The 57671-nt window shown below is 61.4% G+C and carries 49 protein-coding genes, 2 tRNA genes and 3 pseudogenes (2 of these 54 cut by a window edge); 32 read left to right on the top strand and 22 right to left on the bottom strand.

From position 1 onward, the window contains the following. Positions 1 to 366, bottom strand: partial view of a tol-pal system YbgF family protein gene (locus M2400_RS12785; protein ID WP_177045979.1) — the 5' portion only. The gene continues 9 nt to the left of window position 1, outside the view; the window shows 366 of its 375 coding nt (coding positions 1–366); its start codon is at positions 364 to 366; its stop codon lies beyond the left edge, outside the window. Positions 367 to 541: 175 nt separating this feature from the next. On the opposite strand from M2400_RS12785, the gene pyk reads away from it, so the two are divergent. Beyond that, complete coding sequence (gene pyk / locus M2400_RS12790) at positions 542 to 1993, top strand: pyruvate kinase (protein ID WP_259196868.1); 1452 nt, start codon at positions 542 to 544, stop codon at positions 1991 to 1993. Positions 1994 to 2186: 193 nt separating this feature from the next. On the opposite strand, the gene M2400_RS12795 is transcribed toward pyk, so the two are convergent. Continuing rightward, on the bottom strand, positions 2187 to 2936 hold the full coding sequence (locus tag M2400_RS12795) for an enoyl-CoA hydratase-related protein (protein WP_177045975.1): 750 nt from the start codon (positions 2934 to 2936) through the stop codon (positions 2187 to 2189). A gap of 30 nt (positions 2937 to 2966) precedes the next feature. Continuing rightward, a complete protein-coding gene (locus M2400_RS12800) occupies positions 2967 to 3899 on the bottom strand; it encodes an iron-sulfur-binding ferredoxin reductase (protein WP_259196871.1) in 933 nt (310 codons plus the stop codon). Between the two features lie 299 nt (positions 3900 to 4198). Here M2400_RS12800 and M2400_RS12810 point away from each other — a divergent pair, with 299 nt between their 5' ends. From M2400_RS12810 to M2400_RS33405, 6 genes and pseudogenes are all read left to right on the top strand, one after another. Continuing rightward, positions 4199 to 5722: a fumarate hydratase gene (locus M2400_RS12810; protein WP_003214142.1), complete on the top strand. Its 1524-nt coding sequence runs from the start codon at positions 4199 to 4201 to the stop codon at positions 5720 to 5722. A gap of 231 nt (positions 5723 to 5953) precedes the next feature. Beyond that, positions 5954 to 7720 (top strand): ATP-binding protein, encoded by a 1767-nt coding sequence (locus M2400_RS12815; RefSeq protein WP_177045971.1) that lies wholly within the window; start codon positions 5954 to 5956, stop codon positions 7718 to 7720. Continuing rightward, positions 7714 to 9039 (top strand): sigma-54 dependent transcriptional regulator, encoded by a 1326-nt coding sequence (locus tag M2400_RS12820; RefSeq protein WP_259196874.1) that lies wholly within the window; start codon positions 7714 to 7716, stop codon positions 9037 to 9039. The genes M2400_RS12815 and M2400_RS12820 overlap by 7 nt, the downstream gene beginning before the upstream one ends. A 286-nt stretch (positions 9040 to 9325) precedes the next feature. Continuing rightward, positions 9326 to 10645 carry an MFS transporter gene (locus tag M2400_RS12825; RefSeq protein WP_259196876.1) on the top strand — a complete coding sequence of 440 codons (1320 nt, stop codon included), beginning with the start codon at positions 9326 to 9328 and terminating at the stop codon, positions 10643 to 10645. A gap of 123 nt (positions 10646 to 10768) precedes the next feature. Beyond that, entirely contained in the window at positions 10769 to 11386 is a 618-nt protein-coding gene (locus tag M2400_RS12830) for a flavin reductase family protein (RefSeq protein WP_177045965.1), read from the top strand. Between the two features lie 17 nt (positions 11387 to 11403). Continuing rightward, positions 11404 to 11481: pseudogene (locus tag M2400_RS33405) on the top strand (outer membrane lipoprotein carrier protein LolA); the annotation flags it as partial. On the opposite strand, the gene M2400_RS12835 reads toward M2400_RS33405, so the two are convergent. After that, positions 11477 to 11722, bottom strand: coding sequence for a hypothetical protein (locus M2400_RS12835; protein WP_177045963.1), 246 nt, complete (start codon positions 11720 to 11722; stop codon positions 11477 to 11479). The pseudogene M2400_RS33405 and the gene M2400_RS12835 sit on opposite strands and share 5 nt — an antisense overlap. A 43-nt stretch (positions 11723 to 11765) precedes the next feature. Continuing rightward, a complete protein-coding gene (locus M2400_RS12840; RefSeq protein ID WP_177045961.1) occupies positions 11766 to 12107 on the bottom strand; it encodes an antibiotic biosynthesis monooxygenase family protein in 342 nt (113 codons plus the stop codon). Positions 12108 to 12434: 327 nt separating this feature from the next. Here M2400_RS12840 and M2400_RS12845 point away from each other — a divergent pair, with 327 nt between their 5' ends. Next, a complete protein-coding gene (locus tag M2400_RS12845; RefSeq protein ID WP_259196881.1) occupies positions 12435 to 13364 on the top strand; it encodes an AraC family transcriptional regulator in 930 nt (309 codons plus the stop codon). Positions 13365 to 13381: 17 nt separating this feature from the next. Here the strand turns inward: M2400_RS12845 and M2400_RS33560 are convergent. From M2400_RS33560 to edd, 5 genes and pseudogenes are all read right to left on the bottom strand, one after another. Continuing rightward, a pseudogene (locus tag M2400_RS33560) lies at positions 13382 to 13480 on the bottom strand (N-acetyltransferase); the annotation flags it as partial. A gap of 24 nt (positions 13481 to 13504) precedes the next feature. Next, positions 13505 to 14974: an ATP-binding protein gene (locus M2400_RS12850; RefSeq protein WP_177045957.1), complete on the bottom strand. Its 1470-nt coding sequence runs from the start codon at positions 14972 to 14974 to the stop codon at positions 13505 to 13507. Next, positions 14964 to 15695, bottom strand: a complete 732-nt coding sequence (locus tag M2400_RS12855; protein ID WP_010169994.1) for a response regulator — start codon at positions 15693 to 15695, stop codon at positions 14964 to 14966. The genes M2400_RS12850 and M2400_RS12855 overlap by 11 nt, the downstream gene beginning before the upstream one ends. A gap of 141 nt (positions 15696 to 15836) precedes the next feature. Continuing rightward, a complete protein-coding gene (locus M2400_RS12860) occupies positions 15837 to 16793 on the bottom strand; it encodes a glucokinase (protein WP_177045955.1) in 957 nt (318 codons plus the stop codon). Then, the gene (gene edd / locus M2400_RS12865; protein ID WP_177045954.1) at positions 16790 to 18616 is read right to left on the bottom strand and encodes a phosphogluconate dehydratase; all 1827 of its coding nucleotides are present in this window, start codon (positions 18614 to 18616) and stop codon (positions 16790 to 16792) included. Before edd ends, M2400_RS12860 begins: the two co-directional genes overlap by 4 nt. A 221-nt stretch (positions 18617 to 18837) precedes the next feature. Here edd and gap point away from each other — a divergent pair, with 221 nt between their 5' ends. From gap to M2400_RS33570, 8 genes and pseudogenes are all read left to right on the top strand, one after another. Continuing rightward, positions 18838 to 19839 (top strand): type I glyceraldehyde-3-phosphate dehydrogenase, encoded by a 1002-nt coding sequence (gene gap, locus M2400_RS12870; protein ID WP_003214117.1) that lies wholly within the window; start codon positions 18838 to 18840, stop codon positions 19837 to 19839. Positions 19840 to 20032: 193 nt separating this feature from the next. Further along, positions 20033 to 20551 (top strand): RNA polymerase sigma factor, encoded by a 519-nt coding sequence (locus M2400_RS12875; protein ID WP_177045946.1) that lies wholly within the window; start codon positions 20033 to 20035, stop codon positions 20549 to 20551. Between the two features lie 61 nt (positions 20552 to 20612). After that, positions 20613 to 21581: a FecR domain-containing protein gene (locus tag M2400_RS12880; RefSeq protein ID WP_177045944.1), complete on the top strand. Its 969-nt coding sequence runs from the start codon at positions 20613 to 20615 to the stop codon at positions 21579 to 21581. Between the two features lie 118 nt (positions 21582 to 21699). Beyond that, on the top strand, positions 21700 to 24279 hold the full coding sequence (locus tag M2400_RS12885; protein ID WP_259196886.1) for a TonB-dependent receptor: 2580 nt from the start codon (positions 21700 to 21702) through the stop codon (positions 24277 to 24279). 131 nt (positions 24280 to 24410) lie between these two features. Continuing rightward, the gene (locus tag M2400_RS12890) at positions 24411 to 25019 is read left to right on the top strand and encodes a biliverdin-producing heme oxygenase (protein WP_177115604.1); all 609 of its coding nucleotides are present in this window, start codon (positions 24411 to 24413) and stop codon (positions 25017 to 25019) included. Between the two features lie 170 nt (positions 25020 to 25189). Further along, positions 25190 to 25591 (top strand): YbaN family protein, encoded by a 402-nt coding sequence (locus M2400_RS12895; protein WP_177046072.1) that lies wholly within the window; start codon positions 25190 to 25192, stop codon positions 25589 to 25591. 263 nt (positions 25592 to 25854) lie between these two features. Beyond that, positions 25855 to 26994, top strand: a pseudogene (locus M2400_RS33565) (HAMP domain-containing protein); the annotation flags it as partial. Between the two features lie 102 nt (positions 26995 to 27096). Beyond that, entirely contained in the window at positions 27097 to 27852 is a 756-nt protein-coding gene (locus M2400_RS33570; protein WP_371132077.1) for a methyl-accepting chemotaxis protein, read from the top strand. A 122-nt stretch (positions 27853 to 27974) separates the two neighbouring features. Here M2400_RS33570 and M2400_RS12905 read toward each other — a convergent pair whose 3' ends face one another. Further along, positions 27975 to 28538: an NAD(P)H nitroreductase gene (locus M2400_RS12905; RefSeq protein ID WP_177078797.1), complete on the bottom strand. Its 564-nt coding sequence runs from the start codon at positions 28536 to 28538 to the stop codon at positions 27975 to 27977. Between the two features lie 139 nt (positions 28539 to 28677). Between M2400_RS12905 and M2400_RS12910 the strand changes: the two genes are divergently transcribed. The 3 genes from M2400_RS12910 to M2400_RS12920 are packed head-to-tail and all read left to right on the top strand — an operon-like array spanning position 28678 to position 32301. Beyond that, the gene (locus M2400_RS12910) at positions 28678 to 30105 is read left to right on the top strand and encodes a di-heme oxidoredictase family protein (RefSeq protein ID WP_259196898.1); all 1428 of its coding nucleotides are present in this window, start codon (positions 28678 to 28680) and stop codon (positions 30103 to 30105) included. Positions 30106 to 30136: 31 nt separating this feature from the next. Further along, complete coding sequence (locus tag M2400_RS12915; RefSeq protein ID WP_177045932.1) at positions 30137 to 31201, top strand: imelysin family protein; 1065 nt, start codon at positions 30137 to 30139, stop codon at positions 31199 to 31201. A 2-nt stretch (positions 31202 to 31203) separates the two neighbouring features. Continuing rightward, a complete protein-coding gene (locus M2400_RS12920; RefSeq protein WP_259197026.1) occupies positions 31204 to 32301 on the top strand; it encodes a DUF1513 domain-containing protein in 1098 nt (365 codons plus the stop codon). Positions 32302 to 32919: 618 nt separating this feature from the next. On the opposite strand, the gene M2400_RS12925 is transcribed toward M2400_RS12920, so the two are convergent. From M2400_RS12925 to colR, 5 genes are all read right to left on the bottom strand, one after another. Beyond that, a complete protein-coding gene (locus tag M2400_RS12925; protein WP_177046750.1) occupies positions 32920 to 33150 on the bottom strand; it encodes a hypothetical protein in 231 nt (76 codons plus the stop codon). Beyond that, positions 33150 to 33866 (bottom strand): lipopolysaccharide kinase InaA family protein, encoded by a 717-nt coding sequence (locus M2400_RS12930; protein WP_177046752.1) that lies wholly within the window; start codon positions 33864 to 33866, stop codon positions 33150 to 33152. Before M2400_RS12930 ends, M2400_RS12925 begins: the two co-directional genes overlap by 1 nt. A 4-nt stretch (positions 33867 to 33870) precedes the next feature. Next, positions 33871 to 34551 carry a class I SAM-dependent methyltransferase gene (locus M2400_RS12935; RefSeq protein ID WP_177115600.1) on the bottom strand — a complete coding sequence of 227 codons (681 nt, stop codon included), beginning with the start codon at positions 34549 to 34551 and terminating at the stop codon, positions 33871 to 33873. Between the two features lie 188 nt (positions 34552 to 34739). After that, positions 34740 to 36020, bottom strand: coding sequence for a HAMP domain-containing sensor histidine kinase (locus M2400_RS12940; RefSeq protein WP_177046756.1), 1281 nt, complete (start codon positions 36018 to 36020; stop codon positions 34740 to 34742). Next, the gene (gene colR, locus M2400_RS12945; RefSeq protein ID WP_003208587.1) at positions 36010 to 36693 is read right to left on the bottom strand and encodes a two-component system response regulator ColR; all 684 of its coding nucleotides are present in this window, start codon (positions 36691 to 36693) and stop codon (positions 36010 to 36012) included. Before colR ends, M2400_RS12940 begins: the two co-directional genes overlap by 11 nt. A gap of 201 nt (positions 36694 to 36894) precedes the next feature. Between colR and M2400_RS12950 the strand changes: the two genes are divergently transcribed. From M2400_RS12950 to M2400_RS12970, 5 genes are all read left to right on the top strand, one after another. Further along, entirely contained in the window at positions 36895 to 38844 is a 1950-nt protein-coding gene (locus tag M2400_RS12950; RefSeq protein WP_259196901.1) for an LTA synthase family protein, read from the top strand. 54 nt (positions 38845 to 38898) lie between these two features. Further along, positions 38899 to 39630, top strand: coding sequence for a phosphatase PAP2 family protein (locus M2400_RS12955; protein WP_259196903.1), 732 nt, complete (start codon positions 38899 to 38901; stop codon positions 39628 to 39630). 74 nt (positions 39631 to 39704) lie between these two features. Further along, positions 39705 to 40403 carry a response regulator transcription factor gene (locus M2400_RS12960; protein WP_177046762.1) on the top strand — a complete coding sequence of 233 codons (699 nt, stop codon included), beginning with the start codon at positions 39705 to 39707 and terminating at the stop codon, positions 40401 to 40403. Beyond that, positions 40393 to 41688, top strand: a complete 1296-nt coding sequence (locus tag M2400_RS12965) for a HAMP domain-containing sensor histidine kinase (RefSeq protein ID WP_259196905.1) — start codon at positions 40393 to 40395, stop codon at positions 41686 to 41688. Before M2400_RS12960 ends, M2400_RS12965 begins: the two co-directional genes overlap by 11 nt. Positions 41689 to 41805: 117 nt before the next feature. Continuing rightward, positions 41806 to 43233, top strand: a complete 1428-nt coding sequence (locus tag M2400_RS12970) for a glycosyl hydrolase family 8 (RefSeq protein WP_177121901.1) — start codon at positions 41806 to 41808, stop codon at positions 43231 to 43233. Positions 43234 to 43303: 70 nt separating this feature from the next. On the opposite strand, the gene groL is transcribed toward M2400_RS12970, so the two are convergent. From groL to M2400_RS12990, 4 genes are all read right to left on the bottom strand, one after another. After that, positions 43304 to 44950: a chaperonin GroEL gene (gene groL / locus M2400_RS12975; protein WP_177115596.1), complete on the bottom strand. Its 1647-nt coding sequence runs from the start codon at positions 44948 to 44950 to the stop codon at positions 43304 to 43306. A gap of 50 nt (positions 44951 to 45000) precedes the next feature. Then, positions 45001 to 45297 (bottom strand): co-chaperone GroES, encoded by a 297-nt coding sequence (groES, locus tag M2400_RS12980; RefSeq protein WP_003208599.1) that lies wholly within the window; start codon positions 45295 to 45297, stop codon positions 45001 to 45003. Positions 45298 to 45545: 248 nt separating this feature from the next. After that, entirely contained in the window at positions 45546 to 46022 is a 477-nt protein-coding gene (locus tag M2400_RS12985) for an FxsA family protein (RefSeq protein WP_177046770.1), read from the bottom strand. Positions 46023 to 46088: 66 nt separating this feature from the next. Continuing rightward, positions 46089 to 46820 carry a HugZ family protein gene (locus M2400_RS12990; protein WP_177079740.1) on the bottom strand — a complete coding sequence of 244 codons (732 nt, stop codon included), beginning with the start codon at positions 46818 to 46820 and terminating at the stop codon, positions 46089 to 46091. Positions 46821 to 46895: 75 nt separating this feature from the next. On the opposite strand from M2400_RS12990, the gene M2400_RS12995 reads away from it, so the two are divergent. Next, positions 46896 to 47654 carry an SDR family oxidoreductase gene (locus M2400_RS12995; protein WP_177046774.1) on the top strand — a complete coding sequence of 253 codons (759 nt, stop codon included), beginning with the start codon at positions 46896 to 46898 and terminating at the stop codon, positions 47652 to 47654. A 15-nt stretch (positions 47655 to 47669) separates the two neighbouring features. Here the strand turns inward: M2400_RS12995 and M2400_RS13000 are convergent, their stop codons facing one another. Further along, positions 47670 to 48677 (bottom strand): DUF481 domain-containing protein, encoded by a 1008-nt coding sequence (locus M2400_RS13000; protein WP_177046776.1) that lies wholly within the window; start codon positions 48675 to 48677, stop codon positions 47670 to 47672. A gap of 154 nt (positions 48678 to 48831) precedes the next feature. On the opposite strand from M2400_RS13000, the gene M2400_RS13005 reads away from it, so the two are divergent. The 4 genes from M2400_RS13005 to M2400_RS13020 all read left to right on the top strand — a co-directional run bounded on the left by M2400_RS13005 (position 48832) and on the right by M2400_RS13020 (position 53648). After that, positions 48832 to 49194 carry an MGMT family protein gene (locus M2400_RS13005; RefSeq protein ID WP_177046778.1) on the top strand — a complete coding sequence of 121 codons (363 nt, stop codon included), beginning with the start codon at positions 48832 to 48834 and terminating at the stop codon, positions 49192 to 49194. A 43-nt stretch (positions 49195 to 49237) separates the two neighbouring features. Continuing rightward, positions 49238 to 50779 carry an AmpG family muropeptide MFS transporter gene (locus M2400_RS13010; protein ID WP_177046780.1) on the top strand — a complete coding sequence of 514 codons (1542 nt, stop codon included), beginning with the start codon at positions 49238 to 49240 and terminating at the stop codon, positions 50777 to 50779. A 179-nt stretch (positions 50780 to 50958) separates the two neighbouring features. After that, a complete protein-coding gene (locus M2400_RS13015) occupies positions 50959 to 52674 on the top strand; it encodes a proline--tRNA ligase (RefSeq protein WP_003208614.1) in 1716 nt (571 codons plus the stop codon). Between the two features lie 20 nt (positions 52675 to 52694). Further along, complete coding sequence (locus M2400_RS13020; RefSeq protein ID WP_259196914.1) at positions 52695 to 53648, top strand: hypothetical protein; 954 nt, start codon at positions 52695 to 52697, stop codon at positions 53646 to 53648. A 104-nt stretch (positions 53649 to 53752) separates the two neighbouring features. Here M2400_RS13020 and dinB read toward each other — a convergent pair whose 3' ends face one another. Continuing rightward, on the bottom strand, positions 53753 to 54811 hold the full coding sequence (gene dinB / locus M2400_RS13025; protein WP_177121902.1) for a DNA polymerase IV: 1059 nt from the start codon (positions 54809 to 54811) through the stop codon (positions 53753 to 53755). Between the two features lie 291 nt (positions 54812 to 55102). Here dinB and M2400_RS13030 point away from each other — a divergent pair. From M2400_RS13030 to mprF, 3 genes are all read left to right on the top strand, one after another. Beyond that, positions 55103 to 55179, top strand: a tRNA-Met gene (locus M2400_RS13030). Positions 55180 to 55385: 206 nt separating this feature from the next. Then, a tRNA-Met gene (locus tag M2400_RS13035) sits at positions 55386 to 55462 on the top strand. A gap of 280 nt (positions 55463 to 55742) precedes the next feature. Further along, positions 55743 to 57671, top strand: partial view of a bifunctional lysylphosphatidylglycerol flippase/synthetase MprF gene (gene mprF / locus M2400_RS13040; protein WP_177046793.1) — the 5' portion only. 714 nt of this gene lie beyond the right edge of the window; 1929 of the gene's 2643 nt are visible here — the first part of the coding sequence; the start codon lies at positions 55743 to 55745; its stop codon lies beyond the right edge, outside the window.

A 57671-nucleotide genomic window follows, 5' to 3' on the forward strand; every position in this document is an offset into this window, starting at 1 on the left:
CGCCGGACGCGGCTGGGCGGTACTGGCGCCGGGGTAATGCCCCAGCTGTTGCAGGGTATCCAGGCGTGCACGAGCACGGAACGCGTACTCGCTCGCCGGGTACTGGCTGATGATGAACTGATAGGTTTGCGCCGCATCGACGAACAGTTTCTCGCGCTCCAGGCACTGCCCGCGCAACATCGAGACCTCCGGTTGCACGTAGCGCCGGGAACGGCTTTCACGGTCGACCTGGGATAACTCAAGGGTGACCCGCTGGCAATCGCCTACACCGTAGGCGCGGTACGCATTGTTCAAATGATGGTCCATCGACCAACGGGTGCAGCCGACAACACTGACGGCCAGGGCAGCAATGATCACGATTCGCATGGGGGTTCTCCTGTCTTGTGCAGTGTATCGACCCTTCATCGAAAATCTTCAAGGTTGTTCATCTGTTCATGCAGAGTGAAAACAAGCGAATCATCGATAAGTAGTGCAAACGAACAATGACTACAACCAAAGAGCATAGTAGCCTTCCTCAGCGCTTGAACTCAGGAGTCCGTGCATGTCCGTCCGTCGTACCAAAATCGTCGCCACCCTTGGCCCGGCCAGTAACTCGCCGGAAGTCCTCGAACAGCTGATTCTGGCTGGCCTGGACGTTGCCCGTTTGAACTTCTCCCACGGCACCCCGGACGAGCACAAGGCTCGCGCCAAGCTGGTGCGTGACCTGGCCGCCAAACACGGCCGCTTCGTTGCACTGCTGGGTGACCTGCAAGGCCCGAAAATCCGTATCGCCAAATTCACCAACAAGCGGATCGAGCTGAAGATCGGTGACAAGTTCACCTTCTCCACAAGCCACCCGCTGACCGAAGGCACCCAGGACGTAGTGGGTATCGACTACCCCGACCTGGTGAAAGACTGCGGCGTCGGCGACGAACTGCTGCTGGACGACGGTCGCGTGGTCATGCGCGTCGACACCGCCACCCCAACCGAATTGAACTGCACCGTGATCATCGGCGGCCCGCTGTCGGATCACAAAGGCATCAACCGCCGCGGCGGTGGCCTGACCGCTCCAGCCCTGACTGAAAAAGACAAGGCCGACATCAAGCTCGCCGCCGAAATGGAAGTGGACTACCTCGCGGTATCCTTCCCGCGCGACGCTGCCGACATGGAATACGCCCGTAAACTGCGCGACGAAGCCGGCGGTACTGCCTGGCTGGTGGCGAAGATCGAACGCGCCGAAGCCGTGGCCGATGACGAAACCCTCGACGGCCTGATCAAGGCTTCCGACGCCGTGATGGTTGCCCGTGGCGACCTCGGTGTGGAAATCGGCGACGCCGAGCTGATCGGTATCCAGAAGAAAATCATCCTGCACGCACGTCGCCACAACAAAGCGGTGATCGTTGCGACCCAGATGATGGAGTCGATGATCCAGAACCCGATGCCAACCCGTGCCGAAGTGTCCGACGTGGCCAACGCCGTGCTCGACTACACCGACGCCGTGATGCTCTCGGCTGAAAGTGCTGCAGGCCCGTACCCGCTGGAAGCTGTGCAGGCCATGGCGCGCATCTGCGTCGGCGCTGAAAAGCACCCGACCAGCAAGACCTCCAGCCACCGCATCGGCAAAGTGTTCGAAAGCTGCGACCAGAGCATCGCCCTGGCCGCCATGTACACCGCCAACCACTTCCCGGGCGTGAAAGCGATCATCGCCTTGACCGAAAGTGGCTACACGCCGTTGATCATGTCGCGCATTCGTTCCTCGATCCCGATCTACGCATTCTCCCCGCACCGCGAAACCCAGGCCCGCGCGGCCATGTTCCGTGGTGTCTACACCGTACCGTTCGACCCGGCATCGCTGCCGCCTGAGCAAGTCAGCCAGGCCGCGATCGACGAGTTGCTCAAGCGCGGCGTAGTAGAGAAAGGCGACTGGGTCATCCTGACCAAGGGCGACAGCTACCACACCATCGGCGGCACCAACGGCATGAAGATCCTGCACGTTGGCGACCCAATGGTCTGAGTGACACGCTGAAAAACAAAAGCCCCGCCATGTGAATGGCGGGGCTTTTTGCATTGCAGATCGGGATGTTCCATTGGCTGGCAGGGCCTCATCGCAGGCAAGCCAGCTCCCACAGTTAATCGCGCTTCTTCAAGTCAACTCGGTCAACTGTGGGAGCTGGCTTGCCTGCGATGAGGCCCGTTCCCACAACACTTCATCGCCTGGCGATAAACCCCGACAACGCCGCAATCGCCTCCGGCGACTTCAACCGCTGGGTAAACAACGCCCCCTCCTCCTCGATCACCCTGCGCAACTGCTCACGATCAACGCTTTTCATCAGATGCTTGCTGACCTGCACCGCGCCCGGCGCCAGGGTTTCGAACCGTCCGGCGACTTCCCGCGCCTTGGCCAAGGCAGATTCACCGCTGCCCAGTGCTTCGGTTGCGATGCCCCAGATAGCCGCCTGCTCACCGCTGAACCCTTCACCCAGCAGTAACAATTCCGCCGCCTTGGCATGCCCCAACAAGCGCGGCAGGATCAAGCTGGAGCCAAACTCCGGGCACAGCCCCAGGTTGACGAACGGCATGCGCAACCGCGCATCCCGGCTCACATACACCAGGTCACAATGCAGCAGCAGCGTGGTACCAATCCCCACCGCCACGCCTGCCACCGCTGCGATCACCGGCTTGCGGCAATTGAGCAAACTGCGCATGAAGTGAAACACCGGGCTGTCGAGATCCGCCGGTGGTTGTTCAAGGAAGTCGCCGATGTCATTACCGGCGGTGAAGCATTCGCTGCTGCCCTGGATCAACACGGCATTGACGCCGTTATCGGCATCGGCCTGTTCCAGCGCCTCGGCCAGCTGGCTGTACATGGCGCGGGTCAGGGCGTTTTTCTTGTCCGGGCGGTTGAGCTGCAGGATCAGCAACCCGCGTTCGCGTTGCTGCAGGATGGCATCGGTCATGGCAAATCTCGCGGCTGGAAAGTTCAGCGCTCAACCACGGGGCAGGAACACATCGGCCAGCAGTTGATTGCGCGGCAGTCCGGCCAGGAACAGGCGCTTGGAGAAGGCCTCGACGCTGGCAGGGTGCCCGCAGAGTAAGGCCAGAGTTTGCCGGGAAACAAGCCGCAGTTGCGCCAAAGCCTCGGTTGCCTCAGCCGCTGTCCACAGCTCAACCGTCACGTTCGGATGCGCCGCAGCCAGCTGCGCCAAAGGCCCGGCCAGATAATGACCGTTTGCGTCATGAGCCAGGTGAATGACCCGGATGGCGCCCTGGTGATCCTGGCGCAGGGCCTCGCGCAACACGCCCCACAGCGGGCCAAGTCCGGTGCCCGAGGCCAGCAGCCACAGCGGCCGGGATTGCCAGTCGGGATCGTATTGCAACGCGCCGCCCCGCAGTTCACCCAGGCGCAGGCTGTCGCCAACCTTTAACCGGCGGGCAGCATCGCTGAATTCACCGGGCAGGCGGCAATCGATGTGAAATTCGAGAAACGGGTCTTCCTGGGGCAGGCTGGCCAATGAGTAAGGTCGCGCAACGCTGCCCGCCCACAGCACCAGATGCTGCCCCGCCCGGTAGCGCAGGCCGCGTTCGGGTTGCAGCCGCAGGCGCAGTACGCTCGGGTTCAACCAGTCGACGCCCAGCACCGTCGCCGGCAGCCCGTCACGCAGCGGGTCAAACGCCGCGACCTGCACGTCCCCCGTGAGCTGGCACTGGCAGGCCAGGCGCCAGCCGTCCTGGCGTTGCGCCGGGCTCAGGGCATCCGGTTGATTGTCCTGGATATCGCCCTGGCAACGCACCAGGCAGGCATGGCAACTGCCGGCGCGGCAGCTATAGGGCACGGCCACACCCGCCTGGTTCAGGGCATCCAGCAGGTTGCTGCCGGTGGCTACCGACCAGTGGCGTTCGCCGACGTGAAGTTCAGGCATAAAACTCTTCAACTGTAGGAGCGAGCTTGCTCGCGAAGGTCGCTAACGATAACGCGGGGCGCCTGACGAAACCCATCAGATTCACGTTTTTCGCGAGCAAGCTCGCTCCTACGGTGAATCGGGCCTGGCATTCATGACCATAGTCGGGTGTATCGGCCACCGCGGCGGGTTATACTGCCGCGCCTTTTTAGCGTCGCGCCTGCACCATACGGCGTGCCTTGGAAAGGTGCCTTCAGCCGACCGATTCACCTTACTGAAGACACCTTTATTGAATGTTCCCTTATAGAGGAGCGCGACTCATGACCGTGATCAAGCAAGACGACCTGATTCAGAGCGTTGCCGACGCCCTGCAATTCATTTCCTATTACCATCCCGTTGACTTCATCCAGGCGATGCACGAAGCCTACCTGCGCGAAGAATCGCCAGCGGCCCGTGACTCCATGGCACAGATCCTGATCAACTCGCGCATGTGTGCCACCGGCCACCGCCCGATCTGCCAGGACACCGGGATTGTCACCGTATTCGTACGTGTAGGCATGGACGTGCGCTGGGATGGCGCCACCATGAGCCTGGACGACATGATCAACCAAGGCGTGCGCCAGGCCTACAACCTGCCGGAAAACGTCCTGCGGGCTTCGATCCTCGCCGACCCGGCCGGTGCGCGTAAAAACACCAAGGACAACACCCCTGCGGTGATCCACTACTCCATCGTCCCGGGTAACACCGTGGAAGTGGACGTGGCCGCCAAGGGCGGTGGTTCCGAGAACAAGTCGAAAATGGCCATGCTCAACCCGTCCGACTCGATCGTCGACTGGGTACTCAAGACCGTTCCGACCATGGGCGCCGGCTGGTGCCCACCGGGCATGCTCGGAATCGGCATCGGCGGCACCGCCGAGAAGGCAGCCGTGATGGCCAAGGAAGTGTTGATGGAATCCATCGACATCCACGAGCTGAAAAAGCGCGGCCCGTCCAACCGTATCGAAGAGATGCGCCTGGAGCTGTTCGAGAAGGTCAACCAACTGGGCATCGGCGCCCAGGGCCTGGGTGGCCTGACCACCGTGCTCGACGTGAAAATCATGGACTACCCGACCCACGCGGCCTCGCTGCCGGTGTGCATGATCCCCAACTGCGCCGCCACCCGTCACGCGCACTTCGTGCTCGACGGTTCGGGCCCTGCGTCGCTGGAAGCGCCACCGCTGGACGCCTACCCGGAAATCGTCTGGGAAGCCGGCCCGTCGGCCCGTCGCGTCAACCTCGACACCCTGACCCCGGAAGACGTGCAGAGCTGGAAGCCGGGCGAAACCGTGTTGCTCAACGGCAAGATGCTCACCGGTCGCGACGCGGCGCACAAGCGCATGGTCGAGATGCTGAACAAGGGCGAAACCCTGCCGGTGGACCTCAAGGGTCGCTTCATCTACTACGTCGGCCCGGTTGATCCGGTGCGCGAAGAAGTGGTTGGGCCTGCCGGTCCGACCACCGCCACGCGGATGGACAAGTTCACCCGCCAGATCCTCGAGCAAACCGGCCTGCTGGGCATGATCGGCAAATCCGAGCGCGGCCCGACCGCTATCGAAGCGATCAAGGACCACAAGGCGGTTTACCTGATGGCAGTGGGCGGCGCGGCTTACCTGGTGGCCCAGGCCATCAAGAAATCCCGCGTGGTGGCATTCGCCGAACTGGGCATGGAAGCGATCTACGAGTTCGACGTGAAAGACATGCCGGTCACCGTTGCCGTTGATAGCAAGGGCGAGTCGGTACACATCACAGGTCCTGCCATCTGGCAGAAAAAGATCAGTGAAAGCCTGGCGGTAGAAGTGCAGTAAGCATTTCCCCTGTGGGATAAAAGGCGACCAATGCGGTCGCCTTTTTTATGCCATACACCTCTTACTGTGGCGAGGGAGCTTGCTCGCGCTGGACCGGGCTGGCGCTCCAGTGCGCAGCGCTCCCATTTTTTTGGGGCCGCTACGCGCCCCAGCGGGAGCAAGCTCCCTCGCCACAACAGCCATGCGCCTCATGCTATGGTGCTCGCCCCCAATTGCACTGTTCATCTTCGTATGATCGCGATTCCCCGCCCGTTGCGTTTGACCTTCTACTCCCTGCTGATCATTGCCGGTGCGATGCTGGCTGCCGCCTTGGCCACCCGCCACGCCGAACGCCTGGCCCTGGTGGACGACGCCGCCCGCGCCAATCAGCAGCTCATGCTCTATGGCAACTCGCTGCACACCCTGATCGAACGCTACCGCGCCCTGCCCGCCGTGCTGGCCCTCGACTCGGAAATGATCAGCGCCTTGAAAGGCCCGCTGGACACCGCCACCCAGGATTTGCTCAACCGCAAACTGGAACGCATCAACGGTGCTGCCCAGTCTTCCACCCTGGAACTGATGGACCGCAACGGCCTGGCCGTGGCCGCCAGTAACTGGAACCTGCCCAGCAGTTATGTGGGACACAACTACGCGTTTCGCCCCTACTTCAGCCAGACGCTGAGCCAGGGCACCGGGCGTTTTTATGCGGTGGGCGTGACCACCGGGATTCCCGGGTATTTTCTCTCCAGCGCGGTGGTGGGCGAGAACGAACAGTTCCTCGGCGCCATGGTGGTCAAGCTGGAATTCCCCGAACTGGAGCGCGAATGGGCCCAGGGCAATGACCTGCTGCTGGTCAGCGATGCCCGGGGCATTGTGTTTATCGCCAACCAGCCGGGCTGGCGCTACCGCGCGCTGCGCCCGTTGTCGGACAGCGACCACGCCGAACTCAAGGCCACGCGCCAATACGACAAGAAACAACTGCTGCCGCTGGACGCCGAAGCCTTGCAGCGCTTTGACGAAAACAGCCACCTGATGCGCGTCGACGGCCCCGACGGCAAGGCCAACTACATTTGGGAATCCCTGCCGCTGAAGGCCGAAGGCTGGACCTTGCACCTGCTGCGCAAGCCACAGGTTGCCTTTGAAGACCAACGCAACGCCGGCCTCGCTGCCGCCGGTTCGTGGCTGGCGCTGGTGTTCCTGGTGCTGTTCCTGACCCAACGCTGGCGCCTGGCCCGCTTGCGCCAGCGCAGCCGTGAAGAACTTGAACAACTGGTGGAAGAACGCACCCGCGCACTGCGCACCGCCCAGGATGGCCTGGTGCAGTCCGCCAAGCTCGCGGCGCTGGGGCAGATGTCCGCAGCCCTGGCCCACGAGATCAACCAGCCGCTGACCGCCCAGCGCATGCAGTTGGCAACCCTGCGGCTGCTGCTGGACCACGGCCGGGTGGACGACGCCTACCAGGCCCTGACCCCGCTGGACGACATGCTCACGCGCATGGCCGCCCTCACCGGCCACCTCAAGACCTTCGCCCGCAAGAGCCCCAGCGGCCTGCGCGAACGCCTCGACCTGGCCACGGTGGTGGACCAGTCCCTGCACTTGCTCGACGCCCGCCTGCGGGACGAAGCCATCGGCACAGTCCTCGACCTGACCCGCCCGGCCTGGGTCCGCGGCGACGCGATTCGCCTGGAACAGGTAATGATCAACCTGCTGCGCAACGCCCTCGACGCCATGGCCGACAAGCCGCGCAAGCGCCTGGAGATCCGTCTGCACGCCGACCAGCAACTGTGGCGCCTGACCGTCAGCGACAGCGGCGGCGGGATTGCCGAAGAACACCTCAACAGCGTGTTCGACCCGTTCTTCACCACCAAACCGGTGGGCGACGGGCTCGGCCTGGGCCTTGCAGTGTCGTACGCTATCGTCCACGAACTCGGCGGCCGCCTGAGCGCCGGCAATCAAGGTGACGGGGCGATCTTTACCCTGACCTTGCCCATCGCCCTGGAGACGCCAGAACTATGTTGAATGCGGTGATTGTGGTCGATGACGAAGCCAGCATTCGCACGGCCGTCGAGCAATGGCTGAGCCTGTCGGGCTTTGAGGTGCAGCTGTTCAGCCGCGCCGAGGAATGCCTGGCGCAGTTGCCCAGGGATTTTCCCGGGGTGATCCTGAGCGATGTGCGCATGCCCGGCCTCAGCGGGCTGGAGTTGCTGGCCGAAGTGCAGCGGCGCGACGCCGACCTGCCGGTGATTCTGCTCACCGGCCACGGCGATGTGCCGATGGCCGTCGAAGCCATGCGCGATGGCGCCTACGACTTCCTCGAAAAACCCTTCAGCCCCGAAGCCCTGCTCAGCAGCCTGCGCCGGGCGCTGGACAAGCGCGGCCTGGTGCTGGAAAACCGCCGCCTGCATCAACAGGCCGATCACCGCGCCCAGCTGGAATCCAGCTTGCTGGGAGTGTCCCGGGGCTTGCAGAACCTGCGCCGCCAAGTGCTGGACCTGGCCGGCCTGCCGGTCAACGTGCTGATTCGCGGCGAAACCGGCAGCGGCAAGGAACTGGTCGCCCGCTGCCTGCATGATTTCGGCCCTCGTGCCAAGAAGCCATTTGTGGCGCTGAACTGCGCGGCAATTCCCGAGCAGCTGTTTGAAGCCGAGCTGTTCGGCCATGAAAGTGGCGCGTTTACCGGCGCCCAGGGCAAGCGCATTGGCAAGCTGGAATACGCCGACGGCGGCACGCTGTTTCTTGATGAAATCGAAAGCATGCCCCTGGCCCAGCAGGTGAAATTGCTGCGGGTGTTGCAGGAGCAGAAGCTGGAACGGCTCGGCTCCAATCAAAGCATCAAGGTGGACTTGCGGATCATCGCCGCCACCAAGCCGGACCTGCTGGATGAAGCCCGTGCCGGACGCTTTCGCGAGGATTTGGCCTACCGCCTGACCGTCGCGCAACTGCGCCTGCCACCGCTGCGCGAGCGCCGGGAAGACATTCCGTTGCTGTTCGAGCACTTCGCACACAGCGCCGCCGAACGCCTGGGCCGCAACTTTGCACCGTTGAGCGGGTCGGCGCTGGGCCGCCTGCTCAGCCATGACTGGCCGGGCAATGTGCGGGAACTGGCCAACGTCGCCGAGCGCCAGGTACTGGGGCTGGGTGAACCGGAGCCGGAAGGCATCGAAGCCGGGCAATCCCTGGCGGCCCAGCAGGAAGCATTTGAAGCCCACTGCCTGAAAGCCGCGCTGACCCGGCACAAAGGCGATATCAAGGCGGTGCTGGCCGAACTGCAACTGCCCCGGCGCACCTTCAATGAAAAGATGCAGCGCCATGGCTTGGCGCGGGACTCGTTCCTCTAAACCGGTTCTTGTATCGCCGGGTAGGGCGCCATCGCAGGCAAGCCAGCTCCCACCTTTGAATGTATTCACAAGTCAAAGGGTGGGAGCTGGCTTGCCTGCGATGAGGCCCGCAACCATAAGCGGATTTCCGCTCACGCCCCTTGATTCATCAGCAACTTTCCGCTCAAAAATTTCCGCAAACCCTTCTAGACCGGGCCTTCACCTGTTTGGCACAGCTCCTGCTATAGCCCCGACCAGGCTGCGCTAGCGCGCGCTCCACAAAAACAATTAGATGAAGGATCCTTAAATGGATAACTCCAACTCCCTGCCTCTGGGGTCGGCGGCTGCGCCGGCAAAAACACGCACCACCTCCAGCCGGATCAAGTCGATCTTCAGCGGATCGGTCGGCAACATGGTCGAGTGGTACGACTGGTACGTCTACGCCGCATTCTCGCTGTACTTCGCCAAGACCTTTTTCCCGAAAGGCGACACCACCGCCCAACTCCTGAACACCGCCGCGATCTTCGCCGTGGGCTTCCTGATGCGCCCGATCGGTGGCTGGCTGATGGGCCTGTACGCCGACAAGGTTGGCCGCAAAAAAGCCTTGATGGCCTCGGTGTACCTGATGTGCTTCGGCTCGCTGCTGATTGCCCTGAGCCCGGGCTATGAAGCCATCGGCATCGGCGCACCGATCCTGCTGGTGTTTGCCCGCTTGCTGCAGGGCCTGTCGGTCGGGGGCGAATACGGCACCTCCGCCACTTACCTCAGCGAAATGGCGACCAAGGAACGTCGGGGCTTCTACTCCAGCTTCCAGTACGTAACCCTGATCTCTGGCCAGCTCATCGCCCTTGGCGTGCTAATCGTGCTGCAACAGACCCTCACCACCGAGCAGCTGTACGACTGGGGCTGGCGTATCCCGTTTGCCATCGGCGCGCTGTGCGCGGTAGTGGCGCTGTACCTGCGTCGCGGCATGGAAGAAACCGAGTCGTTCACCAAGAAAGAAAAGGCCAAGGAAAGCGCCATGCGCACCTTGATGCGCCACCCCAAGGAACTGATGACCGTGGTCGGCCTGACCATGGGCGGCACCCTGGCGTTCTACACCTACACCACCTACATGCAGAAATACCTGGTGAACACGGTCGGCATGAGCATCTCCGACTCCACCACCATTTCGGCGGCGACGCTGTTTCTGTTCATGTGCCTGCAACCCATCATCGGCGGGCTGTCGGACAAGGTTGGCCGTCGGCCGATCCTGATTGCCTTCGGCGTCCTCGGCACCCTGTTCACCGTGCCGATCCTCACCACCCTGCACACCATCCAGACCTGGTGGGGCGCGTTCTTCCTGATCATGGCGGCGCTGATCATCGTCAGTGGCTACACCTCGATCAACGCGGTGGTGAAGGCTGAGCTGTTCCCTACCGAAATCCGCGCCCTGGGCGTTGGCCTGCCGTATGCACTGACCGTGTCGATCTTCGGCGGCACCGCTGAATACATCGCGCTGTGGTTCAAGAGCATTGGCATGGAAACCGGCTACTACTGGTACGTCACCGCGTGTATTGCAGTGTCGCTGTTGGTGTATGTGACCATGAAGGACACCCGCAAGCATTCGCGGATTACCACGGACTAAGGGTTCTGCAGGTGTAAAAAAGGGGCCGTGTCAGTAGATGACACGGCCCCTTTTCATTGGCTAAGACTTCGCCTCAGTGCACTATGATGCCCTCCCCCGAACCGCGCAGCAGGAACCCCGGCCATGTCCGACGATATCCATTTCTACGAACCCGCCAACGGCCACGGCCTGCCCCATGACCCGTTCAATGCGATTGTCGGCCCGCGCCCGATTGGCTGGATTTCGTCCCACGACAGTCAGGGCCGCCTGAACCTCGCGCCCTACAGTTTCTTCAACGCCTTCAACTACATTCCGCCGATCATTGGGTTTTCCAGTGTCGGGCGCAAAGACAGCCTGAACAATATCGAACAGACCGGCGAATTCGTGTGGAACCTGGCCACCCGCCCGCTGGCCGAGCAGATGAACCAGAGTTGCGCGCCGGTATCGCCCGAGGTCAACGAGTTTGAATTGGCCGGCTTGACGCCGGTGGCGTCGAAGGTGATCGCCGTGCCTCGCGTGGGTGAGAGCCCGGTGTCGTTCGAGTGCAAGGTGACGCAGATCATTCAGCTGCAGCGCGCCGACAAGGAGCTGGTGCCAAGCTGGCTGGTGCTTGGCGAGGTGGTTGCGGTGCATATCGCCAAATGGCTGCTGAAAGACGGGGTGTACGACACCGCTGCCGCCGAGCCGATCCTGCGTGGAGGCGGCCCGGCGGATTATTTTCAGTTGGGGCCAGAGGCCTTGTTCAAGATGTACCGACCGTAGGAGCAAGCTTGCTCGCGATGGTCGTTAACGATAACGCGGGGAGCCTGACACCCAACGGCGCTCTCCGGTTTTTCGCGAGCAAGCTCGCTCCTACACGACCGCCGCCCAGGTCAACTGGCCTTCTTCGTCAACATCGACCAGGCGCTCCAGTTGCCGGGCAGCCGCATCATCAGCGTCATCGGCAGTCTTGAAGGTTTGTCCATCGAGGATCTTGTGAAAGCGCGGTGCACCCATGCCATCCAGCGCCTTGACGGCGATGGCGGCGCTATAGCCACCCTCATCTTCACGCACCAAGGCGGAAACGGCTTCGTGGTGGGCAAACTCTTTACGTGCCATGTTGCAGGTCCTGGCCAATGGGAAAGGCGGCCATTCTAAAGCACTAGCCCGCCAGTTGCAGGTACTCACCATAGGCGTTGACGGCCGAAGCGTCGGTGAAGGTCTGGAAGTCCATGCTGCGCACTACCATGTCATTCAACAACTCGGTGAAGACCATCAGCGCCGGCGAGCTGAAGTAGGCGCTCATCGCCTGCTGGCTGCTCCAGAAGCCCGACACCAACCACACATCCGGGTCGGCCAGGGAGTGCTGCAACGAGAATTGCAGGCAGCCCGGAGCCTGACGGCCCGGTTCGATCAAACTGCTCAAGCGTGCACCCAGTTCGGTGCTGTACCCGGTACGGGCACGGATAAAGGCCATATGGCTCGCGGGAATGGGGGTGGACATGTTCGACTCTCCCGTTGAGAAGTGATGCTCGGCAAGCACTGTGAGGGCGTGTTGCCACAGGATCAAAGATACGGGCGCAGGTGCGTATACGGTTAGTCGATTCCTGCCGGCTTATTGCACAATCCTGCGAGATGCGTAGATATAGCAATCGGCCTGCGGATTTTATTCCCGGCATGACTGCCGTATTTCAGGGGCATGACAGCCTCCGGCTTGCCTGATTCACGAATTTTCGCAGGATCAGGCAAGGATTGTGCAGAATCGAAGTACCGCTTTTTGCAAAGCCGCCTTTAAGCTGTGCCCATCGTCAAAAGCACCCGAGGATGTCCCATGTCGTCGCCAGAACTTCGCTCCACACCCCTCGACGCCGATATGGAAAAGCAGCGCGCAGAACTCGCCGGCATCGTGCGCCGGCATACCTGGGAGGATGGTTCCTACGGCACGGCGATCACTTCGCTGTACCTCAACCGCCACAACACCCCACGGGATTTCATGCCGGTCCTGGTGGAGCCTGCACTGTGCATTCTCGCCCAGGGCAGCAAGGAAGTGCGCCTGGCGGATGAGGTCTTCGCCTACGACCCGCTCAATTACCTGGTGTTCTCGGTGTCGATGCCGGTGGCCGGGCGTATCCTCGATGCCACGCCGGAAGACCCCAACCTGTCGATTCGGGTCAACATCGACCCGGCGCAAATCACCGCGCTGATTGCCGAGGCCGGCCCCATGGGTGTGCCTACTCGCCCGACGTCCCGGGGGATGTATGTCGACCGCCTGGACAACCAGTTGCTCGACGCCGTGTTGCGCCTGACGCGCTTGCTGGACACACCGAAAGACATCGCGATGCTGGCGCCGTTGATCAATCGCGAAATTCTCTATCGCTTGTTGCGTGGCCCACAGGGTTATCGGCTGTATGAAATCGCCGTCGCCAACAGTCAGAGCCATCGGGTCAGCCAGGCGATCACCTGGTTGAACGGCAACTACGAACAGCCCTTGCGCATTGATGACCTGGCCAAGGAAGTGAACCTCAGCGTCTCGACCTTGCACCACCGCTTCAAGGCGATGACCGCCATGAGCCCGTTGCAGTATCAGAAGCAGTTGCGCTTGCAGGAGGCTCGGCGGCTGATGATCGCCGAAGGCCTGGAAGCCTCGGCGGCGGGCTATCGGGTGGGCTATGAAAGCGCCTCGCAGTTCAGCCGCGAATACAGCCGGCTGTTTGGGGCGCCGCCGTTGCGCGATCTGGCCCGGCTGCGCCAGAGCCTTTAACCGCAGTTATAACTAATGTGGCGAGGGAGCTTGCTCCCGCTGGACTGCGCAGCAGTCCCATCTTTTGGGGCCGCTTCGCGCCCCAGCGGGAGCAAGCTCCCTCGCCACAAGTGTTCAATCAGTTCCGGTATTAGTGGCGTCTAATCGAGGCTGCGGGGCAGTTGCAAGGTCACCCGCAACCCACCCTCGCGCAAATTCTGCAAACTCACTTCTCCCCCGTGGCTGTGGGCAATGTTGCGGGCAATGCCCAGCCCCAGCCCATACCCCTGCTGCTGCCCGGCCAAACGGAAGTGCGGTTCAAAGACTTGCTCCAGGCGCTGCTCCGGCACACCCGGGCCTTCGTCATCGACGTGAAGGATGAATTCCGCACCATCGTCTTCGATATGCAAATGGGCGTTCTGCCCGTACTTCAAGGCGTTGTCGATCAGGTTGCCGATGCAGCGCTTGAGCGCCAGCGGCTTGCCCGGATAGGTGGTGAGCGCACGGCCATGCTGGGTCACGCGGCCGTTGCCATTGGGCGCCAGGTACGGCTCCACCAGGCAGTCGAGCACGTGGTTGAGGTCCACCGGTTCGATGTTCTCGTGGATGTCCGTGTCTTTCACACACTGCAACGCGCCCTTGACCAGCAACTCCAGCTCATCCAGGTCGCGACCGAATTTGGTTTGCAGGTTCTCGTCTTCCAGCAACTCCACCCGCAACCGCAAGCGCGTGATGGGTGTGCGCAAGTCGTGGGAAATCGCGCTGAACAGCTGGCTGCGTTCGGTCAGGTAACGACTGATGCGTTCGCGCATCGCATTGAACGCACGACCCACTTCCACCACTTCGCTGCCGCCGCCTTCGGCCACCGGCTCCACGTCGGCGCCCAGGGACATGTCACGCGCGGCCCGTGCCAGGCGCTTGAGCGGCCGGCTCTGCCAGTGCACCAGCAGGCCGATAAACAGCAGCAGGAAGCCGCTGGTGAGCACGATGAACCACACCTGCTGGGACGGCAGGCCTTGTTCTTCAAGGCTGGTGTAGGGTTCGGGCAACAAGGACGCGATGTACAGCCATTCGCCCTGGGCCAGCTGGATCTGAGTCACCAGGACCGGCGGATTGACCGGCTCCAGGGTCAGCGCGTAATGCGCCCAGGAACGCGGCAGTTCATCGAGTTTCAAGCCGGCGTTGAAGATGCGCAGGTCTTCGGCGCTGACGAACTCCACCGAGACATGCACGTCGCTGCCCAGGGTCTGGCGCAACACTTCTTCGACCGCACCGAGCACCGCCTGCTTGCGCGGGGTTTGCGGCAACACGGCCATGTCCAGGGGTTTGTCATTGAGGGTCACGACAAACCGCGTACCGCCCATGCTGCGCAACTGGTCCAGCACCAAGGGCCGAAACGCCACCGGCAAGGACCGGAAATAACTGACGCTGGCGGTCATCGAATGCGCCAGGCTGCGGGCAGCCGTCACCAGGCCTTCGAGCTGGGTGGCGCGCAGTTGCGATACCCAGATCACGCTGGACAACGTCTGGGCAAACAGCACCGCCAACAGGGTCAGCAGTAACATCCGCCCCAGCAGCGAGCGCGGTACCGGGATCCGCCGGCGCAGTTCACGCAGGCGCTCAGTGGGCATTGCCGGCAACCACGCTGGCTGCCAATTGATAGCCACTGCCGCGCACGGTGCGGATCAGCCGGGGTGGTTTTTCAGTGTCGCGCAGGCGCTGGCGCAAGCGGCTGACGGCCATGTCGACAATCCGGTCCAGGGGCATCAGGTCACGGCCACGGGTGGCGTTGCCGATGGTGTCGCGGTCGAGGATTTGCTGGGGATGGTCGAGAAACAGTTTGAGCAGGGCAAAGTCGGCACCGGAGAGGATCACTTCCTCGCCGTCGACGTGGAACAGCCGGTGGCTGACCATGTCCAGGCGCCACTCGCCAAACACCAGCACCTCGCCACCACTGCGCTCCTGGCCAAACTGGGCGCGACGCAACAAGGCCTTTACCCGCGCCTGCAACTCGCGGGGGCTGAAAGGTTTGCCGATGTAATCGTCGGCGCCCAGCTCCAGGCCGATCACGCGGTCGGCCTCGTCGGAACTGGCGGTGAGCATGATGATCGGCACCTGGGCCTGGCGCGGGTGCTGGCGGATCCAGCGGCAAAGGCTGAAACCGTCTTCGTCCGGCAGCATCACATCAAGGATCACCAGGTCGCAGGGCGCTTCGTTCATCGCCTGGCGGAACCCCGCACCATCCGGCACGCCACGCACCTGGAAACCGGCGCGGCTGAGGTAGGTTTGCAGCAACTCGCGGATTTCCTGGTCGTCGTCGACCAGGAGAATGGATTTACTGATAACGCTCACGGGGGTCGTCCTTGTTGTTAGGGATGGGACGGGCTTAATAATTCGTTGTTATGGAGGGCCTCATCGCAGGCAAGCCAGCTCCCACATTTGGAATGCATTCCCCTGTGGGAGCTGGCTTGCCTGCGATGGCGCCATCACTGCCTACGCAAATGCCTGCTCCAGCGCTACACCTGCCCCGGTCAAACCGGAATACGGTGCCGTCACCAGCCACACCGGAATGCCTTTGAAGTAGTCGCTCATGCAGCCTTTGTCGCAAAAACTCTTGGCAAAACCACTCTTGATAAAGAAATCGGCAAAACGCGGGATCACGCCGCCCACGATGTACACCCCGCCACGACCGCCGGTGGTCAGCACGTTGTTACCGGCCACGCGGCCCAGCCAGATGCTGAACTGGTCCAGTACTTCCAGGGCAATCGGGTCGCCCGCCAGGCCAGCGGCAGTGATGGCCTCGGGGGTTTCCAGTACCGCCTCATGGCCGTCCACCGCGCAGATCGCCCGGTACAACCTGGGCAAACCGCCACCGCTCAAGGCGGTTTCCGCGCTGACATGGCCGATCTCAGTGTAGATGTGCTGCCACAGCTGGGCTTCGCGCGGGCTGCTCACCGGCAGGTCGACATGGCCGCCCTCCCCCGGCAATGCGGCCCAACGGCCATGGCCGAGGTCGAGCAAGGTGCCGACACCCAGGCCGGTGCCAGGGCCGATCACCACGGCCGGGCGCAAGGGCTCCGGCGTACCTTCGCACACCACACGGAATTCGTCGGGTTTGAGGCGGGTCATGCCCAGGGCCATGGCCGAGAAATCATTCACCAGCAACAGCTCGTCCACCTGCAAGGTCTTGCAGAAAGCAGTCTTGCTCAGGCGCCAGTGATTGTTGGTGAATTTAAATTCATCTCCACTCACTGGCCCTGCGACCGACAGGCACACCGCGCCAATCGAGCCGATGGCCAGGCCTTCTTCCTTGAGATAGACCTGGATCGCCTCTTCCGGGCTGGCATGATCCGCCGTCGCGTGGACGCGGATCGAATGCAGCTCCTGATCCCGCCACAACGCAAAACGGGCGTTGGTACCACCGATGTCACCGACCAGCGCAAGCTTCACTTAAGTGTCTCCAAGGCAGAGGTAAAGGCGCTGGCGCCCTGCTCTGCGGAGCTCGCGGCCAAACGCATAAACGCAAACAGCTCGCGACCGGCCCCCACGTTATTGCCCAGGAGGCCCGTGGCAGGCGCGCGCGCTGCAAATTCTTCAGCGTCCACCTTAAGCTCCAAGGTGCCTTTGACGCCATCCACGCGAATGATATCGCCATCGCGCACGCGTGCCAGTGGCCCGCCGCTCTGGGCTTCAGGGTTGACATGAATCGCGGCAGGGATCTTACCCGAGGCGCCGGACATACGCCCGTCTGTTACCAGGGCAACCTTGAAGCCACGGTCCTGCAGCACGCCGAGGAACGGGGTCATCTTGTGCAATTCCGGCATGCCGTTGGAGCGCGGGCCCTGGAAGCGCATCACGGCGACGAAGTCTTTTTCCAACTGGCCGGCCTTGAATGCATCGGCCAGGTCTTGCTGGTCCTGGAACACCACGGCCGGCGCTTCGACGATCTGATGCTCAAGGGCCACGGCGGAGACTTTCATCACACCACGGCCAAGGTTGCCTTCCATCACGCGAAGACCGCCTTCCGGGGAAAACGCACGGGCCACGGGGCGCAGGATGGTTTCGTCGAGGCTTTCGATCGGGCCTTCACGCCATACCAGCTCGCCGTCCACCAGGAACGGTTCCTGGGTGTAGCGGCTCAGGCCATGACCCGCCACGGTGTTGACGTCATTGTGCAGCAGGCCGGCTTCCAGCAGCTCGCGGATCAGGAACGACATGCCGCCCGCCGCCTGGAAGTGGTTGATGTCGGCCTTGCCGTTTGGATACACGTGGGACAGGGTCGGCACCACCTCGGAGAGGTCAGCCATGTCATCCCAGGTCAGGATGATGCCCGCCGACATGGCGATGGCCGGCATGTGCAGGGTGTGGTTGGTGGAGCCGCCGGTGGCATTGAGGGCGATGATGGAGTTGACGATGGATTTTTCGTCGACGATCTCGCCGATCGGCGTGAAGTTGCCGTTGGCCTTGGTCAGGCGCGTGACCTGGTGCGCGGCTTCGCGGGTCAGGGCGTCACGCAGCGGCGTGTACGGGTTGACGAACGAAGCGCCCGGCAAGTGCAGGCCCATCACTTCCATCAACAACTGGTTGGTGTTGGCGGTGCCGTAGAAGGTGCAGGTGCCCGGGCTGTGGTAGGACTTCATCTCCGATTCCAGCAGCTCTTCGCGGGTGGCCTTGCCTTCGGCATAGCGCTGGCGTACGTCGGCTTTCTGTTTGTTGGAGATCCCCGACGGCATCGGGCCGCCCGGGACGAAGATCATCGGCAGGTGGCCGTAGCGCAGGGCGCCCATCATCAGGCCGGGGACGATCTTGTCGCAGATGCCCAGCATCAGCGCGGCGTCGAACATGTTGTGGGACAGCGCTACCGCCGTCGACATCGCAATCACTTCGCGGCTCAGCAGGCTGAGCTCCATGCCCGGCTCGCCCTGGGTCACGCCATCGCACATGGCGGGGGTACCGCCGGCGAACTGGCCAACAGAGCCGACTTCACGCAGGGCTTTTTTGATTTGCTCGGGGAAATGTTCGTACGGCTGGTGGGCCGAGAGCATGTCGTTATATGACGAAACAATTGCCACGTTGGCGGCGTTCATCATGCGCAGGCTGTTTTTGTCTTCGGTGCCGCAACCGGCCACGCCGTGGGCAAAGTTGGCGCATTGCAGCTTGCCGCGCATCGGGCCGTCGCTGGCAGCGCCGCGAATGAGCGCAAGGTAGGCCTCACGGGTTGCACGGCTACGGGCGATAAGCCGTTCGGTGACCTCAAGAACGCGGGGATGCATGTATAGAACTCCAGGCTAACGGATGTGGCGACCCTCGTTCCTATGCTGGTCAAACGCCCGCCGCGAAGAGGTTGGCAGGGTGTTGCTTGACCAATCGGACCAGTTGATTCAGGTCACTCGTTGTTGATTGAACAAAATATTGCCACTAAAAAGGCTTGTTTTCTATTTTTATGCGAATAATCTTGTAATTCTTACAACAAATCGACGACAGGCACCTTCCAATGACTCTACGTATCGCTATCAATGGTTTTGGCCGTATTGGCCGTAATGTCCTGCGCGCACTTTATACCCAAGGCTACCGTCAGGATTTGCAGATCGTCGCCATCAACGATCTTGGCGACAGCTCGATCAATGCCCACCTGCTTAAATACGACACCGTCCACGGTACTTTCGATGCAGAGGTCGCCCACGATCAGGAAAGCCTGACCGTCAATGGTGACCGGATTGCCGTGAGTGCCATTCGCAACCCGGCCGACCTGCCGTGGGCTGCACACAAGGTGGACGTGGTCTTTGAATGCACCGGTCTGTTCACCGACCGTGACAAGGCCGCCGCCCATATTACCGCCGGCGCGCGCAAGGTGATCATCTCGGCCCCGGCCAAGGGCGCCGATGCCACCGTGGTGTACGGGGTAAACCATGACATTTTGCGTCAATCCCACCAGATCATCTCCAACGCTTCCTGCACCACCAACTGCCTGGCGCCAGTGGCCCAGGTGCTGCACCGCGAGCTGGGCATCGAAAGCGGCTTGATGACCACCATCCACGCCTACACCAACGACCAGAACCTGACCGACGTCTACCACACCGACCCGTACCGCGCGCGCTCGGCCACCCAGAACATGATCCCGAGCAAGACCGGCGCCGCCGAAGCCGTGGGCCTGGTGCTGCCGGAACTGGCAGGCAAACTGACCGGCATGGCCGTGCGTGTGCCGGTGATCAACGTGTCGCTGGTGGACCTCACCGTGCAACTGAAAAAAGAAGCCAGCGCCGAGCAAGTCAACGCGCTGCTGAAAGAAGCCAGCCAGCACTCGAAAATCCTCGGCTACAACACCCTGCCGCTGGTTTCCAGTGACTTCAACCATAACCCGCTTTCGTCGATCTTCGACGCCAATCACACCAAGGTCAGCGGCAAACTGCTGAAAGTGCTGGCCTGGTACGACAACGAGTGGGGCTTCTCGAACCGTATGCTGGATAACTGCCTGGCGCTCTGCAACGCCGAATAACTTGGCATTGATATCCCCTGTGGGAGCTGGCTTGCCTGCGATTGCATCACCTCGGCCTGACTGAAAGACCGAGTTGCCTGCATCGCGGGCAAGCCCGGCTCCCACAGGGATCTTCATCGCATCTCAATGTGCCACTTGCCATTTCAGTTGATGATAAGCATTATCATTTGCTGCAAATCGGTCTGGTATCACTGTGAGCCAATCTCGCTTCAACCAAGTCTTCCTCACTCAGCGTGTGATTCTGCTGCGCACCTTGCAGCGGATGGTGAATAACCACAGCACCGCCGAGGACCTGCTGCAGGAAACCTACCTGCGCGTCACCCGGGCCTTGAGCGAACGGCCGATCGACCACCTCGAACCCTTCGTGTACCAGACGGCGCGCAACCTCGCGCTGGACCACCTGCGTGCCCGCAGGATCCAGGCCCGCACCCTGCAGGAAGACGTCCCGATGGACATCCTGCAAAGCGTCGCCTCCCCCGTCAGCACCCCCGAAGACACGATCCAGGCCGAGCAGTTGCTGGAACAACTCAGTGTCAGCCTCGGCCAGTTGAGCGCCCGCCAGCAGCAGATCTTTATCCTCAGCCGCCTGCACGGTTGCAGCTATCAGGAAATCGCCGACAAGCTCGATGTGTCCCTGAGCACCGTACAAAAGGAACTGAAATTGATCATGGCCATCTGCATAGGTGTGGCCGAAAGACTGGATCGCCCTTAAGCTTTGTCGGCACAGTCTGTAGGACTATTGATTAAAACGTGGCGAAGACCCGAGGAACACCGTGACGGATCCGAATAAACTGCACCCCCATGAGCTGGCTCATGAGGTGTTGCAAGACACGGCTATGGACCAAGCCCTCGACTGGCTGATCGCCTTGCAGTGCCCGCAACCCGGGCAGCAGGCCGAGTTTGAAGCCTGGCTCGCCAGCGACCCGCTGCACGCCGAAGCCTTCATCAAGGCCCAGACCGCCTGGGGCGGCGCGCCCGTGCACAGCGCGGCCGTCGCCCTGAATGCGCCACGCAAACCCGGCGCCTGGCGCCGCATCAAACCCCATTGGAAGCCCCTGGCCACCGCCGCCGTGTTGCTGCTGGGCCTGTTCAGCTTCAGTAACCTGCCAATGCGCCTGCAGGCCGACCACCTGACCGTGGTGGGCGAGCGCCAGCGCCTGCAACTGGACGACGGCTCCAAAGTCCTGCTTAACACCAATTCCGCGTTCTCCAGCAGCATCAAGGACCACCAGCGCATCGCCCGCCTGTATCAGGGTGAAGCGTTTTTCGAGGTGCTGCCCAGCCGTGGCCTGCCCCTGGAAATCGACGCCGGCCCGGTGCGCGCCAGTGTGCGCGACACCGCCTTTGCCGTGCGCTACCTGAACGGTGAAGCCCAGGTTCAGGTGCAACGCGGCGATGTGGACCTGAGCAACACCTTTGACGACGCGCGGGTGCGCCTGAGCGCCGGTGAAAGTATCCGCATCGGGCCCAAGGGCTTCGGCCAACCCGCCAAACTCGATGCCACCAAGGACCTGGCCTGGATCGACGGCCGGCTGATTTTCGAAAACTGCCCGATGAGCGAAGTGCTGGCCGAGTTGCGCCGCTACTACCCCGGCTGGATCGTCAACAACAACGACAAGCTCGCCAGCGTCGCCGTCACCGGCAATTACCGCCTCGACCAGCCGCTGGACGTGGTGCGCTCCCTGGCCCACATCACCTCGGCCAAGCTCTCGGAATACCCGGCGCTGGTGATCCTGAACTAAATGAGAATTATTTTTACTCGATAGCCCAAGGCGGTACGTCTCGTTATAGCCAATGCAACTGATTCCTATTTGATTCAGTGTCGCAACTATAAGATTCGTACCTTCCGGAGCGCTCTCGATGTCCTCTCGTTTCAACCGCCGGTCCTCTTCGCCCGTTCGCCGCCACGGCTTGTCGCTGCTGACCGCCGCCATCCTGATGGCCGGTGCGCCCGTCATGGTCGCCAGTGCCGCAGAGCCTGCCACCCGCAGCCAGGGCAATTACAGCTTCAGCATCGAGCAACAATCCCTGGTCTCGGCGCTGAACGCCTTCACCGCCGTGACTGGCTGGCAAATCGGCCTGCCCGCCGAGTTGGGCCAGGGTGTGTCATCCCCTGGCGTACGTGGCTCGTTGCCGGCAGATAAAGCCCTGGACCGGCTGTTGGTGGGGACCAACCTGGGCTATCGCAAACTGAGCAACAACAATATCGTGCTGGAAAAACGCGCCGCCGCCGGCGCCATCACCCTGCAACAAATGACCATCAGCGCCACCCGCCAGGAACAGGCCGTGGACAGCGTGCCCAGCACCGTGAGCGTGCATGACCGCGAGGAGCTGGACCGCCAGAACGTCAACACCATCCGCGAACTGGTGCGCTATGAGCCGGGCGTGTCGGTGGGCGGTGCCGGTACCCGCTCCGGCAATGCCGGCTACAACATTCGCGGCATCGACGGCGACCGCATCCTCACCCAGGTGGACGGCGTCGAAGTTCCGGACAACTTCTTCAACGGTCCGTACGCCAAGACCCGCCGCAACTACGTCGACCCGGAAATCGTCAAGCGCGTGGAGATCCTGCGCGGCCCGGCCTCGGCCTTGTACGGCAGCAGCGCCATCGGTGGTGCGGTGAGCTACTTCACCCTCGACCCGGACGACATCATCAAGCCCGGCCAGGATTTTGGCGCACGCCTGAAGACCGGCTACAGCTCCGCCGACGAGAGCTGGCTGACCTCCGGCACCGTCGCCGGCCGCGTGCAGGACTTCGACGGTTTGCTGCACCTGAGCCAGCGCAACGGCCACGAAATGGAATCCTACGACGGCAACAACGCCACCGGCCTCGCGCGTACCGGCGCCAACCCGGAAGATGCACGCACCACCAACGTGCTGGCCAAACTGGGCTGGAACTACGGTGACGAGAACCGCCTGGGCCTGACCTACGAGAAGTTCAAGGACGATCGCGACACCAACCTGAAAAACGCAGTGGGTGGCCCGTTCGTCGGTGGCCGGGGCTTTAACTATTACCGCAGCCGTACGGGCAACGACACCATCACCCGTGAACGTTTTGGCATCGAAAACAAGTTCGCCCTCGACTCGCCGATTGCCGATCACATCAAGACCAGCCTCAACTACCAGATCGCCAAGACCGACCAGACCACCGCCGAAATCTACCAGCCATCGCGCAAGGTGTTGCGCACCCGCGAGACCCTGTACGAAGAGAAACAGTGGGTATTCGACGCGCAACTGGACAAGGCTTTCAGCATCGGCGAAACCAATCATGTCGTGACCTACGGCACCACCCTCAAGCAGCAGAAAGTCACCGGCTCCCGTGAAGGCGCCGCGACCTGCCTGGCAGTCGGCGGCGGCTGCACGGCCATCGGCGCACCAAGCCCGACGGCCAGCGACAGCGTGAAAAAAGCCAGCGACTTCCCCGACCCGACCATCAACTCCTACGCATTGTTTGCCCAGGACCAGATCGCCTGGGACAAGTGGACCTTCCTGCCCAGCGTGCGTTATGACTACATCCAGCTCAAACCCAAGCTGACCCAGGAATTCCTCAACACCGTCGACCCGACCCGCATCTACGACCACAGCGATTCGGAAAAGAACTGGCACCGTGTAACGCCCAAGTTCGGCATCACTTACGCGTTGACCGAGCAATACACCTGGTTCGGCCAATACGCCGAAGGTTATCGCACGCCGTCGGCCAAGGCCTTGTATGGCCGCTTTGAAAACCTGCAACAGGGCTACACCGTGGAACCCAACCCGGACCTCAAGCCGGAAAGCAGCCGCGGTGTCGAAACCGGGATTCGCGGCAACTTCGACTCGGGCTCGTTTGACGTGGCGGTGTACTACAACAAGTACCGTGACTTCATCGATGAAGACGCCTCGGTCGCCGGCGGCACCGTCCAGCAGTTCGAAGCCAACAACATCAAGCACGCCACCATCAAGGGCGTGGAAGCCAAGGGCCGCTTGAACCTCGACGTGTTTGGCGCACCGCAGGGCCTGTACACCCAAGGCTCCGTTGCCTACACCTACGGACGCAATGACGACAACGGCGAGCCGCTGAACAGCGTCAACCCGCTCAAGGGTGTGTTCGGCCTGGGTTACGACCAGCAGAACTACGGTGCACTGGTCAGCTGGACCCTGGTCAAGAAACAGGACCGCGTCGACAGCACCACCTTCTTCGCCCCCGACGGCAACAGCGCCAACGGCCCGTTCAAGACCCCGGGCTTCGGGATCGTCGACCTGACCGGTTTCTACAAGGTCACCAACGACGTGACCATCAACGGCGGCCTGTACAACCTGACCGACAAGAAATACTGGAACTGGGATGACGTGCGCAGCTACGACAGCGTGGGCGAAGCCGGCGTGACCGGGCCGGCCAACCTGGACCGCCTGACCCAGCCAGGCCGCAATTTTGCGATCAACCTGATCTGGGACATCTGATCAATGGAGCCTCACCCCGCTGGAAATTTATCTGCGCCGGGGTGAGGATTTTTTACTGTGACGCGTCTTCTGGTTCGTCTAGTTCATAACAGCCTGGCAACCAGACGCTTCCTCTTCTCAAGGACATCTTCATGACTGCTTCTCCTACTGCTGAACGCCCAAGCCTGCGCTCCCAACGCCTGAACCAGATCACCAACGAGCCGCATACCAAGCTCGACGCCTTGGTGAAGGCCCATGCACCGTTTGAAACCCAGGCCAACTTCGCCCGCTTCGTGGTCGCGCAGTACCTGTTCCAGTCGGAACTGGTGGCGCTGTATAACGACCGCGAGCTGATCAAGCTCGTCCCCGACCTGGCCGAACGCTGCCGCGCCGAGGCTGCCAGGCTGGACCTGGGCGACCTGGACACCGAAGTCCCGGCCCCGGTGGCCGGCGCTGTGAAAAACCCGAGCAAGGCCGAAGCCCTGGGCTGGCTGTTCGTGTCTGAAGGCTCCAAGCTGGGCGCTGCGTTTCTGATCAAGCGTGCGGTGGGCCTGGGCTTGAGCGAAACCTTCGGTGCCCGCCACCTGGGCGAGCCGGCCGGCGGTCGTGCGCAAGGCTGGAAAAGCTTCACCCGCACCCTCGACGCGCTGGAACTCACTGCCGAAGAAGAAGCCGAAGCGGAAAAAGGCGCGGTGGATGCGTTCGTGCGCTTCACCGTGTTGCTGGAACAGGCGTACGCTAGCGCCCCTGAACTGGCCTGATTTTTCTGTAGAAACCCAATCCATGTGGGAGCTGGCTTGCCTGCGATGCAGTCACCTCGGTGTATCTGAAAGACCGAGTTGATGCTATCGCAGGCAAGCCAGCTCCCACATTTGATCCGGTTTCAATCCCTATAATCTGCACCCCACTCCACCCTGCAAGCCCCACTAAAATGACCGGCAAAACCCAATCCTCGTCCAAAATCGCCCGCGTCCTGTTCGGCCTCCTGGCCTACGTCAGCCTGGGCATCGGCCTGGTTGCGATTGTGGTACCGGGCTTACCCACCACCGAATTCATCCTGCTGGCCGCCTGGGCCGCCACCAAAAGCTCCCCGCGCCTGAGTGCCTGGCTGGAAAACCACCGGCTGTTCGGGCCGATCCTGTTCAATTGGCGCAACGGCAAAATCATCGCCCGCCGCGCCAAGGTCAGTGCCACAGTGAGCATGTTGCTCTGCGCCGGCCTGATGCTGGTGATGCTCGACCACGGCTGGCCGATCTACCTGGCCATCGCCGGGATGAGCCTGGGCAACCTGTGGATCTGGTCACGCCCGGAACGCCTCCCACACCCCGCCTGACAACGTCCTACCGCTCATCGACTTCCCCTCATGAACCGCCGGCCCAAGCCGATGTTCCGGGCATAGCGCCGAATGGACTCGCGTGAGCTTGCAGATCAATAAGTCCATTCGCGGGTACACCTATGTTCGACACCCTCTCCATTCGCTTGAAAATCGTGCTGCTGTCCGGTCTTTGCCTGCTGGGGGTGATCGCCCTGGTAGTCGGCATGAACCTCTACCAGACCAACCAGAACGATGAACTGATCAGCGATTCAAGCTCGCGAATGCTCACCGACAGCGTGCAGAACCTGTTGCAGGCCAAGGCCGCCGAACAGGCGGTGCAACTGCAAAAGACCTTCGGCGAAAGCCTGTTGGTGGTCACCGCCCTCGCCGACCAGATCAAGGACCTGCGCAGCCTGGCGGGCAAGCGCTCGCTGGACGCCGGGGCCTTGCGTGAAGAACTCAACCACAGCCTGAAAACCGCCTTCGACCGCAACAGCAAGGTGCTCGGCATCTGGCTGTCGTTCGAGCCAAATGCTCTGGACGGCAAGGACAGCGAATTTCTCAACGATGCCGCCCGGGCTTCAAACGAAAAAGGCCGCTTTTCCAGCTACTGGAGCCGCGCCGGTGGTGAGGGCCTGAACACGGTGATGGTCGAGGACGACCTGACCAAGACCAGCCTCAACCTCAGCGGCACGCCCTACAACATCTGGTACACCTGCCCGCGGGATACCCGCAACACCTGCCTGCTGGACCCGTATGAAGACACCGTGGCCGGTAAACCGGTGTTGATGACCACCATTTCCCTGCCCCTGCTGGTCGACGGCAAAGTGATCGGCGTGGTGGGTGTCGACCTAGCCCTCAACACCCTGCAAGCCGCGACCGATGCAGCGCAAAAAGAGCTGTTCAACGGTGCCGGGCACCTGGAGATTCTCTCCAGCACGGGCCTGATCGCCGGCTACAGCGGCGAACCCGCCAAAGTCGGCAAGAACCTGATCGACACCCTCGGCGCCGAAGGCAAGGAGATTGTGCAACTGTTGGCCAGCGATACCCGCAAGATTCGCGAGGAAGACGGCACGATCCGCGCGGTGTACCCGGTCAAGCCGATTGCCGACGCCAAGTCCTGGGGCATCGTCATCAAACTGCCCAAGGAAGTGTTGCTGGCTGACGCCCACAAACTCCAGGCCGTACTCGACAAGGCCCAGGCCAGTGGCACCGTCAAGGCGCTGCTGGTGGGCGCAGCCGCCGGCTTGCTGGGCCTGCTGCTGATCTGGCTGACGGCCACCGGCGTGACCCGGCCGATCAACAGCGTGGCCGCCATGCTCAAGGAAATCGCCAGCGGCGATGGCGATCTCACCCAGCGCCTGGCCTACGCCAAAAAAGACGAGCTGGGCGAACTGGTGAACTGGTTCAACCGCTTCCTGGACAAGCTGCAGCCGACCATCGCGCAGATCAAGCAAAGCATCACCGAAGCCCGTGGCACCGCCGACCAGTCTTCGGAAATCGCGCGTCAGACCAGTGAAGGCATGCAGGTGCAGTTCCGTGAGATCGACCAGGTGGCCACGGCCTCGAACGAAATGAGCGCCACCGCCCACGATGTGGCCAACAGCGCCTCCAACGCCGCCAGCGCGGCCCGGGGTGCCGACCAGTCAGCCCGGGAAGGCATGCAGATTATTGAACGCAGCACCCGCGACATCACCACCCTGGCCGAAGAAGTCAGCAAGGCCGTGACCGAGGTCGAAGCCCTGGCGGTGAACAGCGAGCAGATCGGCTCGGTACTGGAAGTGATCCGCAGCATTGCCGAACAGACCAACCTGCTGGCCCTGAACGCCGCGATTGAAGCCGCACGCGCCGGGGAAAGCGGGCGCGGTTTTGCGGTGGTGGCCGATGAGGTGCGCAACCTGGCCAAACGTACCCAGGATTCGGTCGAGGAGATTCGCCTGGTGATCGAACGCATCCAGACCGGCACCCGCGGGGTGGTGGCGACCATGCATTCGAGCCAGAGCCAGGCGCAGAACAATGCCGGGCAGATTCACCAGGCGGTGCAGGCCCTGGGCAAGATCAGCGATGCGGTGACGGTGATCAGCGACATGAACCTGCAGATCGCCAGCGCCGCCGAGCAACAGAGTGCGGTGGCCGAGGAGGTCAACCGCAACGTCTCGGCGATCCGCACCGTGACCGAAACCCTGACCGGCCAAGCCACCGAGTCAGCGGCCATCAGCAGCCAACTCAATGCGCTGGCCAGCCAGCAGATGAAGCTGATGGATCAGTTTCGGGTTTAAACCGTGAGGCCCCAATGTGGGAGCTGGCTTGCCTGCGATAGCATCACCTCGGTGTAACTGACACACCGAGGCGCCTGCATCGCGGGCAAGCCCGGCTCCCACACAAAGCAGATTTGTGCTGCTTATTGACCCGTCCAGGCGGCCACAAACGGCGCCAGGTCTTCTTTCGGGGCCGTACGCGGCGGGTTTTGTGGGGTGCCCAGATAGAGGAAGCCAATCACTTCCTCATCCGCTGTCAGACCCAACCCTTTGGCGACGTGGGCCGAATACGACAACTCACCGGTGCGCCACACCGCACCGATCCCCTGGGCGTACGCCGCCAGCAGAATCCCATGGGCCGCACAGGCCGCCGCCAGCAGTTGCTCGGACTTCGGCACCTTGAAGTGTTCTTGCAGACGAGCGATTACGACAACAACCAACGGCGCACGCAGCGGGCCATTTTGCGCCTTGTCGATAAACGCCTGGGGCGCGTCGGCGTCTTGCAGGCGAGCGGCTTCAGCCAGCAGCGTGCCCATGCGCTCACGTGCCGCACCTTCCACCGTCAGGAAGCGCCAGGGCCGCAGTTGGCCGTGGTCCGGGGCGCGCATGGCAGCGGCGAACAACAGGTCGCGCTGCTCCTGGGTCGGTGCCGGTTCCAGCAGTCGCGGCACGGAAACACGGTTGAGCAAAGCGTCGAGAGCCTGCATTGGCCACCTCCAGAGAAAAATGTGCGGTCATTCTAGCGGGAATGAATCGGATACCACCAAACGATAATTGCTCTTATTCAATCCGCCCTGCCCTGTTAGACTTTGCGGCCTTATTTTCAGCCCAGGTTCAGGAAGACTGATGCCGCGTTCGCCCCTTCGCCTGTCTGCACTGTTGATGGCCCTGAGCCTGAGTGCCTGCGATGACGCGCCCCGCTTTACCAAGGCGGAGCCGGGCGAAGCGCGCGCGGGCGGTGCGACAACGGTGAGGAAGACCGATCAGAACGCCTTCTCCCTGCCCTCGGCCAACCTGTCGCCCACCCGGCGCCTGGACTTCAGCGTAGGCAACAGTTTCTTCCGCAGCCCCTGGGTGATTGCCCCGTCCACCACCACCGCCCGCGACGGGTTGGGGCCGCTGTTCAATACCAACGCCTGCCAGAACTGCCATATCAAGGATGGCCGTGGTCATCCGCCGTTGCCCGATGCGCCCAACGCGGTGTCGATGCTGGTGCGCCTGTCGATTCCCGATGCGCCGCCCTATGCCAGGGTCATCGAACAACTGGGTGTCGTCCCCGAGCCCGTCTACGGTGGGCAATTGCAGGACATGGCCGTGCCCGGCGTTGCGCCGGAAGGCAAGGTGCGGGTCGACTACACACCGGTCAATGTCAGCTTCAAGGACGGCACCGTGGTGGAGTTGCGCAAGCCGGCGCTGCAGATCACCCAGCTCGGCTACGGCCCGATGCACCCCGACACGCGCTTCTCCGCACGGGTAGCCCCGCCGATGATCGGCCTGGGCTTGCTGGAAGCGATTGCCGACGCCGACATTCTGCGCAACACCGACCCGAAAACCGCCGACAAGGAAGCCCTCGTCGGACGGGCGAATTGGGTCTGGGACGACGCGCAACACAAGACCGTCCTCGGCCGATTTGGCTGGAAAGCCGGGCAACCGAACCTCAATCAACAAAATGTTCACGCGTTCTCTGGTGATATGGGCCTCACCACGTCCCTGAGACCGTTCGATGATTGCACCGATGCACAAGTGGCCTGCAAACAGGCGCCCAACGGCAATGGCCCGGACGGCGAGCCCGAGGTCAGCGACAACATCCTGCGCCTGGTGCTGTTCTACACCCGCAACCTGGCCGTGCCCGCCCGCCGCGACGTCAACGCGCCACAGGTGCTGGCCGGGAAAAACCTGTTCTACCAGGCCGGTTGCCAGGGCTGCCACACCCCGCAATTCACCACGGCGCCAACGGCTGCCGAACCTGAATTGGCCAATCAGGTGATTCGCCCCTACAGCGACTTGCTGCTGCACGACATGGGCGACGGCCTGGCCGACAACCGCAGCGAATTCAAGGCCGGTGGTCGCGACTGGCGTACGCCGCCGTTGTGGGGCATTGGCCTGACGCAAGCCGTGAGTGGCCACACCCAGTTTTTGCATGATGGCCGCGCCCGCAACCTGATGGAGGCCGTGCTGTGGCACGGCGGTGAAGCCCAGGCGGCGCAGCAGCATGTGTTGTCGTTCAATGCCGAGCAGCGCGCCGCGTTGCTGGCATTTCTGAATTCTTTATAAGCTTTGTCCTAATTACAGAAGGGAGCTCGACATGTTCCGTCCCAAGTTGTTGTTCACCAGCCTGGCCGCCCTCGCCCTGGGTGCGTGCTCGCCCCAGGACCCGCAGGCGGTGACCTCGGCGGCCATCGCCAAGCAAGTGATCCTGCCGACCTACAGCCGCTGGGTTGAAGCCGACCGCCAACTGGCCGTCAGCGCCCTGGCCTACTGCCAGGGCAAGGAAAGCCTGGAGACCGCCCGCGCCGACTTCCTGCACGCGCAAAAAGCCTGGGCCGAGTTGCAACCACTGCTGATCGGCCCGTTGGCCGAGGGCAACCGCTCGTGGCAGGTGCAGTTCTGGCCGGACAAGAAAAACCTGGTGGGCCGTCAGGTCGAACAACTGGTGACCGCCCAACCGCAAATCGATGCCGCCGCACTGGCCAAATCCAGCGTCGTGGTGCAAGGCCTGTCGGCCTACGAATACATCCTCTACGACGCCAAGACCGACCTGGCGGACGAGACGCAAAAAGCCCGCTACTGCCCGCTGCTGGTGGCCATCGGCGAACGCCAGAAACTGCTCGCCGAAGAGATCCTGTCGAGCTGGAACAGCACCGACGGCATGCTGGCGCAGATGACCAAGTTTCCTAACCAGCGCTACGCCGATTCCCACGAAGCCATCGCTGATTTGCTGCGGGTTCAAGTGACCGCGCTGGACACCCTGAAGAAAAAACTCGGCACCCCGATGGGCCGCCAGACCAAGGGCATCCCGCAACCGTTCCAGGCCGATGCATGGCGCAGCCAGTCGTCCCTGCAAAGCCTGGAGGCCAGCCTGGCTGCCGCCCAGACCGTGTGGGTCGGCGTCGACAACAAAGGCCTGCGTGGCCTGTTGCCTGCCGATCAAAAGCCGTTGGCTGACAAGATCGACGCCGCGTATGCCGCGTCCCTGAAACTGTTCGCCAGCAACCAGCGTACGTTGAATGAACTGCTGGCTGACGATGGCGGGCGCCAGCAACTCAACGATATCTACGACAGCCTCAACGTGGTCCACCGCCTGCACGAAGGCGAGCTGGCCAAGGCGCTGGGCATCCAACTGGGCTTTAACGCCAACGACGGTGACTGATGATGCTCAGGCGACAGGCTTTGGCGATCGGTAGCGTGCTGCTCAGTGCAATCACCCTGGGTGGCTGGACGCTGTTCAAGCAGAAGGGCAAAAGCCCGCTGCTGCTCTCGGCGCGGGATGACAGTGATGGCAAACACTACGCCGTCGGCTTCCACCTGGACGGCAAGCAAGTGTTTGCCACCCAGGTTGGCCAGCGCTGCCATGACATCATCAACCACCCGGCGCTGCCGATTGCACTGTTTGTCGCCCGTCGGCCGGGCACCGAGAGTTATCTGATCGACTTGCGTGATGGGGCGCTGCTGCAAACCATTACCTCCAAATCCAATCGCCACTTCTATGGGCATGCGGTGGTGCACAAGGACGGCGAGTGGCTGTATGCCACGGAGAACGACACGTCCGATCCGGGCCGCGGTTTGCTGGGTGTGTATCGGTTTGAGGGTGAGCGGTTGGTGCACACCGGGGAGATTTCTACCCATGGGATCGGGCCGCATCAGGTGTCGTGGATGCCTGACGGTGAGACGCTGGTGGTGGCTAACGGCGGGATTCGCACCGAGGCCGAGAGCCGGGTGGAGATGAACCTGAATGCCATGGAGCCGAGTCTGGTCCTGATGAACCGTGACGGGACGCTGCTGAGCAAGGAGACCTTGGACCAGCAGATGAACAGTGTGCGGCACATGGGGATTGCCAGCGACGGGACGATCCTCGCGGGGCAGCAGTTCATGGGGCCTTCTCATGAGCGGTCGGAGTTGCTGGCGATCAAGCGGCCAGGGCAGGCGTTTGTGGCGTTTCCGGTGGCGGATGAGCAGTTGCAGGCCATGGGGCATTACACGGCCAGTGTGGCGGTGCACAGTGAGTTGCGGCTGGTGGCGCTGACGGCGCCCCGGGGGAATCGGTTCTTTATCTGGAACATGGACAGCGCGGAGTTGCTGCTGGACGGGCCCTTGCCGGATTGTGCCGGGGTGGGTGCGGTGGCGGACGGGTTCGTGGTGACTTCGGGTCAGGGGCGTTGCCGGTTTTATGATTGTCGGCAGGTGCCGTTGGTGGGTAAGCCGCTGGAGTTGCCGGCGGGGCTTTGGGATAACCATCTGCACCTGGTTTGATCGGGGGCATATCCGTTATTTAGGTAACGGCCGCCTAGGGTTCCGCTCTTACAGCGGCTCACTTTTGAACAGCCGGAATGCCGGCCCAGTCAAAAGTAAGCAAAACGCTCTTGCCCCACCACTCGGCACCTCGCCTAGGCTCGGTGTGCCCGCACGCAGGCAGAGTGTGGTGAAGCAAAGGCGAAATCAAAAGCTAAAGCGAACACGATCCCCTGTAGGAGCTGGCTTGCCGGCGATGGCATCCACGGGGTGTACCTGATGCACCGAGTCGCCTGCATCGCCGGCAAGCCAGCTCCTACAGAAAAGCAAAGCCACCCCGTAGCAGCTGTCGAGCGCCAGCGAGGCTGCGTGCTTTTGATCTTGATCTGCGGGCCCCGTTAACCACGATGGCCGGAGTGCGGGCATGCCGAGCCTAAGCGAGGCACCGAGTGGTGGGGCAAAGCGTTTTTTGGTTACTTTTTTAGGCGTTTGTAAAAAAGTGACTCGCTGTAAGAGCGAAACCATAAGTAGCCGTTACCTAAATAACGGATATGTACTCAATAAACCAACCACCCCAAAAACCAAGCTCAAATAAAAGGCCTCGAACCAGCGAGGCCTTTTATTTGGGCTTCAATCTCTTCAACTTTGTGGCCTCATCCCTTGGGACATCCCAAACATGAACAACAACAACTCATGATCAGGCTTGGCCGTAACACCGACCTTGGCGATCCGCGGCATCGGGCATTGCTGCCCGGCACCCTGCACCGCACTGAGGACTTGTGTCCGGGGCTGCTCCCAAGCAGCCAGGGCAAGGGCCGCTATGCCCAACGCCCCCAACAGAAACAAACCTCGTGCAATTTCTAGCTTCATTACGTTAAACCTTTGATAGCGCTGCCAAACGCCGTCTCGTAAAAGTAGCTGAGTTTTTTCCAGTCCGTAGAATTCCACGACGAATGGCGACGCAATTGCAGCATGTCATGCCGAGCCGCCCGCAACGCGGTCAACCGCTGGCGGCACTTCTCGAAATCCAGCAACGCCACTTCCACCTTGGCCGCATCGCCCTCGCCCGTCACCCGCACAAAAATATGCTTGATATACAGGCAACCATGCTGCCAACGGCCCTTGTGCATCCGCGCCAGGGTACCGGCCAATTCCTTGAGCAGGCGCTCGTGCACCAACTCACCGTACTGCTCACGACCACCCGCGGCGTACCAGTTTTCGATCTCGTCGAAACCGTCCAGCGACGCCGTCACCAGCAACGCCTTCCATTGGTGCTCCGGGTCGCGGCGGGCTTCGCAGAACACCAGTTCCGGCACGCGTACATCCAGCAAACGCAGGCCCTTGAGGGCATCGCGCTCACGCAACACAGTGGGGCGTCCAAAAGGATGGAGCCAACTGCGGTAGATATGGCCGGTCTGGCGCTTGCTGTAGAGCAAACGACCATTGGTGCCCATCACCCGTTGCACACCACTTTCACCGCCACGACGACGATTGGGTTCCTCGACCCACTCGCCCTGCTGGCGCCAGAAATAATCAAATCGCTCCTCGGGAGCTACTTCACTACCTGCTAAACACTCGACAGCCATCCTGTTACCTCTTGCGCAATACATACACTCGCCACATGGCGTAGAGCGGTATGAAGTCCAGTGATTCCTGAATACGGAAACCGGCTTGTTCAAACTCTGCTTCAACAGTAGCAGCCGGTAACACGAATCGATTTTGGTAACCTTCCTGCTCACCCTTTTTGCGACGGCGCACTTCGGCACGCTTGCGTTTCCAGGCCTTGAAGTTGCCATCCACCCACAACGAGATAATCACGCTGTCGCGGGTAACACGTTGAAACTCACGCAGTATTGCCAGCCTGTGCGCGGGGTCACCGATGTGGTGCATCAAGCGCATGCAGAAAATGCTGTCGACTGCGTTGTCTGGCAAATCAATATCAAAGGCAGACGTCTGCAAGGGCCGTACCCGTTTCACCACATCCGCCGGTTGGGCGACAGTGGCGATTTTCAACATCGACGCTGAATTGTCGGCGCCGATGATCACACGGTTGGGCTTTTCTGCCAGCAGCGGCCAGAAACGCCCCGCCCCACACGGTAAGTCCAGCACCAGGCCAGGCTCACCGGCCATGGCCAGCGCACCCCGCGCCAATTGCTCGTCGCGTTTGTGGGACAACCGGCGAGCCAGATTGTCCTGATGCTTGAGCAAATATTTCTGCGCGTGTTGATCGTCGTACTTTTCGGAAAATTCGAGCTTGGTCGGAGTAGGCATCAACGGGTCCCCAGTTACTGATGCCTACAACCCTAAGCAGAATCCTGTGATCAACAGGTCAACACGTTGTGAAAAACTTGTCCTGTCGAATCCTATACATTACAAAACTTTGCAGATACAAGTCGTGGCATGTTGCCATCTTCGGCGAAAAATGGGGATTCTGCCGCAGGATAGCGGCAGGACAGGTATCAGGGTTTGACCGGGCTCAACTCGACATGAAAGCGGCAGCCATTGGGCTCCATGGTACTGAGGCTGACGCTCCAGCCCTGGTTTTCGCAGATGCGCTGGACCAGGGACAGCCCCAGGCCCAGGCCTTCGCCGCGCTTTTCACTGCCGCGCACAAATGGCTCGAACATCGCTTCGCGCTTGTCCTCGGGAATCCCCACGCCGGAGTCTTCCACCACGAAGCCACTCGGCTCCAGGGTGAGGCGGATAAAGCCACGTTCGGTGTAATGCAGTGCATTACGCAGCAGGTTGCCCATCACCGCGTGCAGGAAGGTCGCGTTGTAGCGGGTATCCAACGGTGCGCCGGGCTGATAGACCAACTCAAGGCCCTTGTGCTCGATGGGCTCACGCCAGATTCCCAGCAGATCGTCGGCCACCTGCGCCAGGTTGGCCTGGGGCGACATGCCCGCCTCCTCGCGCTGGGCACGGGCCAGCATCAGGAAGGTCTGCACCAGTTCGCGCATTTCTTCACAGGCCCGCGCAATGCGTTCAACCTGTTTGCGGCCGCGCTGATCAATGGCCGGATTCTCCAGCAACAATTCGCAGGAACTGGCGAGCACCATCAGCGGAGTACGCAACTCGTGGCTGACATCACTGGTAAACAGCTGCTCCCGGGACAACGCCTGGCGCAAGCGGCCCAGGGTCGCGTCGAAGGCCACGGCCAACTCGCCCACCTCATCCGCCGCATAATCCGGGGCCAGGGGCGGCGCCAGGCCGAGTAACTGGTCGCGATGGCGTACCTGGCGGGCCAGGCGCACCACCGGCGCCATGACCTTGCGGGCCAGCACCCAGCCGAGGAACACCGCCAGCGCCAGGCTGAGCACAAACCCCACCAGCACCACGGCAAACAGCACGCGCTCGCGCTCTTCGAAATCACTCTGGTCTTGCAGCAAGACATAGCGGCGACCGTCGACGATTTCGACCATCGCGTGGTAGGAAAGCTGCTCGCGGAACACCTCGTGAAAACCGGCGTCCAGGTGGCGCAAGTCTTTGGGCAGCTCGAAATCGCCGGGGCCGCCGCTGAAGTAGAACAACTGGTCGGGCTCGGGACGGTGGCTCCAGTCCTCGACGCTGTCCATCAGCAGCAGGCGTTGCAAGTCACCGCCCAGGCCTGCCGAAATGAGCTTTTCTTCCACCAGGTGCACCGTGGCGACGATGCCCATGGCGAAGGCCCCCGCCACCAACGCGCTCATCAAGGCGAAGGCAATGATGATCCGCTGGGCAAGGCTTTGCTTAAACTCCATCACGACCCTCGGCCAGGCGATAACCCACACCGTGCACCGTTTGCAGCAACGGTTTGGCGAAGGGTTTATCAATCACCTGACGCAGTTGATGAACATGGCTGCGCAAGCTGTCGCTGTCCGGGCAGTCATCGCCCCACAGGGCTTCTTCGAGAATTTCGCGGCGCAACACGTGAGGGCTTTTTTGCATCAGCACCGCCAGCAGCTTCAGGCCGACCGGGTTGAGCTTGAGCAGGCGCCCTTCGCGGGTGACTTCCAGGGTGTCGAGGTCGTAATTCAGGTCACCGACCTGCAAGGCCCGGCGACCGCCGCCCTGGGCACGGCGCAGCACCGCCTCGATGCGTGCGGCCAGTTCCGACAGCGCAAACGGCTTGAGCAGGTAGTCATCGGCGCCGGACTTGAAGCCCTGCAGCCGGTCGTCCAACTGGTCGCGGGCGGTGAGCATGATCACCGGCGTGTCGCGGCGGGCATCTTCGCGCAGGCGTTTGCACAGGGTGTAGCCATCAATGCCAGGCAGCATGATGTCGAGCACGATCAGGTCGTAATGTTCGGTGGCAGCCAGGTGCAGGCCCGACAAACCGTCCTGCGCACAGTCTACGGTGTAGCCCTTCAGCCCCAGGTAATCGGCCAGGTTGGCCAGAATATCGCGGTTGTCTTCAACCAATAAAATTCGCATGGGCAGTGTCTCCGTACGCGGTAACGGCCGTGTTGGCTCGCGCAGCTTAAGGCCAAGTATGGCTCACGGCTAGGCCTGAAGGCCGCGCCGATTACTGTTTTCAACCGATTGCGGGTGTTAACGAGTTTTTCACTATAGGTTCACAACCTGACTACAGTGTCAGCGCGAAGATCGCGCCCATCGAAAATAAGGAACATTGCCATGGGCTTTCCAAAAACGGCGCCAATGCGCTATTTGCTGTTGGTGACCGGTGCCTGGCTGGTGGTATTTCTACTGACCCGCATCCTGCTGCTGGTAACCCACCTGGACGAAGTCAGCGGCAACCTGCTGCCGGTATTCGGTGTGGGCCTGCTCTACGACCTGGGCTTCCTCGCCTATGCCGCCCTACCACTGGGCCTGTACCTGTTGCTGTGCCCGCCGGCGTTGTGGCGCCGCCGTGGCCATCGCTGGTTCCTGCAGGCAGTCCTCACCGTCAGCCTGTTCGCCATGCTCTTCACCAGCGTGGCGGAGTGGTTGTTCTGGGACGAGTTCGGCGTGCGCTTCAACTTCATTGCCGTGGATTACCTGGTTTACTCCAAAGAGGTGCTGAACAACCTGCTGGAGTCGTATCCGATCGGCAAGCTGCTGAGCCTGCTGGCCGTGATGGCCATCGTCCTCAGCCTGGCTTTGCGCAAACCGTTCAACGCCGCGATGAATGCACCATTGCCTGCCATGCGAAAACGCCTGCTCAGCGCCCTGGGCTTGTTGCTGGTAGCAGGCCTGAGCCTGCAACTGATCAACCAGGACCGCCCGCGCAGCCAAGGTGGTAACGCCTACAACAACGAACTGGCGAGCAACGGCCCCTATCAGTTCTTTGCCGCCTTCCGTAACAACGAACTGGACTACAACCAGTTCTACAAGAGCCTGCCGGCCGATGTGGTCGCCAAGCAGTTGCGCGCCGAACTCAGTGAGCCCAATGCACGGTTTATCGGTACTGACCCACTGGATATCCGTCGCGCCATTACCAACCCGGGCACGCTGCGCAAACCCAATATCGTGCTGGTGACCATCGAAAGCTTCAGTGCCAAGTACATGGGCAGCAACGGCGACCCGAATAACCTCACGCCCAACCTCGACGCGCTGCGCAAGCAAAGCCTGTACTTCAATAACTTCTACGCCACCGGCACCCGCACCGACCGCGGCCTGGAAGCCATCACCCTGGCCATTCCACCGACGCCGGGACGCTCCATCGTCAAGCGCATCGGCCGTGAAAGCGGCTTCGGCAGCCTGGGCCAACAGCTCAACGCCGTTGGCTATGACAGCGTGTTTGTCTACGGTGGCCGTGGCTACTTCGACAACATGAACGCGTTTTTCAGCGGCAACGGTTATCGCGTGGTTGACCAGAGCAGCGTGCCCGAGTCAGAAATCAGCTTCAAAAACGCCTGGGGCATGGCTGACGAAGACCTCTATAAACAGACGCTGAAGCTGGCGGACGAAGACTACGCCAAGCAGCAACCCTTCCTGCTGCAACTGATGACCACCTCCAACCACCGCCCCTATACCTACCCGGCGGGCCGCATTGATATCAAATCCGGCGACGGTCGCGACGGCGCGGTGAAGTACACCGACTACGCCATCGGCCAGTTCCTGGACGCGGCGCGCCAGAAGCCGTGGTTCGACAACACTATCTTTATCTTCGTCGCCGACCACACCGCAGGCAGCGCGGGCAAGGAAGACTTGCCGATGGTCAATTACCAGATTCCGCTGTTCATCTACGCCCCCAAGTTGATCGACGCCGGCGAGAACGCGAAGCTGGCCAGCCAGATCGACCTGGCGCCGACGCTGCTGGGCTTGCTGAACCTGAGCTACGAGTCGACGTTTTTTGGCCGCAACCTGCTGCAGGACAACCCGCTGCCGCCACGGGTAGTGGTGGGCAATTACCAATACCTGGGATTGTTCGACGGTAACGACCTGGCGATCCTCAGCCCGCGCCAAGGCCTGCGTCGCCATGACCAGGCACTGGGCGACAGCCACGAGTCCCAGGTTGGCAGTGATGACCCGTTGATCCAGCGCGCCATTACCTACTACCAGGGCGCCAGCTACGACTACAAACAACAGTTGCTGAGCTGGAAGACGCCCAAGGACGAAGTCCCCCAGGTGAGTGCACGCTAACCAAAACGCCCCGGCCAGGCCTGTCCGGGGCTTTTTTTAGAGTTTGAGTTCGCCATGCAAACAGTCGCTGCTCGTCCCGTTTCCAAACCCCTCAACTTCTCGCTGGGCCTCGGCGTGCCTGCCGTGTTGGCGGTGCTCATGCTGTTGCTGGAGCTGACATCGCTGGACATGGACGTGGCCAAGTTGTTTTACAACGCTGGTGAAGGCGGCTTTGTGGGCCGGCACAGTTTTTTTCTGGAGGACATCCTTCACGATCGCGCCAAGCAGATGGTGATCGTGTTTTCGGTATTGGCCATCGCCGGGTTTGCCGGGGCATTTGTGGTGGAGCGGCTCAAACCCTATCGCCGGGAGCTGGGTTGCCTGGTGTTGTCGCTGGCACTGGCCACCTCGTTTGTATCGCCGTTGAAGACCGTGACCGCAGTGCAATGCCCGTGGAGCGTCAAGGAGTTTGGCGGCCAGGAGACCTACAGCGAACTGCTGAGCCCCCGACCGCCCACCGACAAACCCGGGCGCTGCTGGCCGGGCGGGCATGCGGCCACCGGCTTTGCCTTGTTTGCGTTGTTTTTTGCCCTGCGGGATCGGCGGCCGAGGATGGCGCGCTGGGCATTTATGTTTGCCCTGGGGCTGGGCACGGTGCTTTCGGTGAGCCGCACGATGCAAGGCGCACACTTTCTTTCCCATAACGTGTGGACGGCGATTTTCAGCTGGCTGATCTGTTTGGGGGCGTATTACTTCTTGCTGTACCGGCCAGTCAAAACCTCCCCAATGCAGGCCGCAACCGCGTGATGAACAGCCCTTGCCTCGCCGGGGGCAAGGGCGCAACACTCTGCGCACTTTTCTGGCAACGATCCCGCTGAGCCATGTCCGATACCCTGCTGCTGATCGAAGACGACCTGCCCCTGGCGGCACTCACGGCCGAGTTCCTGCGCGCCGAGGGATTTACTGTCGCGGTGGAACACCGTGGCGACCGCGCCGCCCAGCGTATCCGCGATGAACAGCCGGCACTGCTGATCCTCGATGTAATGCTGCCGGGCATCGACGGTTTTACCCTGTGCCGCCAGATTCGCGACCACTATCCCGGGCTGATCCTGATGATGACCGCCCTGGACGAGAACGCCGAACAGTTGGTGGGGTTTGCCGCCGGCGCCGACGACTATGTAGTCAAGCCGATCGATCCTTTATTGTTGTTGGCGCGAATCCGCTCGCTGCTGCGCCGCCATCCTCAGGCACACCGCAGTTACTATCAGTGGGGCACTTTTCGGCTGGACCTGAACAACCACTTCGCGTGGCTTGGCGAGGCGCCCTTGCAGTTTTCGGTGGCCGAATTCGAGCTGCTCGCCATCTTCGCCCGTCACTGCGGCGTATTGCTCACCCGGGAAAAACTGCTCCAGCGCCTGCGCGGCCTGGAGTACGACGGCCTGAATCGTTCGATTGACATGCGGGTATCGCGCTTGCGCAAAAAACTGATGAGCCTTGAGTGCCCCGTGACCATCCAGACCATCACCGCCCAGGGATACCTGTTCGTCGAGATCCCGACGGGGAGCCAGCATGCTGTCTAAAGTACGCCCATGGATGGCCATCGCAGCCGGTACCAGTTGGGCGGCCCTCACCCTTTACCTGTTGTGGCTGTGCACGAATGCTGCGGTGTTTATCGGCGACTACAGTTTCCTGCGCCTGATGGCCGGCCCGGGTTATCTGGTGGCCGAGCAACTCAAGGCGTTCCCCCCCGAACAGCGCGAGGCGCAGATCGAGGCGCTGCAAGCGCGCTTTCAGTACCCGGTGAGCCTGGTGAAAAAGGATGATATTGAGCTGCCGCCCGAAGCCCTCGTCATGCTCGACCACCATCAACCGGCGCAGAACAGTGATGAAGACATCACCTACTTCCCGCTGGACGACGACACGGTGATTCAATTCGGCCCCCTGTGGGGCACCGCCGAAGTGAAGGACCTGATGCAATACCCGGTGTATTGGCTGACCGCCTGTGTCGCCGGCCTGCCGGTCATGCTGTTGCTCTGGCTCACCTTGCGCGCCCGACGCAAATACACCCACGACCTCAACACCCTCAACGCCAGCGTTGCGGCACTCGCCCGCACACCCAACACGCTGCTGCCGGCGATGAGCCAGGAGTGGGCCCCGCTGCTGCTGACATTGCGACAGCATGCCCAGGACATCACGTCGATGGGCGAACGCCACCGCGAGGTTTCCCAGGCGGTGTCCCACGAACTGCGCACGCCCCTGGCCCGGATGCGATTTGCCCTGGCGCTGCTGAGTAAAAGTGCCGACCCTGACACCCGCATCCGCCTGCAAGAGCGGCTGCAAACCGACATCGAGGAGCTGGAGTCGCTGGTTCGCGCCAGCCTCGCTTTTGCGCGGCTGGCCGATGCACCCAGCGACCTGCAGCATGAGCCGATCAATATCCGTGACTGGCTGCAACAGGAGTTTGCCCTGCTGGACGGGCACCATCGCTTGCTCACCCTGGACACCAACCCCGCCGACCTGGAGCTGATCGGTGATCGCGCCCTGCTGCACCTGATCGTGCGCAACCTGCTGAGCAACGCCATCACGTACGCCCGCGAACAGGTGAACGTCAGTGCCTCGTGCCAGGGCCAAGACCTGGTGCTGCATGTGGACGATGACGGCCCCGGTGTGTTGCCGGAAAACCGCGAAAAGATCTTCGAACCCTTCGTCCGCCTGGCCATGGGCGGTGACGAGCCCAGCGGGTTTGGCCTCGGCCTGGCGCTGGCCAAGCGAGCCTGCCATTGGCACCACGGGGAGCTGTCGATCACCCGCAGCCCATTGGGCGGCGCGCGCCTGACCCTGACCCTGGCGCTGCGCCCGGGTTAGGCTGTTACAGCCTGTGACAGTGGAACCTGCGCGCTGCCGCTAACCTCGCGACCTGATTCAGGATCGCCCGCGCCATCCTGAGTCCATGCCCTTTGGATCAGGTTGGAGAGTCACTTCATGCGTCACCCTAAACGGCATCTGTCTACGCTGGTGTTATCACTGTGCATGGCCGCTGGTTCCTGGTCGGGCAGCATTGCAGCCCAGAGTGTTCACGCGCCCTATTACCCCGGCTCGATCCTGCCCAATCGCCAGCCCCAGGCGATCATGGATCAGCAACTGGTCAGATTCTACAAGGACTGGAAGGCGGTGTATCTGTCGGGGGAATGCGGCAGCGGCCGGTATTTCGTCAAGGTCAACGCCGACCACAAACCGGTGGGCGGCGGCACCGCGCCCGGCACCATCACGGTGTCCGAGGCCCATGGCTACGGCATGCTGCTCACAGTGATGATGGCCGACTACGATGACGACGCCCAAAAAATATTCGACGGCATGGTGCGCTACTTCCAGGATCACCCGGCGGCCTCCGATCCGGGCTTGATGGCCTGGAACCAGATCGAAGGATGCGGCGATTCCACCGACCCGTTCCGCGGTGACGTCAGCGCCACCGACGGCGACCTGGACATCGCCTACGCCTTGCTGCTGGCCGACCAGAAATGGGGCAGCCAGGGCACCGTCGATTATCGCAACGAGGCCAACACCGTCATGGCCGCGATCATGAAACACGAGGTGCACCCCAGGACGCATCATTTGATGCTCGGCGACTGGGCCGGCACCGACGGCGACCCTGAGCTTGAGTACACCACCCGCAGCTCGGACTTCATGCAGTCGCACCTCTACAGCTTCTTCGCCATGACCGGGGATAAGCGCTGGCAGGCGGTTCGCGACAAGAACTATTCGATCATCAGCGCCTTCACCCAACGCTACAGCGCCAACAGTGGCTTGGTGCCGGACTTTATCAGCCACCTGGACACCTCGCTCACCCCGGCGCGCCCCGAGCTGGTGGAAGGTCAATACGACGGTGGCTACTCATGGAATGCCGCCCGCTACCCGTGGCGCATCGGCCTGGATTACCTGATGTACGGTGACCCTCGTGCCCTGTACACCTTGACCGCCTTCAACCGCTGGGCTCGTTCCACCACCCACGATGAGCCGGGCGCGTTCAACAGCGGCTACCGCATCGACGGCAGCGCCATCGAGGAAGACCAGAATGAGCCGGCCTTTGTGGCGGCATTGGGGGTCAGCGCGATGATCAGCCCCGACAATCAGCCGTGGCTCAATAATATTTGGGACAACCTGCAACGCCGGTCCATCAGGGATCAGGACTACTACGGCAATACCCTGAAACTGCTGGGCATGGTGATCATGTCCGGCCATTGGGAGCGGCCCCAACCGGCGCCCATCAAAAAAACCGCGCACGTGCCTGTCGATCCGCCATCCGGCATTGCTGCACCGGGACCCGTGGCATCTTTGCCGCCCGCCCCGCAGCTGATGCTGGCCCGCGGGTTCAGTTTCAAGAAACTCCTGGGGCGCCGCGGCTTCAGCTGAGGTACGCACATAAAAAAACCCCGCCTGCATCGCTGCAGGCGGGGTTTTTCAGTAGCGGGGTAAGGCTGGCTTACATCATGCCGCCCATGCCGCCCATACCACCCATGTCTGGCATACCGCCGCCGCCAGCGCCTTCAGCCTTAGGCTTGTCAGCAATGGCTGCTTCGGTGGTCAGAATCAGGCCACCGATGGAGGCTGCTGCCTGCAGAGCCGAACGAGTCACCTTGGTAGGGTCCAGGATGCCCATTTCGATCATGTCGCCGTAGACGCCAGTCGCAGCGTTGTAACCGTAGTTACCTTTGCCGTTCTTGACTTCGTTGACCACAACGCTTGGCTCGTCGCCGGAGTTGGCAGCGATCTGACGCAGCGGTGCTTCAACAGCACGACGCAGTACAGCGATACCGACGTTCTGGTCGGCGTTGTCGCCGGTCAGGTTGGTCAGGGCTTCCAGAGCACGGATCAGCGCAACGCCACCGCCAGGTACCACGCCTTCTTCAACGGCTGCGCGGGTTGCGTGCAGGGCGTCTTCAACGCGGGCTTTCTTCTCTTTCATTTCAACTTCGGAACCAGCGCCAACCTTGATCACTGCAACGCCGCCAGACAGCTTGGCCAGGCGCTCTTGCAGTTTTTCACGGTCGTAGTCCGAGGAAGTTTCGGCAACCTGGGCACGGATCTGGGTGATGCGAGCCTGGATGTCGCCTTCAACGCCAGCACCGTCAACGATGATGGTGTTTTCCTTGGAGATGGTCACGCGCTTGGCACTGCCCAGGTTTTCCAGGGTGGCGCTTTCCAGGCTCAGGCCGATCTCTTCGGAGATAACGGTACCGCCGGTCAGTACGGCGATGTCCTGCAGCATGGCCTTGCGACGGTCGCCGAAGCCTGGAGCCTTGACGGCTGCGACTTTAACGATGCCACGCATGTTGTTCACAACCAGAGTCGCCAGGGCTTCGCCTTCAACGTCTTCGGAAACGATCAGCAGTGGGCGGCCGGCTTTGGCAACGGCTTCCAGCACTGGCAGCATTTCGCGGATGTTCGAGATTTTCTTGTCAACCAGCAGGATCAGCGGGCTGTCCAGCTCGGCAACCATGGTTTCTGGCTTGTTGACGAAGTACGGGGACAGGTAGCCACGGTCGAACTGCATGCCTTCAACAACCGACAGTTCGTTTTCCAGGCCAGTGCCTTCTTCAACGGTGATCACGCCTTCTTTACCGACTTTTTCCATGGCTTCGGCAATGATGTCGCCGATGGAGCTGTCGGAGTTGGCGGAGATGGTGCCTACCTGAGCGATGGCCTTGGTGTCGGCGCATGGCTTGGACAGGTTTTTCAGCTCAGCAACAACGGCGATGGTCGCCTTGTCGATGCCGCGCTTGAGGTCCATCGGGTTCATGCCGGCAGCGACGGCCTTGTAGCCCTCGTTGACGATGGCCTGGGCCAGAACGGTAGCGGTGGTGGTGCCGTCGCCTGCGTCATCGTTGGCGCGGGAGGCAACGTCTTTGACCAGCTGCGCGCCCATGTTTTCGAAACGGTCTTCCAGTTCGATTTCTTTGGCGACGGAAACGCCGTCCTTGGTGATGGTCGGAGCGCCGAAGCTCTTCTCGATGATCACGTTACGGCCTTTAGGGCCCAGGGTCGCTTTTACTGCGTCAGCCAGGACGTTGACACCGGCGAGCATTTTCTTACGGGCGGAATCGCCGAATTTAACTTCTTTAGCAGCCATGATCGATATTCCTTAAATACTTTGTAGTAACGGGAAGATGAGCGGGGAAATCAGCCTTCCAGAACAGCGAGAATCTCGTTCTCAGCCATTACCAGCAGGTCTTCGCCGTCGATTTTCACAGTGTTGCTGCCGGAGTAAGGGCCGAAAACAACCTTGTCACCCACTTTCACAGCCAGCGCACGTACTTCACCGTTTTCCAGGGTCTTGCCTGGGCCAGCAGCGAGAATCACACCGTGGTTGGCTTTTTCAGCAGCCGAACCTGGCAGCACGATACCGCCAGCGGTTTTCTTTTCTTCTTCACTGCGACGGATGACGACGCGGTCATGCAGAGGACGAAGCTTGCTCATTGTCGATCTCTCCTAATTGTGTTTTTCATCAGCCGGTGTCAATTCCGGCAGGTTAAATTCCGGCGGTGCCGGTCGCGGTTCGCGGCGCGAAACGCGGAAGTCTGTCTGGTGTCGCCACCAGAAACCTTGCGGTGACCGTTACATAAGGGCGCATAAGGTTATTACAAGGGTGCAGAGATGAAAAATTTTGTGCCGGGGGAGTCTTCAAACGCCGCACGGCACCCGCAGGTGCCGTGCCGCTGAAGGGATTACTTGGGGTCGCGGTGTTCGAATTCGCCTTCGATCACGTCACCTTCACGCCCCAGAGGCTGGCGCGGGGCCGGGCCACCACGGGGTTGCAGGTCGTCGGCAAAGGCGCGCTGGCGGATCGCCGCCTCTTCGGCACGCTGGCGCATCTTGCCCGCCAGCAACTTGCGGGTGAAGGGCAACAACATGACCAGGCCCACCACATCGCTGATAAAGCCCGGCAGGATCAACAGGCCGCCGGCCAAGGCCATCATCAGGCCTTCAAGCATGGTCTGGGCCGGCAGTTCGCCGCGATTCAGGCTTTCACGGGCACGCAGCGCCGTGGCCAGGCCGGCGACGCGCAGCACCAGCACGCCGAGCATCGAGCCGAGAATGATCAGCAGCAGTGCCGGGAAAAACCCGATTGCGCTGCTGACTTGTACGAATACGAACAGTTCCAGCACCGGAAACAACAAAAAGAGCAACAAAAAAGGGCGCATCAAATGGTTCCTCAACGCAAGAATGCCTTGCTACTTCACCTTAGATGACGTCGCCGTTTCGTGAATTCAAGCTTCTGCGCCTGCTTTTTTCGGCCAGACCTCAGCGTGAGCCAGGAAAACCAAGGCCTCGCGTACTTGTGTCGGCGTGTTGCAAGGCTCGGCAAAGGGCAGCCAATAGAGCGCCTGGCCAATGCGCAGGTGCATGCCCTCGCTGTCGATACCCGCCAATTGCGCGGGCTCGGTGGTCGGCAGGCCGGCCAGTTCGACGTAATGGGCGATGGCCTTGGTGTGGTCGCTGTTCATGTGTTCGATCATGCTCAGCTCGGCCTTGCCGGCGAACGGGTTGGCCAGGGTCAACTGGTCGACCCAGTGGATCGCGCCAAACCCACCGATATAGCGGTGGCGTACCGGCTTGAGCACCCAGAAGTCAAAATCATGGGCCTTGTGGTAGTTGGCCGAATCCGGGAAATAGCGGTAGTAACGCTCGGCGGCGGCGTCAATCTCGGCACTGTCTTCGAGTTTCTCGGCTTCGGCCAGGTAGGTCAGGCGCCCTACCGCCTGCACGTCGTCCGCCTCACGCTCACCCACCAACAGCGAACACTTGGGGTCTTTCTGCAGGTTGTGGGTGTGCTGGGCGATGCGGCTGATCAGGATCAGCGGCCGGCCCTCGGCATCCAGGCAGTACGGCACCACTGAGCCAAACGGGAAACCGGGCATGGCCTTGGACAGGGTGGCGAGTGCCCCACGGTATTCCTTGAGCAGTAGTTCTCGGGCATTCTTGGCAACGTGCGCGCTCAACTTATGACTCCTTTGATAAATATCGTCAAAAAATAAACCTGGATAGTCGCTTCATTCTGCCCACAGGACTTGCGAATGCATCTCAACGACAAAGTAATCATTATCACCGGCGGTTGCCAGGGTTTGGGCCGTTCCATGGCCGAGTATTTTGCAGCCAAAGGCGCGCACCTGGCGCTGGTGGACCTCAATCAGGAAAAGCTCGACCAGGCGGTGGCCGCCTGCCAGGCCCATGGCGTGAAGGCCCGGGCCTACCTATGTAACGTGGCGAATGAAGAACAGGTGACCCAGACCGTGGCGCAGATCGCCGAAGACTTTGGTGCGATCAACGGCTTGATCAACAACGCCGGGATCCTGCGCGATGGCCTGCTGCTCAAGGTCAAGGACGGCGAGATGACCAAGATGAGCCTGGCCCAGTGGCAGGCGGTGATCGACGTCAACCTCACCGGCGTCTTCCTGTGCACCCGTGAAGTGGCGGCGAAAATGGTGGAGCTGAAGAATCAGGGCACCATCATCAACATCTCATCAATCTCCCGCGCCGGTAACGTCGGCCAGACCAACTACTCCGCCGCCAAGGCCGGCGTGGCGGCCGCTACCGTGACCTGGGCCAAGGAACTGGCGCGCTACGGCATCCGCGTGGCGGGCATTGCACCGGGGTTTATAGAAACGGAGATGACCCTGGGCATGAAGCCCGAGGCACTGGAGAAGATGACCTCGGGCATTCCCCTCAAGCGCATGGGGCGACCCGAGGAGATTGCCCATTCGGCGGCGTATATCTTCGAGAACGACTACTACACCGGGCGGATCCTGGAAATGGACGGCGGGTTGCGCCTGTAATGACCCGATGGCCCTTTACCAGGTGACGCCGAACCCAGCGGTATAGCGGGTCTTGCTCAACGCGCTTTCCGAGTCGCCACTAATAACGTCGCGCTCGGCCTTGAGGTTGAGGGAGGCCCACTCGGTGACTTTGTAGCGCAGGCCCATTTCCGCGTCCAGGGAATAGTCGGACGGCCCTGCCAACGGCTTGCCAAGCTCGCCATTGGTGAAGAATTCGACGGTCTTGCCCACCAGGTAGCGGTTGTAGTTCCACTTCATCGCCAGCGAGTAGAAGTTGTCCTTGCCGCCGTCCTGATATTCGTAATCGGTGCGGTTGACCAGCGAACCCAGGGAGAACGCACCCAGTTCGTCATCCCAGAACTGGTAGCCCGGGCCGGTACCCACCGTGCGCTGGCGAGACAGGTCTTCGACCTTGTCGCGCTTGTAGGTCAGGCGACCCTGCCAGAACCAGTGTTCGGTAAGAAACCGATCCAGGTCGTATTCCAGCGCCCAGTTGTCGGTGGTGGTCACATCGTCCTGGAATTCGCGGTTGTATTCGCCCTGGGCGGTATGCCGCCATTGGCCATGACGCGCGGTAGTCTTGAAGTCGATGTCGTAGTCGTTGGTGTCTTTTTCCGCACGCTTATAGTCCAGCGCCATATCGACATTGCCCTTCCACACCAGGTCTTCGATCACGGGTTTGGGCTTGATGATCTGCTGGATACTGGCCAGTTCGACCGTCTTGGGCGCTTCGCCGTTGGCCAGGGTGACTTTGCCGTCATCCGCCGCCTGCAGGGACTTGGCCTTCTCACCGGTATAGGCATCCTGCTTGACCAGAAGCTCCTGGTCACTTTCCAGGGTCTTGACCTGCTTCCAGTCCACCGGGATGGCGCCAGCGTAGTCGGTCTGGATCAACAGTTTGCCACCGTCGAAAACCTTGATCTTGCCGGTCAGGCGGTCACCGTTCTTCAACCAGACGGTATCGGCGAGCAGCGGCGTGGAGGCGCTGAAAACAGCGAGGCATAGCAGGGTTCTGGACAACATAAGCAGATATGGGGCTCGAGTTTGGCGAAAAAACGGGCATTATCGGGGTGGATAACTTCTTAGCAAGGACTGACTCGGGTATTGCTATCGAGTTCCATGCTTAACGTTAGATTTGCAGACGTTTCCTACAAATAGACGGACATTTTCATCGGATATGCCCAGCGTGAACGAAACGACCGACGCCCCGCAAAGCCCGGCCGAAATGCGCCGCACGGTGCTGTACCTGACTCTCGCCCAAGTGCCTGAGGGCTGCGTAATCAGCTACGGGGAGCTGGCGCGCCTCGCCGGTTTGGGGCGCGCCGCGCGCTGGGTGGGCCGTACCCTGAGCCAACTGCCCGAGGACACCAAACTGCCCTGGCACCGGGTGCTGGGTGCCGGCGGTCGGATAAGTCTGCCGGTGGGCAGTGCCTCAGGTGACGAGCAACGCGCGCGTTTGCGCGGCGAAGGTGTCAGCATCCTGAACAATCGTGTTGATATTCAGCGTCATGGCTGGCGCCCGGTAGAGCACAGCGGTTAGAGTGCGCGCTTTATTTGCGTAATTCTGAGGCAGACTCCAGCCCATGCCCCGTAAAACCTGGCGCGCCGCGCTCGCCGCCTATGCCAGCCCCTCGACGTTAGTGCTGTTGCTGCTCGGCTTTGCTGCCGGCTTGCCTTACATGTTGGTGTTCTCGACGCTTTCTGTGTGGTTGCGTGAGGCCGGTGTGGCCCGCGAAACCATCGGTTATGCGAGCCTGATCGGCCTGGCATACGCCTTCAAGTGGGTCTGGTCGCCCTTGCTCGACCAATGGCGCCTGCCGCTGCTCGGCAAGCTCGGACGTCGTCGTTCCTGGCTGGTACTGTCCCAGACGCTGGTGATCCTCGGATTGATCGGCATGGGGTTCTGCGATCCGCAAAAGCACCTTTCCTGGCTGATCGCCATCGCCGTGATCGTCGCCTTCGCTTCCGCCACGCAAGATATCGCCGTCGACGCCTACCGCCTGGAAATCGCCAGCGACAGCCAGCAGGCCGCGTTGGCCGCCAGCTATATGTCCGGTTATCGCGTGGCCGCCCTGCTGGCCACCGCGGGTGCACTGTTTTTCGCTGAAGGCTTTGGCTCCACCGGCTTCAATTACAAGCACTCGGCGTGGGCTGGCACTTATGTGCTGTTCGGTGCGCTGATGGTGCCTGCGTTGCTGACCACCCTGTTCATGCGCGAACCCAATGTGCCACTGCGCACCCAGTTACAGGCCGGGCGCTACAGTTTTGCGCACCAGTTGGTCTCGGTGTTCGTACTGATCGTGCTGTTGGTGTCGGTACCGGCGATGTTTACCCAGCTGTACAACACAGACTTCGCCAGCGTGCTGTTCCACGGCGTCAGCCTGCTGGATCTGCTGCTGGAAGACCGCGCGTTCCTGCGGGCCATCCTCTATATCATCCTGACCACCCTGTGCCTGTCGACCATGGGTCGCCGAGGCCTGGCGCCGGTGCTCACGCCGGTCAACGACTTCATCCTGCGCTACCGCTGGCAAGCCTTCCTGCTGCTGGGGTTGATTGCGACCTATCGGATGTCGGACACGGTAATGGGCGTGATGGCCAACGTGTTCTATATCGACCAGGGGTTTACCAAGGACCAGATCGCCGGCGTCAGCAAGGTGTTCGGCCTGATCATGACCCTGCTGGGTGCCGGCATGGGCGGCCTGCTGATCGTGCGCTTCGGCATCCTGCCGATCCTGTTTATCGGCGGCATTGCATCGGCCGGTACCAACCTGCTGTTCGTGATGCTCGCCGACATGGGCCCGGACCTGCAGATGCTGATTTTCACCATCTCCCTGGATAACTTCAGCTCAGGCATGGCGACCTCAGCATTCGTCGCGTACCTGTCGAGCCTGACCAACCTGAAATTCTCTGCCACCCAATACGCCTTGCTCAGCTCGATCATGTTGCTGCTGCCACGCTTGATCGGCGGGTATTCAGGGGTAATGGTCGAGAAATTCGGTTACCACAACTTCTTCCTGGTCACCTGCCTGCTGGGTGTGCCGACGCTGATCCTGATCGCCTTGCACTGGTTCCAGGAAAGCCGGCGGATTCGCTTGAATCCTCCCGAGGAAAACGAATCACTGTAGGAGCTGGCTTGCCCGCGATAGCATCACCGCGGTGCAACTGATACACCGTGTTGCCTGCATCGCAGGCAAGCCAGCTCCCACAGAAGCCCCGCTCCAGCAACCAGATGCCTGTACGTCGGCAGCAAGCGCCCGTACAATCCAAAGTCATTTCAAGTCCAAGCAACCGACAACGGCCTACCATGCGCACCAGTCAATATTTGCTCGCCACACAGAAAGAAACGCCTTCCGACGCGGTCGTGATCAGCCATCAGCTGATGCTGCGCGCCGGCATGATCCGCAAACTGGCCTCGGGCCTGTACACCTGGCTGCCCATGGGCTTGAAGGTGATGCGCAAGGTCGAAGCCATCGTTCGTGAAGAAATGAACGCTGCCGGCTCTCTGGAAGTGTTGATGCCGAGCACCCAACCGGCTGAGCTGTGGCAGGAATCCGGGCGCTGGGAAGAGTACGGCCCAGAATTGCTGCGCTTCAAGGATCGTCACGGCCGCGATTTCTGCGCCGGCCCGACCCACGAAGAAGTCATCACCGACCTGATGCGCAACGAGTTGAGCAGCTACAAGCAGCTGCCCCTCAACCTGTATCAGATCCAGACCAAGTTCCGTGACGAAATCCGCCCACGCTTCGGTTTGATGCGCGGCCGTGAATTCATCATGAAGGACGCCTATTCGTTCCACGCTGACCAGGCGTCCCTGCAGGTCACCTACGACCGCATGCACACCGCCTATTGCAACGTGTTCACCCGCCTGGGCCTGAAATTCCGCCCGGTTGAAGCGGACAACGGTTCCATCGGCGGTGCCGGCTCCCACGAGTTCCACGTGCTGGCCGAATCCGGTGAAGACGATATCGTGTTCAGCAACGGTTCCGACTACGCGGCGAACATCGAGAAAGCCGAAGCCGTGCCACGGGAAACTTCCCGCCCTGCGCCAAGCGAAGAGCTGCGCCTGGTGGACACGCCTGAGACCAAGACCATCGCGGCCCTGGTGGAAAAATTCAATCTGCCGATTGAAAAGACCATCAAGACCCTGATCGTGCGCGCCGAAGAAGAAGGCAAGCTGATCGCCCTGGTGATCCGTGGCGACCACGAGCTCAACGAAATCAAGGCAGCCCAGCAGCCAGGCGTTGCCAGCCCGCTGGTCATGGCCACCGACTCCGAACTGCGCGACGCCATTGGCGCCGGCGCCGGTTCCCTGGGCCCGTTGAACCTGCCACTGCCGATCATCATCGACCGTTCGGTTGAGCTGATGAGCGACTTCGGCATCGGTGCCAACATCGATGACAAGCACTACTTCGGCGTGAACTGGGAACGTGACCTGCCGGTTCCGACCGTGGCCGACCTGCGTAACGTGGTGGCCGGCGACCCAAGCCCGGATGGCAAGGGCACGCTTGAAATCAAGCGCGGCATCGAAGTCGGGCACATCTTCCAGCTGGGCAACAAGTACAGCAAGGCGATGAAGTGCGAAGTGCTGGGCGAGAACGGCAAGCCGATCACCCTGGAAATGGGCTGCTACGGCATTGGTGTTTCCCGCGTGGTTGCGGCTGCCATCGAGCAGAACAACGACGAGAAAGGCATCATCTGGAGCGACGCCCTGGCGCCATTCCAGGTTGCCCTGGTACCGCTGCGCTACGAAACCGAGCAAGTACGCGAAGCCACCGACAAGCTGTACGCCGAACTGACGGCTGCCGGCTTTGAAGTGCTGCTGGATGATCGGGACAAGAAAACCAGCCCGGGCATCAAGTTCGCCGACATGGAACTGATTGGCATCCCGCACCGGATCGTGGTCAGTGACCGCGGCCTGGCCGATGGCAATCTGGAATACAAGAGCCGGACCGAAGCCGAAGCCCAACCGTTGCCGGTGGCTGACGTGCTGTCTTTCCTTCAGGCGCGTATTCGTCGCTGAAAACCAGATCAAGAGTCGTCATGTTCAAGCGAAACACCATAGCCCTGGGGGGCGCCACGTTATGTGGCGCCCTGCTGGTCAGCGGCTGCGCCAACCAGATGTCGCAACGCAGCGAGCACGAGGAACGCATCGAGCGCAAATTGCTCGATCACAGCCTGCAGATCGATGTGGGCGAGCCCAAGGTGCTGGAGCTGCCGCAACGCCGGGTTCGCATTCACGAGCAAAAGACCTTTGAGGTCACCGAGTTCGAAGTCACCCGTCGCTACGACCGCTACACGCCCTACCAGCCTTGGCGCAAACTCTACGAAATGCCCTTCGGTGCAGTTGCGCTCGTGGCGGGCGTGGGCGCCAACGTGGCGAATATCTTCGCCCTGGGCAACCTGCCTGCGAGCATGACCCGCGACTGGCTCAGCTACGGCGTGGACGGGATCAACCCGTTCATGAACGTGCAATCCAACGGCCGTGCGCAACAGAACCTGGCGGGCATCGATGAAGTCCAGCGCGACAAGCGCGTGGAGTATTCGAGCCTGCCCTGGAGCGAGCGCCCGGTGCAGGTGACCGCCGGCAAGCAAACCTTTGACCTGACCACCGACCGTAATGGCGTACTGCGCCTGAACCTGTTGGACAGCCCGCTTGCCGAACATGACCTGAACCGCATCAGCACCCTGAAGATCAGTGTTGAGGATGCACAGGATGACGTGCATTCGGACTCGTCACTGGCCATCAGCAGCACCCTGCGGGGCAAATTGCTCGAAGCACATGCGCTGATCTACGACGACCTGGAAGACGACGAGGTCAACGAGTGGGTGCACCGGGTCAAGCGCCTGTCGGAGCTGGGCCTGGAAGAGGAAGCCAGTGAGCTTGAACAAAGCCTGATCGAGCTGACCCGCAATGATCCGGAGCTGCAGCAGGAATTCCTGCAGGCCTTGACCAAGGATGCCGGGCGCCTGGTGGCAGACCCTGAGGCACGCTAACCTCCCGTAGCAGCTGTCGAGCCCCAGCGAGGCTGCGTCAGCGGTGTCCCTGATACACCGCTGACGCAGCCTCGCTGGGGCTCGACAGCTGCTACGCGGATAACCTACCAACACAGCTCAAGCTGCTCGTTGCCGCTGCTCAAATCCAGCAATCGCACGCCAATCCCCAGCAATCGCACCGGCTTGCCGCCGCGATTGAACGCCTGGGTCAGCAACTGCCGGTAGCTCTCCAGGTCCCGCCCTGCCCCGGCCTGTTCCAGGGTCGTCTGGGTAAAGTCGTGAAACTTCACTTTGACGAACGGCTTGCCCGCCCGATAGCTACTGTCGATGCGCGCCATGCGCCCGGCGAGGGTGTCCATCAGTTCGGGCAATTTTTCCAGGCAACTGGGCAGGTCCGGCAGGTCGACATCGTAGGTATTTTCCACACTGATGGACTGCCGCCGGCTGTCGTTCTGCACCACACGGTCATCGATCCCACGAGCCAGGCTCCAGAGGCGCTCGCCAAAGCTGCCGAATTCACGCACCAGCGCCAGCTTGTTCCAGTCCCGCAGTTGCAGGCAATCCTCAATCCCCAGCCGCGCCAGCTTGTCAGCCGTGACCTTGCCCACGCCGTGGAGCTTTTTCACCGGCAGCGCCGAGACAAAGTCTTCGACCTGGTCGGGGGTGATCACAAACAATCCGTTGGGCTTTTTCCAGTCGCTGGCGATCTTGGCGAGGAACTTGTTCGGCGCCACGCCCGCAGAAACGGTGATGTGCAATTGGTTGGAGACCCGCCGGCGAATATCCTGGGCAATGCGCGTGGCACTGCCGCCGAAATGTGGGCTGTCAGAGACGTCCAGGTAGGCCTCGTCCAGGGACAACGGTTCGATCAGGTCGGTGTAGTCGCGAAAGATCGTCTGGATTTCCTTGGACGCTTCTTTATAGGCATCCATGCGCGGTTTGACGATGGTCAGGTCCGGGCACAGCTTCAAGGCGTGCCGGGACGACATGGCCGAACGTACACCGTAGGCCCGCGCCTCATAGTTGCACGTGGCGATCACCCCGCGCCGGTCTGCCGAGCCGCCCACCGCCAGCGGTTTTTGCGCCAGGGTCGGGTCGTCGCGCATCTCGATGGCGGCGTAGAAGCAATCACAGTCGACGTGGATGATTTTGCGCTGCGTCATATATAAGGCAGTGGTTCTGGGCAGAAAACGAACAGGCGGGCAGTATCTCACTCACACCTGTATATAGCACCAGTAGTTTGAATCTTCCGCCTAAGCGGTGGGAAAATTCGCACATGAATTCATTTTCTCAATCGAAACTCACCCCCCGATAGAGCTGAAAGCCTCGGCCAGACTGGCCCGCAGGCCCATCAAGGGGCCACCTTGGAGAGCTAACCGATTGAACCACAAGCGCTTTTCTTTGAATCAGCGGTTGACACACTCGCGTTCCTCTGTAGAATGCCGACACACAGACGCGGGATGGAGCAGTCTGGTAGCTCGTCGGGCTCATAACCCGAAGGTCGTCGGTTCAAATCCGGCTCCCGCAACCAAACATCAAAAAAGGCTACTCGAAAGAGTGGCCTTTTTTGTGCCTGTCTGTTTTAGCCCTCTTTTCGATTGTCTGACAAAAAACCTTTTCCAATCGCGCACTTACCACCCGCGCGTGACAATCCAAGGCTAATTCGCACTTATTTGACCCATCGGCCGATTAACGGTTGACACCCCGCCGTTGCTCTGTAGAATGCCGCCACACAGACGCGGGATGGAGCAGTCTGGTAGCTCGTCGGGCTCATAACCCGAAGGTCGTCGGTTCAAATCCGGCTCCCGCAACCAAACATCAAAAAAGGCTGCTCGAAAGAGTGGCCTTTTTTGTATCTGACGAAAAAGTCCTTTTGAAACAATGGCATGGCATCTTTCATGAAACCGTACACGGTTTGTAGAGTCCATCTCATTGCAAGCTATGCTAAGTCTTCAAGCACTGTCCTTCTACGACCAATGGGCGCTGTCGCTGCACTTCGCGATACGCGTTAATATTTGTAATTATTTTGTCCATAGGGATTGGTAACTTGGCTGGATACCTCCATCCTGTCGCGCACAATCCACGAGGTGATTGATGCGCGCCAACTCGTCTGAACCACAAGACACTGTCACAGCGACACAACCGATCACTCCCACCCGTTTGCGCTGGCTGGATCTGTTGAGCAAATACCGCCAACCCATCGGGCTGGCCGTCACGTTGTTGCTGTTCGCAATCGCCCTTATTGCCTGTCGCCACCTGCTGCTTGAGCTGGACTTGTACGCGCTCCACGATTCGATCCTGGAAGTGCCGAAACCTGCACTGCTGGGCGCATTCGGTGCCGCGGTCGCAGGCTTTATCATTTTGTTGGGCTATGAATTTTCCGGCGCCCGCTATGCCGGGGTGAAACTGCCGGCCAAGACCCTGGCCTACGGCGGCTTTACCGCATTCGCCATCGGCAACGCCATTGGCCTGTCGATGCTCTCGGGCGGCTCGGTGCGCTACCGTTTATATGCACGGTATGGCGTCGGCGCCTCGGAAGTGGCCCGCATGACCGTGTTTGCCAGCCTCGCCCTGGGTTGCGCCCTGCCACCACTGGCAGCCCTGGCCACCCTGAGCAACCTGCCCGCCGCCTCCAACGCACTGCATTTGCCGGCGAGCCTGCTCGGCGGTATCGCAGGCGCTGTACTGTTGTTGACCGCAGCACTGTGCATCGGCATCTACCGTCGTCGCCTGCCGGAACAACCGTATCCGGACAACCTGCTGGTCAAGGCCGGGCGCCGCACCCTGCGCCTGCCAGGCCGTCGCCTGACCTTCCTGCAACTGATCATCACCGCCCTCGACGTCGCCGCTGCCGCCACCGTGCTTTATCTGCTGCTGCCGGAAGCGCCGCCCTTCGGCCCGTTCCTGCTGGTGTACCTGCTGGCCCTGGCCGCGGGTGTGCTCAGCCATGTGCCGGGCGGTGTCGGGGTGTTCGAAGCGATCCTGCTGGCGGCCTTTGCCGACAAGCTTGGCGCTGCGCCATTGGCGGCCGCCTTGCTGCTTTACCGGATGATCTATGTGGTGCTGCCGCTGCTGATCGCCTGTGTGTTCCTGCTGATCAATGAAGCCCAGCGCCTGTTCCAGACGCAGCAAAGCCTGCGGGCGGCCTCGGGCCTGGCCGCACCGATCCTGGCCGTACTGGTTTTTTTGTCCGGCGTGGTCCTGCTGTTTTCCGGCGCAACCCCGGAAATCGACTCACGCCTGGAAAACATCGGCTTCCTGATTCCTCATCGCCTGATTGACGCTTCGCACTTTGGTGCCAGCCTGATCGGCGTGCTCTGCCTGTTGCTGGCACAAGGACTGCGTCGCCGGTTGTCTGCCGCGTGGATGCTGACCATGGTGCTGCTGCTGACCGGCGCCCTGCTCTCGCTGCTCAAGGGTTTCGACTGGGAAGAAGCCAGCCTGATGACCATGACGGCGGTGCTGCTGGCGATCTTCCGGCGCTCGTTCTACCGCGCCAGCCGCCTGACTGAACTGCCATTCTCGCCGCTGTACCTGGTGGCGAGCGTGTGCGTGCTCGGTGCGTCGATCTGGCTGCTGTTGTTCGCCTACCAGGACGTGCCCTACAGCCATCAGCTGTGGTGGCAGTTCACCCTCGACGCCAACGCCCCACGTGGACTGCGCTCGCTGCTGGGCGCTGCCGTGGTATTGGTGGTGGTCTCGCTGACCTGGCTGCTGCGCACCGCGCGCCCGATCATCCACCTGCCAACACCCGACGAACTGGAACGCGCTACCAAGATCCTGATGAACTCGGCGCAACCCGACGGCGGCCTGGCCCTGACCGGCGACAAGGCCCTGCTGTTTCACCCCAACGACGAAGCGTTCCTGATGTACGCTCGTCGCGGTCGCAGCCTGGTGGCCTTGTATGACCCGATCGGCCCGACCCTGCAACGGGCCGAGATGATCTGGCAGTTCCGTGACCTGTGCGACATTCACCATGCGCGCCCGGTGTTCTACCAGGTGCGGGCAGAGAACCTGCCGTAC

Source organism: Pseudomonas sp. BIGb0558 (assembly GCF_024807515.1).
In the GTDB taxonomy this organism is placed as follows: Bacteria; Pseudomonadota; Gammaproteobacteria; order Pseudomonadales; family Pseudomonadaceae; genus Aquipseudomonas; species Aquipseudomonas yamanorum_A.

What these genes read in the sequence shown, in the direction of transcription:
- M2400_RS12965 (WP_259196905.1), top strand. Translation starts at nt 40,393, where the DNA reads ATGCTGTCTAAAGTACGCCCATGGATGGCCATCGCAGCCGGTACCAGT.
- M2400_RS12825 (WP_259196876.1), top strand. Translation starts at nt 9,326, where the DNA reads ATGGATAACTCCAACTCCCTGCCTCTGGGGTCGGCGGCTGCGCCGGCA.
- M2400_RS12840 (WP_177045961.1), bottom strand. Translation starts at nt 12,107, where the DNA reads ATGTCCACCCCCATTCCCGCGAGCCATATGGCCTTTATCCGTGCCCGT.
- M2400_RS12960 (WP_177046762.1), top strand. Translation starts at nt 39,705, where the DNA reads ATGTCCGATACCCTGCTGCTGATCGAAGACGACCTGCCCCTGGCGGCA.
- pyk (WP_259196868.1), top strand. Translation starts at nt 542, where the DNA reads ATGTCCGTCCGTCGTACCAAAATCGTCGCCACCCTTGGCCCGGCCAGT.
- groL (WP_177115596.1), bottom strand. Translation starts at nt 44,950, where the DNA reads ATGGCTGCTAAAGAAGTTAAATTCGGCGATTCCGCCCGTAAGAAAATG.
- M2400_RS12910 (WP_259196898.1), top strand. Translation starts at nt 28,678, where the DNA reads ATGCCGCGTTCGCCCCTTCGCCTGTCTGCACTGTTGATGGCCCTGAGC.
- M2400_RS12830 (WP_177045965.1), top strand. Translation starts at nt 10,769, where the DNA reads ATGTCCGACGATATCCATTTCTACGAACCCGCCAACGGCCACGGCCTG.
- M2400_RS12940 (WP_177046756.1), bottom strand. Translation starts at nt 36,020, where the DNA reads ATGGAGTTTAAGCAAAGCCTTGCCCAGCGGATCATCATTGCCTTCGCC.
- M2400_RS12815 (WP_177045971.1), top strand. Translation starts at nt 5,954, where the DNA reads ATGATCGCGATTCCCCGCCCGTTGCGTTTGACCTTCTACTCCCTGCTG.
- M2400_RS12810 (WP_003214142.1), top strand. Translation starts at nt 4,199, where the DNA reads ATGACCGTGATCAAGCAAGACGACCTGATTCAGAGCGTTGCCGACGCC.
- M2400_RS12925 (WP_177046750.1), bottom strand. Translation starts at nt 33,150, where the DNA reads ATGAAGCTAGAAATTGCACGAGGTTTGTTTCTGTTGGGGGCGTTGGGC.
- M2400_RS12905 (WP_177078797.1), bottom strand. Translation starts at nt 28,538, where the DNA reads ATGCAGGCTCTCGACGCTTTGCTCAACCGTGTTTCCGTGCCGCGACTG.
- M2400_RS12850 (WP_177045957.1), bottom strand. Translation starts at nt 14,974, where the DNA reads ATGCCCACTGAGCGCCTGCGTGAACTGCGCCGGCGGATCCCGGTACCG.
- M2400_RS13010 (WP_177046780.1), top strand. Translation starts at nt 49,238, where the DNA reads ATGCCCCGTAAAACCTGGCGCGCCGCGCTCGCCGCCTATGCCAGCCCC.
- M2400_RS12885 (WP_259196886.1), top strand. Translation starts at nt 21,700, where the DNA reads ATGTCCTCTCGTTTCAACCGCCGGTCCTCTTCGCCCGTTCGCCGCCAC.
- M2400_RS12795 (WP_177045975.1), bottom strand. Translation starts at nt 2,936, where the DNA reads ATGACCGATGCCATCCTGCAGCAACGCGAACGCGGGTTGCTGATCCTG.
- M2400_RS12890 (WP_177115604.1), top strand. Translation starts at nt 24,411, where the DNA reads ATGACTGCTTCTCCTACTGCTGAACGCCCAAGCCTGCGCTCCCAACGC.
- M2400_RS33570 (WP_371132077.1), top strand. Translation starts at nt 27,097, where the DNA reads ATGCAGGTGCAGTTCCGTGAGATCGACCAGGTGGCCACGGCCTCGAAC.
- M2400_RS13015 (WP_003208614.1), top strand. Translation starts at nt 50,959, where the DNA reads ATGCGCACCAGTCAATATTTGCTCGCCACACAGAAAGAAACGCCTTCC.
- dinB (WP_177121902.1), bottom strand. Translation starts at nt 54,811, where the DNA reads ATGACGCAGCGCAAAATCATCCACGTCGACTGTGATTGCTTCTACGCC.
- M2400_RS12820 (WP_259196874.1), top strand. Translation starts at nt 7,714, where the DNA reads ATGTTGAATGCGGTGATTGTGGTCGATGACGAAGCCAGCATTCGCACG.
- colR (WP_003208587.1), bottom strand. Translation starts at nt 36,693, where the DNA reads ATGCGAATTTTATTGGTTGAAGACAACCGCGATATTCTGGCCAACCTG.
- gap (WP_003214117.1), top strand. Translation starts at nt 18,838, where the DNA reads ATGACTCTACGTATCGCTATCAATGGTTTTGGCCGTATTGGCCGTAAT.
- M2400_RS13005 (WP_177046778.1), top strand. Translation starts at nt 48,832, where the DNA reads ATGCCCAGCGTGAACGAAACGACCGACGCCCCGCAAAGCCCGGCCGAA.
- M2400_RS12955 (WP_259196903.1), top strand. Translation starts at nt 38,899, where the DNA reads ATGCAAACAGTCGCTGCTCGTCCCGTTTCCAAACCCCTCAACTTCTCG.
- M2400_RS12845 (WP_259196881.1), top strand. Translation starts at nt 12,435, where the DNA reads ATGTCGTCGCCAGAACTTCGCTCCACACCCCTCGACGCCGATATGGAA.
- M2400_RS12935 (WP_177115600.1), bottom strand. Translation starts at nt 34,551, where the DNA reads ATGCCTACTCCGACCAAGCTCGAATTTTCCGAAAAGTACGACGATCAA.
- M2400_RS12930 (WP_177046752.1), bottom strand. Translation starts at nt 33,866, where the DNA reads ATGGCTGTCGAGTGTTTAGCAGGTAGTGAAGTAGCTCCCGAGGAGCGA.
- M2400_RS12800 (WP_259196871.1), bottom strand. Translation starts at nt 3,899, where the DNA reads ATGCCTGAACTTCACGTCGGCGAACGCCACTGGTCGGTAGCCACCGGC.
- M2400_RS12950 (WP_259196901.1), top strand. Translation starts at nt 36,895, where the DNA reads ATGGGCTTTCCAAAAACGGCGCCAATGCGCTATTTGCTGTTGGTGACC.
- edd (WP_177045954.1), bottom strand. Translation starts at nt 18,616, where the DNA reads ATGCATCCCCGCGTTCTTGAGGTCACCGAACGGCTTATCGCCCGTAGC.
- M2400_RS12995 (WP_177046774.1), top strand. Translation starts at nt 46,896, where the DNA reads ATGCATCTCAACGACAAAGTAATCATTATCACCGGCGGTTGCCAGGGT.
- M2400_RS12985 (WP_177046770.1), bottom strand. Translation starts at nt 46,022, where the DNA reads ATGCGCCCTTTTTTGTTGCTCTTTTTGTTGTTTCCGGTGCTGGAACTG.
- M2400_RS12835 (WP_177045963.1), bottom strand. Translation starts at nt 11,722, where the DNA reads ATGGCACGTAAAGAGTTTGCCCACCACGAAGCCGTTTCCGCCTTGGTG.
- M2400_RS12970 (WP_177121901.1), top strand. Translation starts at nt 41,806, where the DNA reads ATGCGTCACCCTAAACGGCATCTGTCTACGCTGGTGTTATCACTGTGC.
- M2400_RS13020 (WP_259196914.1), top strand. Translation starts at nt 52,695, where the DNA reads ATGTTCAAGCGAAACACCATAGCCCTGGGGGGCGCCACGTTATGTGGC.
- M2400_RS12895 (WP_177046072.1), top strand. Translation starts at nt 25,190, where the DNA reads ATGACCGGCAAAACCCAATCCTCGTCCAAAATCGCCCGCGTCCTGTTC.
- groES (WP_003208599.1), bottom strand. Translation starts at nt 45,297, where the DNA reads ATGAGCAAGCTTCGTCCTCTGCATGACCGCGTCGTCATCCGTCGCAGT.
- M2400_RS13000 (WP_177046776.1), bottom strand. Translation starts at nt 48,677, where the DNA reads ATGTTGTCCAGAACCCTGCTATGCCTCGCTGTTTTCAGCGCCTCCACG.
- M2400_RS12920 (WP_259197026.1), top strand. Translation starts at nt 31,204, where the DNA reads ATGCTCAGGCGACAGGCTTTGGCGATCGGTAGCGTGCTGCTCAGTGCA.
- M2400_RS12915 (WP_177045932.1), top strand. Translation starts at nt 30,137, where the DNA reads ATGTTCCGTCCCAAGTTGTTGTTCACCAGCCTGGCCGCCCTCGCCCTG.